At 61.1% G+C, this 56,588-nt stretch carries 52 protein-coding genes, 4 tRNA genes and 3 rRNA genes (2 of these 59 cut by a window edge); 28 read left to right on the forward strand and 31 right to left on the reverse strand.

Features of this window, described 5'->3' with window-relative positions; all coding sequences use genetic code 11:
* The 8 genes in view from GRF63_RS14180 to GRF63_RS14215 are tightly spaced (at most 56 nt apart) and all read right to left on the reverse strand, a layout consistent with a single transcriptional unit that may run on beyond the window.
* Positions 1-196: the start of a 3-oxoacid CoA-transferase subunit B gene (locus GRF63_RS14180; protein WP_160486687.1), read on the reverse strand. It extends 461 nt beyond the left edge of the window; only the first 196 of its 657 coding nucleotides appear in the window; its start codon is at positions 194-196; the stop codon falls past the left edge of the window.
* Positions 196-903 (reverse strand): CoA transferase subunit A, encoded by a 708-nt coding sequence (locus GRF63_RS14185; protein WP_160486688.1) that lies wholly within the window; start codon positions 901-903, stop codon positions 196-198. Before GRF63_RS14185 ends, GRF63_RS14180 begins: the two co-directional genes overlap by 1 nt.
* Before the next feature lie 56 nt (positions 904-959).
* A complete protein-coding gene (locus tag GRF63_RS14190) occupies positions 960-1,850 on the reverse strand; it encodes a dioxygenase family protein (RefSeq protein WP_160486689.1) in 891 nt (296 codons plus the stop codon).
* Positions 1,851-1,878: 28 nt separating this feature from the next.
* A complete protein-coding gene (gene catC, locus GRF63_RS14195) occupies positions 1,879-2,169 on the reverse strand; it encodes a muconolactone Delta-isomerase (protein WP_160486690.1) in 291 nt (96 codons plus the stop codon).
* Between the two features lie 16 nt (positions 2,170-2,185).
* Positions 2,186-3,337 carry a muconate/chloromuconate family cycloisomerase gene (locus GRF63_RS14200; RefSeq protein WP_337189679.1) on the reverse strand — a complete coding sequence of 384 codons (1,152 nt, stop codon included), beginning with the start codon at positions 3,335-3,337 and terminating at the stop codon, positions 2,186-2,188.
* Between the two features lie 9 nt (positions 3,338-3,346).
* Positions 3,347-3,850 carry an aromatic-ring-hydroxylating dioxygenase subunit beta gene (locus tag GRF63_RS14205; protein ID WP_160486691.1) on the reverse strand — a complete coding sequence of 168 codons (504 nt, stop codon included), beginning with the start codon at positions 3,848-3,850 and terminating at the stop codon, positions 3,347-3,349.
* The gene (locus GRF63_RS14210) at positions 3,847-5,115 is read right to left on the reverse strand and encodes an aromatic ring-hydroxylating oxygenase subunit alpha (RefSeq protein WP_160486692.1); all 1,269 of its coding nucleotides are present in this window, start codon (positions 5,113-5,115) and stop codon (positions 3,847-3,849) included. The genes GRF63_RS14205 and GRF63_RS14210 overlap by 4 nt, the downstream gene beginning before the upstream one ends.
* A 30-nt stretch (positions 5,116-5,145) precedes the next feature.
* Positions 5,146-6,321, reverse strand: coding sequence for an amidase (locus GRF63_RS14215; RefSeq protein WP_160486693.1), 1,176 nt, complete (start codon positions 6,319-6,321; stop codon positions 5,146-5,148).
* 53 nt (positions 6,322-6,374) lie between these two features.
* Between GRF63_RS14215 and GRF63_RS14220 the strand changes: the two genes are divergently transcribed.
* From GRF63_RS14220 to GRF63_RS14230, 3 genes are read left to right on the forward strand one after another with little or no spacing between them, the layout of a single operon-like run.
* Entirely contained in the window at positions 6,375-6,839 is a 465-nt protein-coding gene (locus GRF63_RS14220; protein WP_160486694.1) for a MarR family winged helix-turn-helix transcriptional regulator, read from the forward strand.
* Positions 6,840-6,858: 19 nt separating this feature from the next.
* Complete coding sequence (locus GRF63_RS14225) at positions 6,859-7,674, forward strand: 2-keto-4-pentenoate hydratase (RefSeq protein ID WP_160486695.1); 816 nt, start codon at positions 6,859-6,861, stop codon at positions 7,672-7,674.
* Entirely contained in the window at positions 7,671-8,237 is a 567-nt protein-coding gene (locus tag GRF63_RS14230) for a nuclear transport factor 2 family protein (protein ID WP_160486696.1), read from the forward strand. Before GRF63_RS14225 ends, GRF63_RS14230 begins: the two co-directional genes overlap by 4 nt.
* Positions 8,238-8,325: 88 nt before the next feature.
* Here GRF63_RS14230 and GRF63_RS14235 read toward each other — a convergent pair.
* Positions 8,326-8,417, reverse strand: a tRNA-Ser gene (locus GRF63_RS14235).
* A 223-nt stretch (positions 8,418-8,640) separates the two neighbouring features.
* Here GRF63_RS14235 and GRF63_RS14240 point away from each other — a divergent pair.
* Together GRF63_RS14240 and GRF63_RS14245 are read left to right on the forward strand one after the other, a co-directional pair.
* A complete protein-coding gene (locus GRF63_RS14240) occupies positions 8,641-9,459 on the forward strand; it encodes a DUF1134 domain-containing protein (protein ID WP_160486697.1) in 819 nt (272 codons plus the stop codon).
* Positions 9,460-9,522: 63 nt separating this feature from the next.
* Positions 9,523-10,698 carry an amino acid aminotransferase gene (locus GRF63_RS14245; protein ID WP_160486698.1) on the forward strand — a complete coding sequence of 392 codons (1,176 nt, stop codon included), beginning with the start codon at positions 9,523-9,525 and terminating at the stop codon, positions 10,696-10,698.
* A 228-nt stretch (positions 10,699-10,926) separates the two neighbouring features.
* Here the strand turns inward: GRF63_RS14245 and GRF63_RS14250 are convergent, their stop codons facing one another.
* Entirely contained in the window at positions 10,927-11,280 is a 354-nt protein-coding gene (locus GRF63_RS14250) for a hypothetical protein (RefSeq protein WP_160486699.1), read from the reverse strand.
* Between the two features lie 56 nt (positions 11,281-11,336).
* Here GRF63_RS14250 and GRF63_RS14255 point away from each other — a divergent pair, with 56 nt between their 5' ends.
* Positions 11,337-11,588 (forward strand): hypothetical protein, encoded by a 252-nt coding sequence (locus GRF63_RS14255; RefSeq protein WP_160486700.1) that lies wholly within the window; start codon positions 11,337-11,339, stop codon positions 11,586-11,588.
* Positions 11,589-11,612: 24 nt separating this feature from the next.
* On the opposite strand, the gene GRF63_RS14260 is transcribed toward GRF63_RS14255, so the two are convergent.
* From GRF63_RS14260 to GRF63_RS14290, 7 genes are all read right to left on the reverse strand, one after another.
* On the reverse strand, positions 11,613-12,272 hold the full coding sequence (locus GRF63_RS14260; RefSeq protein ID WP_160486701.1) for an NAD(P)H-dependent oxidoreductase: 660 nt from the start codon (positions 12,270-12,272) through the stop codon (positions 11,613-11,615).
* 93 nt (positions 12,273-12,365) lie between these two features.
* On the reverse strand, positions 12,366-12,986 hold the full coding sequence (locus GRF63_RS14265) for a riboflavin synthase (RefSeq protein ID WP_160486702.1): 621 nt from the start codon (positions 12,984-12,986) through the stop codon (positions 12,366-12,368).
* Between the two features lie 18 nt (positions 12,987-13,004).
* The gene (gene ribD / locus GRF63_RS14270) at positions 13,005-13,979 is read right to left on the reverse strand and encodes a bifunctional diaminohydroxyphosphoribosylaminopyrimidine deaminase/5-amino-6-(5-phosphoribosylamino)uracil reductase RibD (RefSeq protein ID WP_337189680.1); all 975 of its coding nucleotides are present in this window, start codon (positions 13,977-13,979) and stop codon (positions 13,005-13,007) included.
* Positions 13,963-14,427, reverse strand: a complete 465-nt coding sequence (locus tag GRF63_RS14275) for a hypothetical protein (protein ID WP_160486703.1) — start codon at positions 14,425-14,427, stop codon at positions 13,963-13,965. The genes ribD and GRF63_RS14275 overlap by 17 nt, the downstream gene beginning before the upstream one ends.
* Before the next feature lie 57 nt (positions 14,428-14,484).
* On the reverse strand, positions 14,485-15,219 hold the full coding sequence (locus GRF63_RS14280; RefSeq protein WP_160486704.1) for a M48 family metallopeptidase: 735 nt from the start codon (positions 15,217-15,219) through the stop codon (positions 14,485-14,487).
* Positions 15,216-15,683, reverse strand: a complete 468-nt coding sequence (locus tag GRF63_RS14285) for a YcgN family cysteine cluster protein (protein WP_160486705.1) — start codon at positions 15,681-15,683, stop codon at positions 15,216-15,218. The genes GRF63_RS14280 and GRF63_RS14285 overlap by 4 nt, the downstream gene beginning before the upstream one ends.
* Positions 15,676-16,290 (reverse strand): SCO family protein, encoded by a 615-nt coding sequence (locus GRF63_RS14290; RefSeq protein WP_160486706.1) that lies wholly within the window; start codon positions 16,288-16,290, stop codon positions 15,676-15,678. The genes GRF63_RS14285 and GRF63_RS14290 overlap by 8 nt, the downstream gene beginning before the upstream one ends.
* A 96-nt stretch (positions 16,291-16,386) precedes the next feature.
* Between GRF63_RS14290 and GRF63_RS14295 the strand changes: the two genes are divergently transcribed.
* The 5 genes from GRF63_RS14295 to ssb all read left to right on the forward strand — a co-directional run bounded on the left by GRF63_RS14295 (position 16,387) and on the right by ssb (position 20,431).
* A complete protein-coding gene (locus tag GRF63_RS14295; protein WP_160486707.1) occupies positions 16,387-17,007 on the forward strand; it encodes an ankyrin repeat domain-containing protein in 621 nt (206 codons plus the stop codon).
* Positions 17,007-17,684: a COQ9 family protein gene (locus GRF63_RS14300; RefSeq protein WP_160486708.1), complete on the forward strand. Its 678-nt coding sequence runs from the start codon at positions 17,007-17,009 to the stop codon at positions 17,682-17,684. The genes GRF63_RS14295 and GRF63_RS14300 overlap by 1 nt, the downstream gene beginning before the upstream one ends.
* 71 nt (positions 17,685-17,755) lie before the next feature.
* Entirely contained in the window at positions 17,756-18,007 is a 252-nt protein-coding gene (locus tag GRF63_RS14305; RefSeq protein ID WP_160486709.1) for a FeoA domain-containing protein, read from the forward strand.
* Positions 18,004-19,851, forward strand: a complete 1,848-nt coding sequence (feoB, locus tag GRF63_RS14310; RefSeq protein WP_160486710.1) for a ferrous iron transporter B — start codon at positions 18,004-18,006, stop codon at positions 19,849-19,851. Before GRF63_RS14305 ends, feoB begins: the two co-directional genes overlap by 4 nt.
* Positions 19,852-19,882: 31 nt before the next feature.
* A complete protein-coding gene (gene ssb, locus GRF63_RS14315) occupies positions 19,883-20,431 on the forward strand; it encodes a single-stranded DNA-binding protein (RefSeq protein WP_160486711.1) in 549 nt (182 codons plus the stop codon).
* 37 nt (positions 20,432-20,468) lie between these two features.
* Here the strand turns inward: ssb and GRF63_RS14320 are convergent, their stop codons facing one another.
* Positions 20,469-21,155, reverse strand: coding sequence for a hypothetical protein (locus GRF63_RS14320; protein WP_160486712.1), 687 nt, complete (start codon positions 21,153-21,155; stop codon positions 20,469-20,471).
* Between the two features lie 110 nt (positions 21,156-21,265).
* On the opposite strand from GRF63_RS14320, the gene GRF63_RS14325 reads away from it, so the two are divergent.
* Positions 21,266-22,408, forward strand: coding sequence for a glycine cleavage T C-terminal barrel domain-containing protein (locus GRF63_RS14325; RefSeq protein ID WP_160486713.1), 1,143 nt, complete (start codon positions 21,266-21,268; stop codon positions 22,406-22,408).
* Here GRF63_RS14325 and GRF63_RS14330 read toward each other — a convergent pair.
* Positions 22,405-22,932: a YceD family protein gene (locus GRF63_RS14330; RefSeq protein ID WP_160486714.1), complete on the reverse strand. Its 528-nt coding sequence runs from the start codon at positions 22,930-22,932 to the stop codon at positions 22,405-22,407. The two genes, GRF63_RS14325 and GRF63_RS14330, sit on opposite strands and share 4 nt — an antisense overlap.
* Complete coding sequence (locus tag GRF63_RS14335; RefSeq protein WP_160486715.1) at positions 22,929-23,447, reverse strand: ubiquinol-cytochrome C chaperone family protein; 519 nt, start codon at positions 23,445-23,447, stop codon at positions 22,929-22,931. The genes GRF63_RS14330 and GRF63_RS14335 overlap by 4 nt, the downstream gene beginning before the upstream one ends.
* 170 nt (positions 23,448-23,617) lie before the next feature.
* Between GRF63_RS14335 and GRF63_RS14340 the strand changes: the two genes are divergently transcribed.
* From GRF63_RS14340 to hslU, 4 genes are all read left to right on the forward strand, one after another.
* Positions 23,618-24,106 carry an outer membrane protein assembly factor BamE gene (locus GRF63_RS14340; RefSeq protein ID WP_237392507.1) on the forward strand — a complete coding sequence of 163 codons (489 nt, stop codon included), beginning with the start codon at positions 23,618-23,620 and terminating at the stop codon, positions 24,104-24,106.
* A 72-nt stretch (positions 24,107-24,178) separates the two neighbouring features.
* Positions 24,179-24,739, forward strand: coding sequence for an ATP-dependent protease subunit HslV (gene hslV / locus GRF63_RS14345; protein WP_160486716.1), 561 nt, complete (start codon positions 24,179-24,181; stop codon positions 24,737-24,739).
* 76 nt (positions 24,740-24,815) lie between these two features.
* Entirely contained in the window at positions 24,816-25,862 is a 1,047-nt protein-coding gene (locus tag GRF63_RS14350) for an acyltransferase family protein (protein WP_272914673.1), read from the forward strand.
* A gap of 62 nt (positions 25,863-25,924) precedes the next feature.
* Entirely contained in the window at positions 25,925-27,223 is a 1,299-nt protein-coding gene (hslU, locus tag GRF63_RS14355) for an ATP-dependent protease ATPase subunit HslU (RefSeq protein WP_160486915.1), read from the forward strand.
* A gap of 16 nt (positions 27,224-27,239) precedes the next feature.
* Here the strand turns inward: hslU and GRF63_RS14360 are convergent, their stop codons facing one another.
* Complete coding sequence (locus GRF63_RS14360) at positions 27,240-27,683, reverse strand: MarR family winged helix-turn-helix transcriptional regulator (RefSeq protein ID WP_160486718.1); 444 nt, start codon at positions 27,681-27,683, stop codon at positions 27,240-27,242.
* A gap of 65 nt (positions 27,684-27,748) precedes the next feature.
* Here GRF63_RS14360 and GRF63_RS14365 point away from each other — a divergent pair, with 65 nt between their 5' ends.
* On the forward strand, positions 27,749-28,141 hold the full coding sequence (locus GRF63_RS14365; RefSeq protein WP_337189681.1) for a nuclear transport factor 2 family protein: 393 nt from the start codon (positions 27,749-27,751) through the stop codon (positions 28,139-28,141).
* A 91-nt stretch (positions 28,142-28,232) separates the two neighbouring features.
* Positions 28,233-28,487: a hypothetical protein gene (locus GRF63_RS14370; RefSeq protein ID WP_160486719.1), complete on the forward strand. Its 255-nt coding sequence runs from the start codon at positions 28,233-28,235 to the stop codon at positions 28,485-28,487.
* Between the two features lie 84 nt (positions 28,488-28,571).
* On the opposite strand, the gene GRF63_RS14375 is transcribed toward GRF63_RS14370, so the two are convergent.
* The 6 genes from GRF63_RS14375 to GRF63_RS14400 all read right to left on the reverse strand — a co-directional run bounded on the left by GRF63_RS14375 (position 28,572) and on the right by GRF63_RS14400 (position 36,308).
* Positions 28,572-30,077, reverse strand: coding sequence for a SulP family inorganic anion transporter (locus tag GRF63_RS14375; RefSeq protein ID WP_160486720.1), 1,506 nt, complete (start codon positions 30,075-30,077; stop codon positions 28,572-28,574).
* A 103-nt stretch (positions 30,078-30,180) separates the two neighbouring features.
* On the reverse strand, positions 30,181-30,699 hold the full coding sequence (locus GRF63_RS14380; RefSeq protein WP_160486721.1) for a cytochrome c: 519 nt from the start codon (positions 30,697-30,699) through the stop codon (positions 30,181-30,183).
* 11 nt (positions 30,700-30,710) lie between these two features.
* Positions 30,711-32,483, reverse strand: a complete 1,773-nt coding sequence (locus GRF63_RS14385) for an ABCB family ABC transporter ATP-binding protein/permease (protein ID WP_160486917.1) — start codon at positions 32,481-32,483, stop codon at positions 30,711-30,713.
* A 162-nt stretch (positions 32,484-32,645) separates the two neighbouring features.
* Positions 32,646-33,668: a retroviral-like aspartic protease family protein gene (locus GRF63_RS14390; RefSeq protein WP_160486722.1), complete on the reverse strand. Its 1,023-nt coding sequence runs from the start codon at positions 33,666-33,668 to the stop codon at positions 32,646-32,648.
* An 85-nt stretch (positions 33,669-33,753) separates the two neighbouring features.
* Positions 33,754-35,265: an oligosaccharide flippase family protein gene (locus tag GRF63_RS14395; RefSeq protein ID WP_160486723.1), complete on the reverse strand. Its 1,512-nt coding sequence runs from the start codon at positions 35,263-35,265 to the stop codon at positions 33,754-33,756.
* A complete protein-coding gene (locus GRF63_RS14400; protein ID WP_160486724.1) occupies positions 35,262-36,308 on the reverse strand; it encodes a glycosyltransferase family A protein in 1,047 nt (348 codons plus the stop codon). Before GRF63_RS14400 ends, GRF63_RS14395 begins: the two co-directional genes overlap by 4 nt.
* Positions 36,309-36,996: 688 nt before the next feature.
* Between GRF63_RS14400 and GRF63_RS14405 the strand changes: the two genes are divergently transcribed.
* From GRF63_RS14405 to GRF63_RS14430, 6 genes are all read left to right on the forward strand, one after another.
* Positions 36,997-38,483, forward strand: a 16S ribosomal RNA gene (locus GRF63_RS14405).
* A gap of 182 nt (positions 38,484-38,665) precedes the next feature.
* Positions 38,666-38,742 (forward strand) — tRNA-Ile (locus GRF63_RS14410).
* Positions 38,743-38,762: 20 nt separating this feature from the next.
* Positions 38,763-38,838: transfer RNA gene (locus tag GRF63_RS14415), tRNA-Ala, on the forward strand.
* Positions 38,839-39,107: 269 nt separating this feature from the next.
* Positions 39,108-41,897: ribosomal RNA gene (locus tag GRF63_RS14420) — 23S ribosomal RNA — on the forward strand.
* Between the two features lie 140 nt (positions 41,898-42,037).
* A 5S ribosomal RNA gene (gene rrf, locus GRF63_RS14425) occupies positions 42,038-42,152 on the forward strand.
* The 16S, 23S and 5S rRNA genes sit together here with 3 tRNA genes alongside, the layout of an rRNA operon.
* A gap of 107 nt (positions 42,153-42,259) precedes the next feature.
* Positions 42,260-42,336: transfer RNA gene (locus GRF63_RS14430), tRNA-Met, on the forward strand.
* A 261-nt stretch (positions 42,337-42,597) separates the two neighbouring features.
* Here GRF63_RS14430 and GRF63_RS14435 read toward each other — a convergent pair.
* Entirely contained in the window at positions 42,598-44,727 is a 2,130-nt protein-coding gene (locus GRF63_RS14435) for a hypothetical protein (RefSeq protein WP_160486725.1), read from the reverse strand.
* Between the two features lie 635 nt (positions 44,728-45,362).
* Between GRF63_RS14435 and GRF63_RS14440 the strand changes: the two genes are divergently transcribed.
* Positions 45,363-47,600 (forward strand): TonB-dependent receptor, encoded by a 2,238-nt coding sequence (locus GRF63_RS14440; RefSeq protein WP_160486726.1) that lies wholly within the window; start codon positions 45,363-45,365, stop codon positions 47,598-47,600.
* Between the two features lie 103 nt (positions 47,601-47,703).
* Positions 47,704-49,401 (forward strand): sulfatase family protein, encoded by a 1,698-nt coding sequence (locus GRF63_RS14445; RefSeq protein WP_160486727.1) that lies wholly within the window; start codon positions 47,704-47,706, stop codon positions 49,399-49,401.
* A 30-nt stretch (positions 49,402-49,431) separates the two neighbouring features.
* Here GRF63_RS14445 and GRF63_RS14450 read toward each other — a convergent pair whose 3' ends face one another.
* Genes GRF63_RS14450 through GRF63_RS14460 form a run of 3 tightly spaced genes read right to left on the reverse strand, consistent with a single transcriptional unit; the run spans position 49,432 to position 53,866 of the window.
* Entirely contained in the window at positions 49,432-51,420 is a 1,989-nt protein-coding gene (locus GRF63_RS14450; protein ID WP_237392508.1) for a glycoside hydrolase family 3 protein, read from the reverse strand.
* Positions 51,421-51,455: 35 nt separating this feature from the next.
* Positions 51,456-52,463 carry a formylglycine-generating enzyme family protein gene (locus tag GRF63_RS14455; RefSeq protein WP_160486728.1) on the reverse strand — a complete coding sequence of 336 codons (1,008 nt, stop codon included), beginning with the start codon at positions 52,461-52,463 and terminating at the stop codon, positions 51,456-51,458.
* A gap of 5 nt (positions 52,464-52,468) precedes the next feature.
* Positions 52,469-53,866: a sulfatase family protein gene (locus GRF63_RS14460; RefSeq protein WP_160486729.1), complete on the reverse strand. Its 1,398-nt coding sequence runs from the start codon at positions 53,864-53,866 to the stop codon at positions 52,469-52,471.
* Between the two features lie 131 nt (positions 53,867-53,997).
* Between GRF63_RS14460 and GRF63_RS14465 the strand changes: the two genes are divergently transcribed.
* Together GRF63_RS14465 and GRF63_RS14470 are read left to right on the forward strand one after the other, a co-directional pair.
* Positions 53,998-55,047, forward strand: a complete 1,050-nt coding sequence (locus tag GRF63_RS14465) for a LacI family DNA-binding transcriptional regulator (protein WP_160486730.1) — start codon at positions 53,998-54,000, stop codon at positions 55,045-55,047.
* A 37-nt stretch (positions 55,048-55,084) separates the two neighbouring features.
* Positions 55,085-56,588: the 5' portion of a sulfatase family protein gene (locus tag GRF63_RS14470; protein WP_160486731.1), read on the forward strand. 203 nt of this gene lie beyond the right edge of the window; the window shows 1,504 of its 1,707 coding nt (coding positions 1-1,504); it begins with the start codon at positions 55,085-55,087; its stop codon lies off the right edge, out of view.

Consider the following 56,588-nt stretch of genomic DNA (forward strand, 5'->3'; position numbering starts at 1 on the left):
GATCGGGATCGACATCATCATCATGCGGGAAGGGGCCGATGCCCAGCATCCCGTTTTCCGATTGCAATGTCACCTCAATGTCATCTGGCACGAAATTCGCCACCAGCGTGGGGATGCCGATGCCAAGGTTGACGTAAAAGCCATCCTGCAATTCGCGGGCAGCGCGCGCGGCCATGTCATCACGTGTCCAGGCCATTACACGTTCTCCCGCGGGCGGGTGGTGCGCTTCTCGATCCGCTTTTCGTTGATGGTGGAGATCACGACCCTGTCGACGTAAATTCCCGGCGTGTGCACGCAATCGGGATCGAAGGTGCCGTTGGGCACGATCTCCTCCACCTCCGCCACCGTCACCTTGGCAGCGGTGGCCATGTTGGGGTTGAAGTTGCGGGCCGTCTTGCGGAACATCAGGTTGCCCGCGTGATCGGCGCGCCATGCCTTGATGATGGCAAGGTCTGCGCGCAGCCAGGTTTCGCGCACATAATCCTCGCCCTCGAAGGTCTCTACGGGCTTGCCCTCTGCCACCACGGTGCCGACGCCGGTCTTGGTGTAGAAGGCAGGGATACCCGCGCCGCCTGCGCGGATGCGTTCCGCCAGCGTGCCTTGCGGGTTGAGTTCAAGCTCCAGTTCGCCAGACAGATATTGCTGCTCGAACAGCTTGTTCTCCCCCACGTAGGAACTGATCATCTTGGTGATCTGGCGGCTTTCCAGCAGCATCCAGAGCCCGAAGCCATCGGCGCCTGCATTGTTGGAGATCACCGTCAGATTGCCGACGCCCGCTTTGCGCACCTCGGGGATCAGGCTCTCCGGATTGCCGGAGAGCCCGAAACCGCCGGACATGATCGTCATGCCGTCAAACAACAGGCCTTCGAGCGCCGCTGCGGGGCTCGCAAAGGTCTTATCCATGGCTCATCAACTTCCCTCGTTTCAGGCCTTGTTTCAGGCCTTGCATCAGGCCCGTTTCAGGCATGCGCCCGCTGACGGGCGGAGAAATCCGTTTCGGATGGCGCTGCGGCGCGCTGCAACTGGAAATCGAACGCGATCATCGCGCTGTCGCCCTGCCGGTTGGGCATGGGCAACAGGCCTTCACGCGTGCCAAAAGCAAAATCATCCTTGGCAAAGGGATCGTCGCCGAAATTGATCTGTGTGGTCAGCGTGCGATAGCCGGGAGCCTCCACGAAGAAATGCACATGGGCCGGGCGATTGCCGTGGCGGCCCAGCATTTTCATCAGCTGATCGGTCGGCCCGTCGGGCGGGCAGGCGTAGCCGGCGGGCATCTTGGAATGGAACTGATAGCGGCCATCGTCGCCCAGCTTGAGGCGGCGGCGATTGTTGAACGGCGTCTGTTCTCCCGTGGGATCGAAGTGGGAGTAGAACCCCTTCGAATTGGCGTGCCAGACATGCAGCAGCGCGCCTTTCACCGGCTCTCCATCGGGGCCGGTGACCTGGCCGGTCATATACAGCGTATCGGTGTCGTCGGGATCGCTGGTGAGATTGGCATCGCCTTCAACGATTGGCGCGCCCTCTACATACAGCGGCCCTTCGATGGTGCGCGGGGTGCCGCCGCTTTTACCGGCCTCTGCATCGCGCGCGTCCATCACCAGGTCCATGAAGTGTTCAAGACCCACGGCAGGAACGATCAGGCCGTATTCGTCTGCGCCGCCCTGCAGGAAGCCGATAGCCTGCCAGAATTCGCTCTCGTTGATGTCGTGGCGAACGATGATTTTCATGATTCCTTCGACAAGGTCTCGCGTGATCGTTTGCAGGCGGTCGTTTCCGCCATCTTCGCTGATGCCGCTGGCCTTGTCCAAAAGGGTCTGGACTGCCTCTGTCTGTACAAAATCTTCGGTCATTTCAGATCTCTCTCTCCGGGATGCGTGTTTATCTGTCGTCGTCATGCAGGGATGATGGATGGCGGCACAGCGCCGTGACCCGCACATCCATGAATGGATAAAGCGGCAGCGACATCATGATGTCGTGCAGCTGCGAATTGTCGCGAACATCGAAGATGGAGACGTTGGAATACTGGCCGACGACGCGCCAGATATGGCGCCAGGTTCCGGCCTTCTGCAGCTCCTGAAAACGGGCTTTCTCTGCCGCCTTCAGCTCCTCGAACTTGTCCTTGTCGAAATCGATGGGGACGTTGACGTCCATTTCCACCTTGAAAAGCATGGTGAATTCTCCTGGCTTATCCGTGCGTGATCGTGCGTGTGGGCGCGCCGCGGGCAAGGCGCGCGATGGCCACCTCGTCCGGCGTGATGCCAAGGCCCGGCGCCTGCGGAACTTCGAGGGCGAAATCCCGATAGGTGAGGGGCGTTGTCAGAATTTCCTGCGTCAACAGCAGCGGGGCGAACAATTCGGTGCCCCATTGCAGATTGGGGAAGGTGCAAAACAACTGCGCTGCGGCGATGGAGCCAATGGCGGATTCCAGCATGGTGCCGCCATACAGCGCGGTGCCAGCCGCATCCGCCATCGCGCCAACGCGCCCGGCTGCGATCAGCCCGGCGGATTGTTCGATCTTTACCGCGAAAACATCGGCTGCATCGGCATCGATAAAGGCTTGTGCGCTGACGGGCCCGGTCAGGCTTTCATCGGCCATGATGGCGATCTTACCCTGCGCCTTCAGTTCGGCCATGCCCGCCACATCATGATTTACCAGCGGCTGCTCCACCAGATCGCAGCCTACATCGGCAAGCATGGCGATGCCGCGCATGGCGGTGTGCCTGTCCCACGCCATGTTCACATCCACGCGGATCGATATCGCATCACCCAGGGCGCGCTTAATCCGGGCGACATGGGCAACATCTTCCGCCAGTTCGCGGCGGCCGATCTTCAGTTTGAAGACATTGTGCCTGCGGCGCGCGATCATGTCCTCAGCCTCGGCAATATCCGCCGCGGTATCGCCGCTGGCCAGCACCCACAGCACGGGCACCGCATCGCGCACACGGGTGCCCAGAAGATCGCTTACGGGCACGCCCTGCCGCTTTCCCTGCGCATCGAACAGCGCGGTTTCCACCGCACATCGGGCAAAATTATTGCCCGCGATATGCGCGGCCATGCGGGCAGAAGCGGCGAAGGGGTCCGCGCTTTGCCCGATCAACAGCGGAGCCAGGTAGCTATCGATATTGACCTTGATCGATTCCGGCGATTCCGGCCCATAGGCCAGCCCGCCGATAGTCGTGCCTTCACCCCAGCCAACCACGCCATCGCTGCACGTGATCTTTACCAGGCAAAGCACCTGGCAATGCATCACGGCCATGGCCAGCTTGTGCGGACGGATAGTCGGCACATCGACCAGCATGGTCTCTATCCGGGCAATAGTGGCGGGCTGTTCAACCACCGTCGGCGCCTAAAGCAGGTAGCCAATTCCCCAGAGGGAATCGTCGGAATTCAGGAGGCGGATTTCCTTGTGATCGAGGCGCAGGCGATCACCGTCACGCACCAGCCGATAGGTTACATCCGCGCCCAGCAGCCGGGTACGGTTGAACTTGTATTCAACCACCTGCTGCGCGGCGCGCACTGTCAGCGAGCCATCGTCACCGGCCTCCTCCACAAAGCGGGATACCAGCCGCACGGTGCGGGCAGATGGCGCGGAGGACATGGAAAATCCGCTTTTCAGGCGTTTCGTGCGCGCGGCGCGCATTTCCGCATCGTCATAGGCCACGTTGAGCTGATCGATCCGCGCGTCTCCGTCCCGATCGATGGGGATGATGTAAAGGCCTTCGGGCGTCCACAGGTCCAGCCACTGGGCATAATCTTGCGTGTCCAGCAGTTCAGCTTCACGCCAGATGAAGCGGATTGCCTCATCCAGGGAGATCGCGTTCGTGGCGGTCTTTTCCATAACATCGCTCATGCCGTCATCACTTTCTTCCACATGTCATAGGCAGCGCGCATGCCGGTTTCCGCGCTCACATCGGTCACGTGTTCGCCGGCCGCGTGGCCTTCCAGCGGCTGCTCTCCGCGATTGACCAAGATCCACAAATCATCGCCCGCAGCAGAGCCGCGCTGCACGCGTTCCCACCCCTCCGCATCATCGGGGGAGCCGAAACCCATCGGGCCCTGGAAATGTTCATGCAGACGCAGGCGCACACGATTGGCGGCATCGGGGCCGCCATCCATGCCGATGGCGATGTGGCGGATCTCGGTCTGATCCACCTTCACGGGCCGCAGCACGCGGAAGAATGCCATGGAACAGGCGACATTGGGGAACAGGTTCAGATTGAACCCGCCACCACCCACGGCGCGCACCATCCTGCGCACCTTGTCTTCATCATGGCCTTCTTCTCGCAATTCCTGCGCCAGTGCTTCGAAACGTTCGGGGATCGGCGCGTCCAGGTTTTCATCCAGATCGACCAGATCGGGGATCATCACCATTACTGAATGGCCATTGCCCAGATCTTCCAGCCAGCCGCCCTGGCCCAGCACATCGAATATGTTGGTCGTCTCTGAATCGAGGGAATCGAGGAAGGTCTTGTGGACGATGGGGAAGTGATAGGCGTCAGTGGTGTTTTCCAGTTGGATCTTCCAGTTGCCATCGAAGGTGAACTGGTGTTCGCCCAGCACCTTCACCGGGTATCCGGCGCCCTGTTTCATGAACAGGTCGATCCACTTTTTCGCCGGGCCGAGAAAATCGTCCAACGGCTCTATATCGTCGCGGAAAGTGGCGAAGATCATGCCGTTGTAGATTTCTGTGCGCAGCGAAATCAGCGGAAACTCTTCCTTGTCGAAATCCTCGCCGTAGACCTTGGAATGGGGCACGGCGCGCAGCTTGCCATCCAGCGCATAGCTCCAGCCGTGATAGGGGCACACGAACACGCTGGTCTTGCCGCTCTTCTGTTCGCAGATCGATGCCGCGCGATGGCGGCAGCGATTGAGCAGGACGTGGACCTTCATCTCCTTGTCGCGGGTCACGATCACCGGCTTGTCGCCCACCCAGCTTTTGACGAAGCTGTTCTTGATCGGAATTTCGCTGGTGTGGCCCACCCACACCCAGGTGTTCTTGAAGATCCGCTCCATCTCCTCGTCAAAAATGGCGGGATCGCGGTAGAGCGAGGTATGCACACGGTCTGACTGGACGAGTTCGCCAAAGTCGATCGCTTCAGCCTGCTGATCGTTCATTTTCGTCTCCTTGTTGCACTCAGGGGCGCGCTAGGCATTGCCGGGCCGATGGGCCGCGGCGGGAAGGGAAATCTGTTTCTCTAATTCTCTGGCAAGCGCGCAAAGCGCCGCATCCTCGCCCTTTCGGCCCACCAGTTGCACGCCGGCTGGCAGCCGGTTTTGCGTCATCACCGGCAGGGTGATTGCCGGGTGGCCGGAAAGGTTGAATGGCCGAACCAGCCGCGTCAGCTTCACGGCAGCCGCAGCATCCGACGCTTCGCTTACCAATATCGGCTCGCTGGGAAGGGTGGGCAGCACCAGCGCATCGCAATCGGCAAGCGCTGCATCCACCTTGGCGGTGAAGCAGGAGCGAATGCTCTCCGCCTCTTCCATTTGTGCAGCGGTGATCTTGCCCGCCGCTGCCAGCCGTGCATCGATATCAGCGCCCAGCTTGCCAGATCCGACCAGGTGGCCAAGCTCTGCCGCCATTTCGCCCGCGATAATCGTCATCCCGGCGGCATGGGCATCAGCAAAATGCGGCAGCTCGATCTGCGTGATCTGCGCATCAACACGGGCAAGAGCGGCATCGAGAGCCTGCGTCACCGCAAGGTCGGCCTCCACCGTCACGCGCTTCAACCGCAGAGAATCTGGTGCAGCGGGAAGGGTGAAGCCGGGATAGATCGCTTCCATCGCCGCGATAAGCTGATCCATCGTTGCGGCGAAAGGGCCGATGCAATCGAGGGAGCTTGAAGCCGGAATGGCACCTGTGCGCGAAACCGAGCCGAAGGTGGGCTTCAGGCCGATGATGCCGCAACAAGCAGCAGGCATGCGGATAGAGCCGCCGGTGTCGGTGCCGATCGCGAAATCGGCCAGCCCCGCGGCAACCGCTGCGGCAGAACCGCTGGAGGAACCACCAACGATCCGATCCGGGAATTCAGGGTTGGGCGGGGTGCCGGTAAATTCGTTCTGGCCGGTCACACCATAGGCCAGCTCATGCATGTTGGCCTTGCCGATAATATGGCAGCCTGCATCGATCAGTGCCTGCACCACATCAGCATGGTTCTGCGCCGGTGCTGCATCGGCAAGCGCGCGGCTGCCGCAGCTCGTCACATGGCCGGCGATATCCAGGCAATCCTTCACCGCAACGCGAGGGCCGCCCCGCTCACCCAGATCGAGCGAGGTGATGAGAACTGCCGAATCGTCCAAAGGGCCGGGAAAACTTGACATATCCGCTTTATGTGACCAATCACGGGAATAGTCAACTAATATGGAGCAGCGCGATGAATTCTGCGATCGACAGGATGCTCAGCGGGAAAAGCGATCAGCTGTCTTACAAGGATTGGCCCTTCTACTGGCTCACGCGCGCGCACGGACGCTATATCGATGCCCTGAATTCCGCGCTGGAGGACAGCCGTCTGGACCCGACCGAGTGGCGGGTGATCATGGTTTTGCAGGAAGACCAGTGGATTTCAGTGTCCGAACTGGCGAGCCAGGGAAACACCAAGCTTTCCACCATGACGAAGGCGGTCAAGCGGATGGAGAGGGAAGGGCTTGTCACCTTGCGCGAAGGGCTGCGTGATCGCCGCGTGACAGAGGTTTGTCTCACCCGCGTCGGGCATAACAAGATGGCCGATGCCACGCAGGCCGCCGCCCATGTGTATCGCCGGGCGTTCATGGATATGTCTGTTGAACGCGTGGTGCTCTTGCGAGAAATGCTGACCGATCTTGCGGAGAATCTGCGGTGACAGGAGGCGGAGATTTTCGATGAACAATCAAGCAATCACAAAAGCTGCTGAGACTATTGCTACTGCCCGCCGATCCTGCGTGGGCCTGCCCTCCTATCCCGGAGAAACACCCGCCAACCTTGCAGATGCCTATGCCGTTCAAAGTGCTGCCATGTCCCTTTGGGCTGAGCCGGTTGCGGGTTGGAAGGTCGGCCGGATCTCCGGCGATCAGGAGCGGGTGCATGGCGAGAATCGCTTCATCGGCCCGATCTATTCTCCCAGCGTCTGGTCCATTGGCCTTGACGATCCTGCGGCTTTTCCGGTGATCCGTGACGGCTCCGCTGCGCTGGAGGCGGAACTGATCGCGTGCATAGAAGTGCCCGATGGCGATTTGCAGCGCGAATGGACGGGCGCTTGCATCCCGTCGATCATACGCAGCTGGCACATCGGCATCGAAGTTGCCGGAAGCCCGCTGGCGAACATCGGCGACCTTGGGCCGCTGGTATCCATCGCGGCATTCGGCAACAATATTGGGCTGCTACTCGGCCCGGAGCTTCGGGCAGATACCGATATCGATTCGGTAAACTGCACGGTGTCCATCGCTGGCAAAGAGCACGGCCCGCAAAGCGCCGGCGCACTGCCGGGCGGCCCGCATGAGGCGGTTGCCTTTGCTCTCAAGAAGCTGCGCGCACTGGGCCATCGCGTGCCTGCCGGAACGCTGATCTCCACTGGCGCCATCACCGGTGTTCATCCGGTGGCACCCGATCAGGATTGCCGCGCCCTGTTTTCTCCCGGCGGCAATCTGCAATGTCGCACCCAGGCTCTCGCAACAAAGGAAGGCCAAAACCCATCATGACCCAGACTGTTCAGCATCAGCTTGACGAGCTGAAAGCCCGTGTTCTCGATCTGGAAGCCGAGGCCGAGATCAGGCGCATCCAGGCGCGCTATATGTTCCTGTGCGACACGCCGCTCCCCGAATTCGGCGTTGCCGATGATGCGCAGCGGATAGAGCTGATCCTTGAGCTGTATACTGAAGACGCCGTGTGGGAAGGCGTTGGCGAATATTACGATGGCCAGTTCGGCAGGGCAGAAGGCAAGGCCGCTATCCGCGCACATTTCGAAGGCTTCTGGGGCGAAAAGAAGGACCCCGAACTGCTGCTGAATTGCCATTACCTGACATCCGAGCAGATCCATGTGCATGGCGACACCGCCGATGGCCAATGGGTGCATATGCAGCCGTGGATCTTCTCCGACGGGAAGGCCCTGCTACGCTCCTCGCGCCTGAACAATGCCTTTCGCAGAGAGGCCGATGGCAGCTGGAAAATCACGCGCACCCGCACGGAGAATGTCTTCATCGCACCCTTGGCGGAAGGTTGGGCCAGCGATTTTCCCAGCCAGTCCGTCCTGATGCGCCCCTGAGAAATACCGCACATGCATGGCCGCGCTGCCTTCGCTGTTACAACAGCGGCGGCTGTGCGGCGCATCGGCATTTGTAGGAAAGAGCCGGTGGCGGAGACGGAGGGATTCGAACCCTCGATACCCCGATAGAGGTATGGTTCCTTAGCAGGGAACTGGTTTCAGCCACTCACCCACGTCTCCGGACCCAAGCAGCAAGTCGCGCCCTATAACGAGGGCGGGCGGGGCCTTCAAGTGCGCATTCGCCTTTGTTGGGAAAGCTTTGATCTGGCGGGCGAAGGATTCGGTTCATCGCAATTCGGATTCGATTCGCCGCCTATTCATTGCCGCTTCAGGCGCGCAGGACTCAAACGGGACGCTGACGAGGTTCGCCTGCCGCAGGGGTGAACCGATCCCGGAGGAAACCATGCGACCGATCCGTAAAGCCTTTGCCGCAGCAGCCTTTTGCGCGCTGGCTGCGTTTTCGCTGCCGGCCACCGCCCAGCAGATAGAGACGGTCGATCCCGATGCCATGATCGACGCCGATCTCAACAATCCGCCCGCCACCACCGGGGCGGACCCGTGGCAGAACACGGACGGCACATCGCAGGCGCAGGGTTCTGCCTATGAAGGCGCCTATGATGTGGCGCCGCCCAGTTCGCGCTATGATGCGAATCCTTCGCTGGATTTGCCGCCCGAAGAGATTCCGGCGCAGGGAACAGGCGTGGAAACCGCGCAGGCACAGCCCGCCGCGCACGATGGCAAGACCTATGCAGAGGATGATCTGATCGGCGCTGCCGAAGGCCTGTTCGGCCGCGGGGCGGAAGGCCTGGCGCGGGTTATACAGGATGTCCTGTCGGACCAGGGTGAGCCAAACGGCTATATCGTGGGCCGCGAAGGCGGCGGCGCTTTCGTACTGGGCGTGCGTTATGGATCGGGCACGCTGCACCATGCGGTAGAAGGCAATATGCCGGTTTACTGGACCGGCCCCTCCATCGGTTTCGATGCAGGTGCGAATGCCGGCAACACCTTTGTGCTGGTTTACAATCTGTACGACACCGATGAGCTTTACGAACGGTTTCCCGCGGGCGAGGGGCAGGCCTATTTCGTGGGCGGCTTTACCGCCAGCTATGTGCGCAAAGGGGATATCGTGCTGATTCCCATCCGCGTGGGTGCGGGCCTTCGCCTTGGCGTGAACGCCGGATATATGCGCTTTTCGCGCAAGCAGCGCTGGCTGCCGTTCTGATAGTTGGCGAATAGCGTGAACAGCAGGCTTGCCTAGGGCGAAACTCGGCGGCATTGAGCCGCCATGCTGGATAGACTCGAACAACAATCGCCCGACGCTCTTCTCGCCCTCATCAAGCTGTATGAGGCGGACCCGCGTGATACCAAAATCGACCTTGGCGTAGGCGTTTATCGCACCGCCGACGGCGCAACGCCGGTTTTCCGCGCCATCAAGGCCGCGGAAAAGCAGCTGGTGGATACGCAGCCGACGAAGGCCTACCTCGGACCCGAAGGCGACATGGGTTTCGTGCGCGCGCTGGTGCCGCATATTTTCGGCAAGACGGGCAACCGCGATGGCCGCATCGAAGGCATGCAGACGCCGGGCGGCACGGGCGCCGTGCGCCTCGCCATTGCGCTGGCCGGCAAGGCCGGAGTGGAGCAGGTGTGGATGGGCACGCCCAGCTGGCCCAACCACGCACAAATCCTGGCCGATTGCGGCATGAAGGCCGCCACGTTCAACCACGCCAATGCCGATGGCTCTGCCGATATGGACGGCTTGCGCGATGTGATCGCCAAGGCGGGCAAAAATGACGCGGTGCTGCTGCATGGTGCCTGTCACAACCCCACCGGCGTCGATTACACCAATGAAGAGTGGGACGAGATTGCCGGGCTGTTGGCCGACAAGGGCCTGCTGCCGATCATCGATCTTGCCTATCAGGGCCTTGGCGATGGCATGGAAGAAGATGCCTATGGCGTGCGCGCCGTGCTGGCCGCCGTGCCCGAAGCGCTGGTGGCGTACAGCTGCGACAAGAACTTTGGCCTTTACCGCGATCGCGTCGGTGCGCTGTATGCCATGGGCGCTTCGGCGGATGATACCGCGCGGATCATGTCCAACGGTGCATCGCTGGCCCGCGCCAACTGGTCCATGCCGCCCGATCACGGCGGCGCGTCTGTGCGCATGATTCTGGAGGACGAAGATCTTACCGCGCAATGGCTTTCCGAAGTGGAAGAGATGCGCCAGCGCATCGGCCAGGTGCGCGCAAAGCTTGCCGCATCGGGCACCGCCGGCGCTGTCGACCTGACGCCGCTGGGCGAGCAGAAGGGCATGTTCGCCATGCTGCCCGTTTCCAAGGAACAGGTGCAGCAGTTGCGAGAGGATCACGGCGTTTACATGGCAGGCTCCGGACGCATCAACGTGGCTGGCCTGACCATGGGCAATATCGACGCCTTCACCGATGCACTGGCTGCCGTCACCGGCTGAGTGAGCTGGCGGCTGGAACGCCGATCCTGGAACGCGCATCGGGGGTGTTTTGAAAAACCCCGCACTCATCGCGGCGGGCCTTCGGGCTCGCCGCATGATGCTGCGTTGTCGAGGCGGCGGATAAGCCTCAATAGCGCGGAGTTGTCGGGTTTTCGGCGAATCCCTTTAACGCGGCCACGGTGGATTACGGGTGCGACCAGGCCGCAGTCGATCCGGCGGAACAGTTCCTCATCTGTGACTTTTCGCCAATCGGTTTTCGGGCGCGCAATGCGGCCGGGCGGCGTGAGCACGCAATCCCACGCAAGGGCGAAAACCTGCCGCGCCCCTGCGCAGTCGCAGGCGGTGCGCGCTTTCGCGGCTCATGCCCACGGCCCGTGCGGCAGTGGTGACGCATCCGGTGAGGTAAAGATGGCCAAGGAAGGCGCATTGCCGCTCCACGCTCCAGCCATCACGCCGCGCGCGCAGCGGCACGGGGTGGAAGAACGGCGGACGGCGGCGGCGCCTGGTGGTGGAGGCAACGGACATGGGTACAACATGCGGACGCGCCGATGGTGTAGGATAGGGGAAGTGCGGGGGTCGCATCTCGCGTTGAAAGCTGTATCAGCTTTGCAAAAGCGAAGCGGGAGAAGAGAAAGAACGTGGCTGTCCAGAGAAGAGAGGAATACGGCGTATTGGTGGGCTGGACATCCAGCCGCAACGACAACCGCGTGACCCTGCGCCTGCAATCGGTCGACAAGTCGCCGCCACACCGGCCTGAGGATGTGTTGTCGGTCGTCCTGGTGATGGATGAAAATCAGGCCGTGCAACTGGGTAACGACCTTTTCAAGATCACCGGCCAGACGAAGCCCGAACGCAAGAAGCGCGGATTGCTGGCGAGGCTGTTCGGCTGACGATTTCCGCGCCTTGCGAGCGGCTCACTCGCTTTCGCGAAAATGCCATTCCTTGGCGTCGCGGGGCTCTCGATCAGGGTCCACGAATTCGCTCACGACATCACGAACCTCACCAAGATAATCGGCGCGGCGCTGGGCGTTTGCATCACCCTCCACATTGAACAGGATGTGGGAAGTCACATCCCTGATGCCGCAGTATGAAAACACGCCCACATCGATATTCGTGCGCATGGCCTCGTCATAGCCATAGCGCGTGTATGTTCCTTGCGTGCTTCCGCCGATAGCCAGAAGAAGGGTGGGGCGGTTCTGCAGGAGTCCCTTGAGGCCGGCCTGCCCCCGATCGGACACGCCGCCGCCATAGACATATGCCCAGTCGCCGGTGAAGACGCGCTCAATCCAGCCCTTCATGATTGCGGGCATTCCCCACCAATAGACGGGGTAGACGAAAACCAGCCTGTCGGCCCGGTCGACCATGTCGTGATACCGCGCCACATCGTGTGGTTTTGGGCCGCCCCAGAAATGCGCATGATCCCCCTTCGTGAAACGTGGATCGAACCCGTCCTCATACAGGTCCAGCACCTCAACATCATCGCCTTGATCCTGTAGCGTTCGGGTTGCAGCTTCGAGAACGGCGAACGGATATGTGCCGGGGACCGGGTGGCCGAAGATCAGGAGGGTTTTCATGGAAATACGCTGTATTTCATTCACCTGCGAGCGGCAAGGCAGTGCGCTGGTCTGACCGGCGCAGGCTTTGTCTGGCCGGGGTGGTGAATGGTATCACCCAGCCCGCAGCGCCTGCATGCGGTGCAGATAGCGCGCGATGGTGTCTACCTCTAGGTTCACCTCGCTGCCTTGGCCCAGTTCGCCCAGGGTGGTGACATCGGCGGTGTGGGGAATGATGTTGAGGCCGAAGTGCACGCTGCCATCATCCCGGTCCTGCACGGAATTCACCGTCAGCGAGACGCCGTTCACGGTGATGGAGCCCTTTGCTGCGATGAAGGGGGCGAGGCTTGCCGGGGCGGCGATGGTGACGCGTTCGGAATCGCCCTCTGGTTGCCAGTCCTCCACGCGGCCCACGGCATCGACATGGCCGGTGACGATATGGCCGCCCAGCTCGTCTCCCAATCGCAGGGAAGGCTCAAGGTTCAGCTGCGCGCCCTCACGCCACATGTCTTTCGCAGTGCAACTCGTCGTTTCGGCGGAGACATCGACGATGAAATGCGCATCACCCTTCGTGCCGCCGCGATCCACCACGGTCAGGCACACGCCGGAACACGCGATGGATGCGCCGATATCGATGGTGGCGGGGTCTAGCGGGCAGGATATGCGCACGCGCAGATCGCCGCGCTTTTCGATGCTGTCGATCGTGCCGATCGCGGTAACAATGCCGGTGAACATTCTGGCCCCTTCTGCTGGTCAGCCGCGCTGATAGACTTCCAGCGTGTCGCTGCCAAGCTGTCGGCGGGATTTCAGCACCAGCCCATCGGCAAAGGCAGCGTCCAGCGTATCATGGCCGATTTCTTTGATGGCAGGCGTGCCGCCGCCCAGCAGCACGGGCGCGCGGTAGATGATCAACCGATCCACCAGCTTTGCGGCCAGAAAGGCGGAGGCGGTCTGCGCGCCGCCCTCCACCATCAGATATCGCACGCCTTTGAGATTGGCGATCTCTGCGGGAGAGCGAATGGCCTGCCAGCCGTGGGGCGCATCGCCGGATGTCAGCGCGATGCGCCGGGGGGAACGGGCTTCCAGCCCCGGCAGGCGCACGTTTAGGCTTGGATTATCGGCGCGCAGGGTTCCCCCGCCCACTAGGATGGCATCGGCGCGGGCGCGTTCGCGGTGGGTGTGTGCGCGGGCGATTTCTCCGGTGATCCACTGGCTTTCCCCGCTGGAGGTGGCGATGCATCCGTCGAGCGACATCGCGAGTTTCAGCGTCACATGCGGGCGGCCATGCTCCAGCGCGCAGGCATGGGCCGACAGGCCGAGGGTTGCCGCATCCAGGTCCAGCACAGTTACTGCGATCCCGGCGCTTTCCAGCCGGGCGATGCCCTTGCCGGCCGTACGGGCATCGGGGTCGCGCATGCCGATCACCACGCGGGCAAGACTGGCTTTCGAAACAAGGTCGGCGCAGGCGGGGCCGCGCGTGGACTGGTGGGCGCAAGGCTCCAGCGTGACGTAGAGGGTGGCACCTGTTGCTGCATCTCCAGCGGCATCCAGCGCCGCAGCCTCTGCATGCGGGCGGCCGCCGGGCATCGTCCAGCCGCGCCCGATGACGCGGCCATTGCGCACAATTAGCGCGCCGGCACCAGGGTTGGGGCTGGCAAGGGGGCGGGCACGCTCCGCCAGGGCGGTTGCAGCGGCCAGCCAGCGCGCATCATCAGCCTGCTGTGGCACGCGCGCAATATTCTTCGACGGACAGGGCGATTTCTTCAGGCGTGGGGCCGGTATCGCCCCCCTCGGCAGCGCGCTCTGCCTCGGCTTCGGCCTCTATGGCGTCCACATCGATAAAGGTTGCGCGGCCCAGCGCCTTGTATACTTCCCGCTTGCGCTCTGCATTTTCCTCAAGCCGGGCCTGCAGCGCATCCTTCAATTCCTGGTTCGCGCAATTGGTGGCGATAATCTCGCCCTCGGTACGGTCCCCATCGAAGGTGTTGATCAGCATGACCTCTGGCCGGGCGGGCGGGCCTTTCTGGCCTGACGGAATCATCAGCATGAACACGCAGAAGGTGGCGGCCATGGCCACGCCAAGGATCTGCCAGCGATGCGGCGTCGGTTTCTTCCACTCATCGCGAAAGTCCGAAACCGCGCGGCGCGGCGAAATACGGCGGAAGAATCCCTTCATGCAGACAAGAATAGTGACGGCACGCGGGTTTCGCCAGTGGTGAACTGCATGACCATGCTAGCCAAAGGCAGCGTAAAGCGTGCGCCCGTCACGTTTCAGCCAGCCGTCTGCCGCCGTCAGCGGGCCTTCGAACAAATCCTCCAACAAGGCATGGAAGGCGGGCGAGTGATCGAAATGCACGAGATGCGCCACTTCATGCGCCACCACGGAACGGCGCACGTGATCGGGTGCCATCACCAGCCGCCAGTTGATGCGGATGCAGCGCCCGGTGCGCCTGTCGCCAGAGCATGACCCCCAGCGCCGCTGCGCGCGGGACAGGCGCAGGCTAGGGCAGGGCAGGTCTGCACGGTCGCAATAATAGGCCAGGTCCTGGCTGCACAGGCGCAGGGCCTCAGCCTCCAGCCAGCGGCGCACGCGGCCTTCCAGCCCTTCTGCCGGGCCGCCGATCCGCAGCACCGCAGCCTGCAACACAGGCTTGCGGCCCAGGCTGGCATCCCATTCGATCCGCAGCGAATTGCCGCGATAGCTTATCTGCTGACCATCCACGATGGCGACGCGCTGCGGCACCTTGGCCAGTTGCGTGGCGAGCCACTGCGTGCGGGCCTTGGCAAAGGACAGCGCATCTGCCGTGCGGCCCCATGTCGGCAGGGTTACGCGCACTTCGCTGCCATCCGGCGCCAGCCGCATCGTCAGTCGTTTTGCACGGGCGTGGCGGCGGATATTGATGGGAAGGGAGGTGTCGCCCACGCAAATGGCCGGGTTCTGGTGATCGTCGCGCAGCCAGTTGATCATGCGCGCGCCTCCTCCTCTTCCGTATCATCGTCCCAATCGATAACGTGATGTTCCAGCGGCCCTGCCACGGTTTCGCTGATGCAGCGCCCGGCGACGCTGGCCCCTGCCTCCATCATGGCGTCGCGGCTGCCGGTGAGGAGGTGATGCCAATCGGGCAATGGTTTGCCTTCCGCCCGGCGCACATAGGCGCAGGTTGATGGCAACCATGGCACATCCTTCACCAGCTTCGGCGTCAGGCGCAGGCAATCGGGCACAAACGCCTTGCGATGGCGATAATCGCGGCACTGCGCGGTGCCGGTGTCCAGCAGCTTGCACGCGACGTTGGTTTCCACGATTTCGCCGGTGTCTTCGTCTTCCAGCTTGTGCAGGCAGCAGCGGCCACAGCCATCGCACAGCGCTTCCCATTCGGGGCGGGAAAGCTCGTCCAGATCAAGCTCCCAGAAACGCTCCCGCATCTCAGCCATTTGCAGGCCGCACCCATTTTTCCAGCTCTGCCGCCACGGCCTCTGCCGATTGCTCCACCGGGATCAGGGCCATCGGCTCCCCCTCCCGATTGACGAGATAGCCTGCGCGCGAATGGTCCATCAGGTAACCGTCCTGCGCGTCCTCATCCAGCTTCTGATAATGGGCGAAGAACGCGGCAGCCGCGGCCTCTATCTGTTCAGGAGATCCGGTGAGGCCGATCAATTTATCGGAAAAAGCCTCGACATATTCGCCCACCTTTTCCGGCGTATCGCGCGCGGGATCGATGGTGATGAAAATAGGCTGCACATCGGTGGCGAGTTCGGGATTATCCGCCGCAAAGCGATCATAGCCGCGCATCATGCGCGTCATGTCGAACGGGCAGACATCGGGGCAGTAGGCATAGCCGAAATAAATGAGCTGGTACTCACCGGCGAAATCCCGGTTGGTAACCTGCGCGCCGGTGGAATCCACCAGGTCAAACTCCCCCGTCAGCGAACTGCCATAGAGCGGCGCGTCCGTGATTGCGGGCTGATCGGCGGCGCCATCGCAGGCAGCCAGACAAAGGGCGAGGAGGATCGCGGATGCGACTGATTTACGTGCTGACATGACGCGGCGTTCATGCTCTGCTAACGCGCGACAGGCAAGCAGAGTCCCGCAATCCACTGGGGCTTTTGCGAAAAAATTTAGACAGGAGAAAAGGCCGTGGCTCGCGCCCCCTTTCGACGCTTCACATTGTTTGCGGCAGCACTTGCCGCGTTGAACCTGGCAGTTCCGGCCAGCGCCCAGCTTTATTCCGAAGGGTACAAGTTCCTTCAGGCGGTGAAAGACCGCAAGGGCGAAGAGGCGACCGAGATGCTGAACGATCCGGGTTCCACCGTGGTGAATTCGCGCGATATCTCAACCGGCGAAACGGGCCTGCATCTTACCGTGGATCGCCGTGACCTGACGTGGACGAAATTCCTGCTGCAGCAGGGTGCCAATCCCAACATCGCAGATAATCGCGGGCGCACCCCGCTGATCGCGGCTGCCCAGATCGGCTTCGTGGAAGGCGTGGAAGCGCTGGTGGATGCGGGCGCGCGGCTGGATATCGGCAATGAAACCGGTGAAACGCCGCTGATCGCTGCCGTCCATGCCCGCAATATCGAACTGATCCAGGTGCTGGTGTCCGCAGGGGCAGACCCGGACAGGGCCGACAATGCAGGCCGCACGGCGCGCGATTACGCCACCATGCCCGGTGTATCGGGCCGCGTGATCACCGCGATCGAGGCGAGCGAAAAGGCGAGCGATAACAGCGCAGAGCGTGTTTACGGGCCGGTTTTCTGATGGCGACTGCCGGCACCACTCCCGATCTGGCAGACGCCACGCTGGACGAATTGCGCATCGCGCTGGCCCCTGAAATTGCCGTGGCCGCCATGTTCGATGGCTGGACCGATGCGGCGCTGGTCTCCGCTGCCGAAATGGCGGGCGTTGAGCCATCGGTGGCGCGGTTGGCTTTCAAGGACGGCGCGATGGGCATGATCGATGCCTGGGTCGCCTCCGTCGATGAAAAGATGGAAGCCGCATTTGCCGACGGGCGGCTGGACAACATGCCGATCCGCGAGAAAATCCGCTCCCTCGTGTGGTTCCGGCTGGAGGCCATCATGGGTCTGGAAGAATCGCTGCGCCGCGCCACTGCCGTGCAGGCCATGCCGCAAAACGTGCCGAAGGCGCTGAAGCAGGGCTGGTCCAGCGCGGACAAGATGTGGCGGCTGGCTGGCGATACGGCCACGGATTACAATCACTATACCAAGAGGGCCATTCTCGGCTCCATCTACGGCGCCACGCTGGCGGTTTTCGTGGATGACGAAAGCGAGGGCAAGGCCGATACTGCCGCCTTCCTGGATCGCCGGATCGAAGGCGTGATGAAGTTCGAAAAGGCCAAGGCGCAACTGCTGGGCAAGGATCGCGAACATTTCGATTTCGCCCGCTTCCTTGGGCGGCTGCGCTATCCGCAGAAATAGGCGCCGGGCTACCCGCTTTCTCTATTGATAATCAGTTGCAATTAGCGCGCTGATCTGGCACCGGCCTTGGCGTGGAACAGCAACTCACTCTCGATACGCTTGCGCCCAGGGAACGCGCCGAAATCACCTCTGTCGACTGGAGCGCGCTTGCACCTGATGAGGGCAAGCGATTGCGCGCCATGGGCATTGACGAGGGCGCGCGTGTAGCCATTGCCCATCGCGGCATCTTCGTGGGACGCGATCCCATCGCCCTGATGGTGGGCCGCATGACGGTGGCGATTCGCCGCGTCCATGCCCGCGCGATGACGGTGAAACTGGTATGACCCGGCTTCGCACCGCCGCGCTGGTGGGCAACCCCAATGCGGGCAAGAGCGCGCTGTTCAACGCGCTGACCGGCGCGCGCCAGAAGATCGCCAATTATCCCGGCGTGACGGTGGAGCGCAAGGCGGGCCGGATGTTCCTGTCCTCTGGCGAGCCTGTCGAATTGATTGACCTGCCCGGCTCCTACTCCCTCGATGCCGCCAGCCCGGACGAGGAAGTGACGCGCAAGGTGGTGCAGGGCGAATTTCCCGGCGAGGCCACGCCCGATGTGCTGATCGTGGTGCTGGATGCGGCCAATCTAGAGCAGCACCTTGTCTTCGCGCAGGAACTGATCGCGCTGGGCAAGCCCACCGTCATCGCGCTCAACATGGTGGACCTGGCAGAGCGGGACGGGCTGGCCCTCGACCCTGAAGCCTTGTCAGATGCTCTGGGCGTCCCGGTTGTCTCCACCGTGGCCGTGCGCAAGCGCGGGCTGGATGCGCTGGTGGAAGCGATGGGCTCTGCCGACGGGCAGGACATGTCCACCCGGCACGAGGTTGCGGGACAAACCCTGCCCGAACGGCGGCTGGCCGCGCGCAATATCGCCAAGGGCGCCATTCTTTCGCAAAGCGGCACGCATCGCCTGCACGCCAGCCTCGACAAGGTGCTGCTGCACCCCTGGCTTGGCCCGCCGATCCTCTTCGCGCTGCTGTTCGTCATCTTCCAGGCGGTGTTCGCCTGGGCCACCCCGTTTGCCGATGCGCTGGAGGGCGTGATCACCGCTCTTATCACCTTTGTGGAAGGCGCGCTGCCCGAGGGGGTGCTGAGGGATTTCATTACGCAGGGCGTGCTGACCGGCGTCGGCTCCGTCGTCGTGTTCCTGCCGCAGATCGTGATCCTGTTCGCCTTTATCCTGGCGATGGAGCAATCGGGCTACATGGCCCGCGCCGCCTTCATCATGGACAGGCTGATGGCCTATGTCGGCCTTTCGGGGCGCAGCTTCATCCCGCTGCTGTCCAGCTTTGCCTGCGCCATTCCGGGCATCATGGCGACACGCGCGATTGCCGATCCGAAGGACAGGCTCACCACCATTCTGGTTGCCCCGCTGATGACGTGTTCGGCGCGGCTGCCGGTCTACGCCGTGATCATTGCGGCCTTTATCCCGTCCACCACTGTGGGGCCGGGCATCGGCCTGCAGGGCCTTGTCCTTTTCGCCCTGTATGTCGCGGGTATCATCGGCGCGATGGTGGTGGCGCTGGTGCTGCGCCGCACGGTGGCAAAGGGCGGGGCGAGCGGTTTCATCATGGAATTGCCGCGATATCAGATGCCGCCGCTGCGCGATCTGGCTATCGGCCTGTGGCAGCGCGCCTGGGTGTTCCTGCGCCGCGCGGGCACCATCATCTTTGCCGCCACGATCGCGCTGTGGATCCTGCTCAGCTTCCCCAAGGCAGAACCGGGCGAAAGCCAGCTGGACGCCAGCATTGCGGGCAAGGTGGCAGACGGGCTGCATGTCGTCATGGCGCCCATAGGCTTCAACCGCGAAATCAGCCTTGCGCTGATCCCCGCCATGGCCGCGCGCGAGGTGGCCGTATCGGCGCTCGCCACCACCTATGCGGTTGAAGGCGCGAATGAGGAGGAGGAAGCCGAAGGGCTGATCCCGCGCCTGCAGGCAGGCTGGACTTTGCCCATGGCGCTGGCCTTCCTGGCGTGGTTCGTCTTCGCGCCGCAGTGCATTTCCACCATCGCCGTTGCCAAGCGAGAAACGAATGGGTGGAAATGGCCTGCCTTCATGGTGGCCTATCTGTTCGGACTCGCTTACGTCTTTGCGGGAATCACATATTGGAGCGCGCTGGCCCTAGGATTGTAGGCGCGTTCGGTTTTTAGCGAAGGACAGTTAAATGGCGGGTAGTCTCAACAAGGTCATGCTGATCGGCAATCTGGGGCAGGACCCGGAAGTCCGCAGTTTCCAGAACGGTGGCAAGGTGTGCAACCTGCGCATCGCCACCAGCGAAACCTGGAAGGACAAGGAAGGCCAGCGGCAGGAACGCACAGAGTGGCACACCGTCGCGATTTTCTCCGAAGGTCTGGTCCGCGTTTGCGAGAACTACCTCAAAAAAGGCTCCAAGGTTTACATCGAAGGCAGCCTGCAGACCCGCAAGTGGCAGGACCAGAACGGCCAGGATCGCTATTCCACCGAAGTCGTGCTGCGGGGTTTCGGCGGCACTCTGGTGATGCTGGACGGTCGCGGTGAAGGCGGCGGCGGTGGTGGTGGCGGCGGCTTCGGCGGCGGTCAGCGTGGCGGCGGCGGTGGTGGCGGCAGCTACGGCGGCGGCGCGGCTGGCGGCGGTTACGGCGGCGGTAATCAGGGCGGCGGCGGCCAGTCCTCCGGCGGCCCATCCGGCGGCAATGCCAATTACGATGATCTGGACGACGATATCCCGTTCTGATCGGGATTAGGGCGAGGGCCGCGGTTCCCAGATTTGTCTAGAACACCGCGGCCACAAAGCCCGCCCAGGCGTCCGTCCCGCCCAGCGCCATGCGCAGGGCAAAGCACGCCAAGAACAACACTATGCCGAACACGCTGGCCCAGTGCGGGCGGCCCCTTGTGCGCCAGTCGTAGATCGGGAATGCCAGCAGGATCGCCACTTCCAGCACCAGCGCCAGTGGCGGCGCGCCGAGGACGAATATCGCCACGCGTGCCACGGCCGGGTCCATCATCATCACGCCTGCCAGCGTCATCAATCGCTTGTGCGCCGCAGCGTCCCGGCGGGTTGCGACCCCCACCGCGTAAACGATGGCGAAGGTGAGGATGTCGAAGAAGGGGAAGATGGCAGAGCCAATGTTGTCGAAGCCCGCGATGGACCATTCGAGATTGGTCACAGCCCGCGCCGTCGTCAGGTAACCCAGCACCACGATTCCCAGCACCAATGTGATGCTGACACTGCCCAGCGCCCTGTGCAGGGTGAAATTCGCGCGCCGGATCAGCAGGGCCTGCACCAGCGTCAACGTGAACCATGCCAGCGTCACCACGCCGTGCAGGATCAGGGCAGGCGTGGGCACATATCCGCTGCCCCGCGCCGCCATGGCGGAGCCGAACCCAAGAATGATGAAGCCGAGCACGACCAGCGTCATGATCGGGAAAAATGCCTCCGCACGCGTATATCTGGCCATGGCCAATCTCCCCCCGGAACGGTGCGACCCCGGATGCAAATTAAGAGGCAAGTTCTCTCTTTGGCAAGACCGCGATGAAACCATCGCGACGCCCCGCGCATTGAGCGAAGATGACCAAGGCCAAAGATTACGTGATCGGCACGCAGGTGCGCAAATCGCCCTTTTTCGATGCGACGATGCGTTGGGGCGTCGAATCCTTCTCCGTGTACAATCACATGTACCTGCCCCGCAGCTTTGGCAGCGAGGTGGAGAATTTCCATAATCTGGTCGATCACGCCATCCTGTGTGACGTGGGGGCGGAGCGGCAGGTGGAGATCACCGGCCCCGATGCCGCGCGCTTCATGCAGATGCTGACCCCGCGCGATCTTTCCGGGATGGAGCCGGGGCAATGCAAATACGTGCTGCTCACTGATACTGATGGCGGCATCCTAAACGATCCCATCCTGCTGAAACTGGCGGAAGACCGTTTCTGGATTTCGCTTTCGGATAGTGACATCCTGCTGTGGGCCAAGGGCGTTGCCGTCCATTCCGGCATGGATGTCTCCATAGCAGAGCCCGATGCCTCTCCGCTGCAATTGCAGGGGCCGAAGTCCAAACCCGTGATGCACGCCCTGTTCGGAGATGCGCTGGACGATCTGAAATACTTCCATCACCGCAGAATGGAGCTGGATGGCATCCCCCTGATCGTGTCGCGTACCGGCTGGTCGAAGGAATATGGATATGAGCTTTTCCTGCTGGATCACACGCGCGGCGATGATCTGTGGGAGGCTATCATGGCCGTTGGGCAGCCGCTTGGGCTGACGCCCGGCCACACCTCCACCATCCGGCGGATAGAGGGCGCGCTGCTATCCTACCGCGCAGATGCGAACATCGGCACCAATCCCTATGAGCTGAACCTGGGGCGGCTGGTGGATCTTGATCAGGATGCAGATTTCATCGGCAAGGCGGCATTGCGACGCATCGCGAAGGAAGGCCCGCAGCGAAAGCAGGTTGGGCTACAGATGGAAGGCGCGCCGCTGGAAGGTGCCAACACCGATTACTGGGATGTGATCGCCAACGGGCAGAGAGTTGGCATGGTGACTTCCGCCATTTACTCACCGCGGCTGGAGCAGAATATCGCACTTGCTCTTTTGGCAGTGGACCACGCGGACACGGGCAACACCGTGGAAGTGGCGATGGGTGAAACCCGCGTGACGGCCAAGGTCGTCGATCTGCCGTTCTACGCTGGCAATGAAACGGGTTCCGGCGACTAGCTGCCCTTCAATCCTCGCAAGGCATCCGCCAGCGGGCCGTCTGTCTCGCCTTCTTCCACCAGGCCATGGCGGCGGCGGGCCTCTTCGGCCTCTGGCCCCTCGGCGTAGGGATCGATCGCCAGCGCCAGGCTCTGGGCCACGGCTTCACCAAGGTCGAAACTGGTGCCTTCATAGCCGATCTCGTCAAGCTCATCCTCCGCCAACTCAATTTCCTCGTCCTCCTCGCTGGCTTCCAGCGTGGCGGCAGGCACGAAGCGCAGGGTGATTTCATCCTCGATTCCCATCGGCAGGTCATCGCCTGATACGGCGCAGCTCTGCACGAATTCGGCTGTCATGGTTCCCTTGGCGGAAACCTCCTCTTCCTCGGCCTCCAGCATCAGCGTGGCGGATAGCCTTGCAATCGAGACCAGGCCGAATCGCTGCGCCAGCGCGCTGCGCTCCTGCGCGTCGGCCTCCACCGTTACGGGCTGTGCGGTGATGCCGCGCAGATCGAACGGGCGGGAAAATTCGTAATCGTCGCTCATGCGCGCAATTCTCCGCCCAGCAGGGCAGCATCGTCCTGCGCGGCAAGGGCATTGTTCAGCGCGCGGGTGCGCACGGCAAGGGCGAAGGGCTTCTTCTCCTCGTCAATCAGGGTGACGTTGCGTTGCAGGATCACCGCCAATGCCGCATCGCTTTCCGTCATGCTTTCGCGCAAGGCGCCCATGCGCCCGCCCAGCGCGCTCATCAGCTTGCCCATCTTCTTGCCCACCATCAGGTCTCCCACCCCGCTGTCGCGCAATTGCCGATCCATGTCCTCCACGAACAGTTCGGTCAGCAGGCCGGTTTTCGGGGCCAGTTCCTCGCTGTTTTCCATGCGCAACAGGGTGAGTGAAAGGATCAGCGCAATCATGTCGAACCGGCCTTCCACCGTGTCTGCCACGCCGCATGTGGCATACCATTCCGGCTCTCTGCTGGTGGCCACGATACCGTGCCACAGGCCGCGTAATTCCTCGCGCGGATCGGCGCCGATGCCAAGGAAACGGGTGATGAAGGACATGGGGCAGGCGCACCTTTCATTAAGCGGTTGTTCAAAGCCCTCGCAGCAATGCGGCTCTTGCGTTGCACAGGCGCGCGGGCTGCCCTAAGGCTTGCCCCACATATAGGATGATGGCTGCGCCGCGCAAAGCGCACCTTGGTCCATGCACGGATTGCGAGAAGGATTACACCATGGGTTTCAATGTGCCCAAGAAACTGTTCGCCGGGAAACTGGCTATGGGCACCGCCCTTGCAGGCGTGACGCTGGCGATATCGGGGTGTTCCTCGATTACCAATCACCGCGGCTATATCGATGACGAGACGCTGATCGCCGCCGTGCAGCCGGGGCTGGACAACCAGCAATCCGTGCGCGGCACGCTGGGCCAGCCCACGCTGGTCAGCCAGTTTGGCCAGCCTGTCTGGTATTATATCTCCAGCCGGACGGAGCAATCGCCCTTCCGCCAGCCCAAGATCGAGGATCATAACGTGCTAGCCGTGTATTTTGACGAGGCGGGCAATGTCGTCTCCACCAATCGCACGGGGATGGAGCAGGTGGCACGCATCAGCCCCGATGGCGATGAAACACCGACGCTGGGCCGTGAACGCGGCTTCCTGGAAGACCTGTTCGGCAATATCGGCACGGTCGGCACAGGCGCACCGGGCGGGCAGGGCAGGCCCTGATCTCAGTCCGCGCAGGCTGAACTTGCGCGGCATTGCTTGAAGCCGCGCATACCCCCGCCCATATGCGCAGGTATGAGCGATAACAGCGCGAGCCACGGCCTGACACAGTGGCACGGAACCACCATTATCGGTGTGAAACGCGGTGATGACACCGTGATTGCCGGCGATGGCCAGGTGTCGATGGGCAACACGGTGATGAAGCCCAATGCCCGCAAGGTTCGCCGCATTGGCGATGGTGGCAAGGTCGTAGCTGGCTTTGCCGGTGCCACCGCCGATGCCTTCACCCTGTTCGAGCGGCTGGAGCGCAAGCTGGAACAGCACGGCGGGCAATTGCTGCGTGCCGCGGTTGAGCTGGCTAAGGACTGGCGCACCGACAAATATCTGCGCAATCTGGAAGCACTGATGATCGTGGCGGACAAGGAAGTGCTGCTGGTGCTGACCGGCAATGGCGACGTGCTGGAGCCTGAAGGCGGCATCACCGCCATCGGTTCGGGCGGGAATTACGCCTTGGCCGCCGCCCGCGCGATCGCGGATTACGAGGAGAACGCCGAAACCATCGCCACCAAGGCGATGCAGGTGGCCGCCGATATTTGCGTTTTCACCAATGGCAATGTGACGGTAGAGACCGTCTAAGGGGACTACGCATCGCCCCTTATTCCGGGGGGCGACGATCCAGCAGCACGAAGAAAAACTGGTTGCCATCCAGGCGTTGCGGTTTGTGGCCGCGATGGGGGTGGCGTTCACCCACCAGGCTTTCGCCTTCGCGGTCTATATTGGCGGCGGGCTGGGCATCGCTGCGCCCGTCTGGCCCATCGGCCAGATCGCTGTCTCGCTGTTCTTCGTTATCTCCGGTTACATCATGGTAATCTCTTCCCGCCGGCTGTTTGGCAGCCTGCGGGGTGCGCGAATTTTCCTGATCCGGCGTCTGGTGCGCATCCTGCCACCTTACTGGATAGCAACGCTGCTGCTGGTGGCGATCCTGCTGGTGCTGCGCGGGCAGGGTACGGATGGCGGCGACCTCGTCCGCTCCCTGTTGCTGTGGCCCTATCCCAATGCCTTTGGGGCTGCGCGCTTCCTGCCGGTCCTCTGGGTTGGTTGGACGCTTTTTTACGAGATGGTTTTCTACCTCGTATTCGCGCTGTTCGTGATGTTCTCACGCGGGCGCGCAGTTTTCCTGGTGGCCGCCGCGCTGTTTGCAATCGTGCTGGCGGGGAAGGCGTTTCAACCTGCCAGTTTCATCCTCTCCTTTGCGTCCCAGCCCGTGTTGCTGATTTTTGCTGCTGGCATGGCGCTGGCACTGATCAGGGAACATGGCATCGTGCTGCCGACCTGGTTGCGAGTGTTGGCCCTGCTACTTTGCATTGCCTACCTCATTCTCGTGCCCGTGCCGCAGAACCCGGAATCGCTGGGTTTCCACTATCTTGCGTGGGCCGGTGCCCCTGCCGTTCTGCTGGCAGTCGCGGTGTTGGGAGGTCAACTAACGCTACCCGCGCCAGCCGTCGTGAACCGGATGGGCGATGCCAGCTATGCGCTCTATCTCCTGCATGTTCCCGCCGCCCATTTCTGGACCTGGGTGTGGGGCACGCTGGGTCTGCCCGGCGGGGCATGGGCATTTCTCGTCACGCTGCTGACAGGAACCGTGATTGCAAGCTGGCTGTTTTTCCTCGCAGTGGAGCGACCCTTAACACGCTGGCTCAACCGTCGCCTTGGCGCGGCCGCGCATGACGACGCTGTTCTGCAACGCACCGGCGTGTGACACTGACAGGCTTGAACGGCGGCGGGGTTGAAGCCGCCGAAAAATACGCCAAATGGGCGGCGATGGATAATCTTACTCCCAAGGCGATTGTCGCCGCTCTCGACGAACATATCATCGGCCAGAAAGAGGCAAAGCGCGCCGTGGCTGTGGCCCTGCGCAATCGCTGGCGGCGCCAGCGCCTGTCGCCCGATCTGCGTGATGAGGTGACCCCCAAGAACATCCTGATGATCGGCCCCACCGGCTGCGGCAAGACGGAAATCAGCCGCCGCCTGGCAAAATTGGCAGAGGCGCCTTTCGTGAAGGTGGAAGCCACCAAGTTTACAGAGGTCGGCTATGTCGGCCGCGATGTGGAGCAGATTGCCCGCGATCTGGTGGAAGAGGCCATCCGACTGGAGAAGGATCGCCGCCGAGAGGCCGTGCGTGAAGCGGCCAGCGAAGCGGCGATGAACCGTCTGCTGGATGCGCTGGTGGGCAACGGCGCGAGCGAGGCGACGCGCGAAAGTTTTCGCCAGCGGATCGTCGAAAATTCGATGAACGACACCGAGGTGGAAATCGAGGTGGAAGATGCGCCCAACATGAACATGGACATCCCCGGCATGGGCGGGGGCGCCACCATGATCAATCTCAGCGACATGATGGGCAAGGCCTTTGGCGGCGCGCCCAAGAAGAAGCGCAAGCTGAAAGTGCCCGAAGCGTGGGACAAGCTGGTGGACGAGGAAGCGGAAAAGCGCATGGACCAGGACGACGTGGCCCGCGTCGCGCTGCAGAATGCCGAGACCAACGGCATCGTCTTCCTGGACGAGGTGGACAAGATCGCCGTGTCCGACGTGCGCGGCGGCTCCGTTTCGCGCGAAGGCGTGCAGCGCGATCTGCTACCGCTGATCGAAGGCACCACCGTCGCCACGAAATACGGCCCGATGAAGACGGACCACGTCCTCTTCATCGCCAGCGGCGCGTTCCACGTGGCCAAGCCATCCGACATGCTGCCTGAATTGCAGGGCCGCCTGCCGATCCGGGTGGAGCTACGCAGCCTGACCGAGGAGGATTTCGTGCGCATCCTGAGCGAAACCCGCGCTAATCTGGTCAGCCAGTACAAGGCGCTGTTGGGCACGGAGAAGCTGGATGTTGAAATGACGGACGATGCCGTGGCAGAGGTTGCCCGGCTGGCCGCGCAGGTGAACGAAGGCGTCGAGAATATCGGTGCGCGTCGCCTGCAGACGGTGATGGAAAAGCTGTTCGAGGAATTGAGCTTCGAAGCAGAGGAAATGTCCGGCCAGAGCGTGACGGTGGATGCCAATTACGTGCGCGAAAAGCTGAGCGACCTGGCCGCGGACACCGACCTTTCCAAATACGTTCTGTAACCCGGCCTAGCTTGACCTAGCGATCCAGGTCGCCGCCATGCGCATCCAGCACGGCGGCGACGAGGGATTTCAGATCTTCCATTCTTTCCGCACCAATGCTGTGCTGAACGCGCGCCTCGAACGCGCGGCTGCGCGATGCCAGTGTCTTGTCCGCCTGTTCCCCCTTGGCGGTAAGCCGCACCAGCCGGGCGCGCCCGTCCTGCGGATCGCTTTCGACCTGCACATATCCCGCTTCCGCCAGTGAATTGACGAGATAGGCCATGGATTGCTTTGTCATCCCGGCCAATTGCGCAAGATCGACAACGCGCGATCCGCGCGCGCTGATATGGCGGAACACCGGCGAATGCGCCGGGCGAATATCGGACATGCCATCTGCCGCCAGTCCGCCGTAGGTTTCGCGCTGCCACAGCTCGTAGGCGTCGCCAAACATCCGTCCCAGCCGATCATTATTTTTTGCCATGACACCCTATTGCCAATAGTCAAACAGTCTGTCTATAATAGACAGACAAGCTGACGGATATTGATGTGTCGATTGAACAGAACCTGGCCGTAGTGGCCGAGCATATCGAGAACGAAGCCCGCGATCCCGCGGCGGTGCTGGCGCTGTATACGGACGATGTTGTGCAGGAATTTCCGACGCGCGGCCTGCGCTTTGACACCAAGCCCGCGATAGAGGCGAATTACCGCCGCATGTTCGCGGCCATCGAAAATGTCGAGATGGAGACGCTGGACCGTTTCGCCACGCAGGACCGCGTGGTGGACGACATGATAGTGCGCTTCAACATGGTGAGGGAAGGGATGGACAATTGTCCGATTCCCGTCGGCAACAAAGTGATCCTGCGGCTGGTGCATGTTTTTCACATGCGTGACGGCAAAATCGCACAGGAGATCGTTCACGAGAATTGGCAGATTGGATGATGGAGATGGGCGCGCCCTATTGCAGACGCGCGCATAAATAATTCGTCACCGAAACCGGGTCGCATTCACTTCGCACCAACAGGGGAATGACATGAAAACGACTTTGAAAATCCTTGCAGCTGCAGCCCTTCTGGCAAGCACGCCAGCGATGGCAGGCGAATATGCCGGCAACGGCAAATATGTGCCGGGCGGGGACACGGGCGCTTCGGCGTGTAGCTATTCCGGCCTGAATGACGATGATGACGGGCAAGGCTTCACGCAGAGCTTCGCAGCGTTCCTGCGGTTTCTTGGCATCGATGCCGGGCGTTACTTCAACGCGGGAATGTTCTGCCGCGGCAATATGTAAGCGCAATATCGCAACAGGGCCGGGGGGCCGCGAAGGGGTGGGGGCACCCCTTCGCACTCCGCCCTTTTTCAGCGCTGGATAACCCTACGGGTGCGGCGCCAGCCCGATTTCCACGCCGGTCTTGTCGGTCAGCGCGAATTTGTCGACCAGGTCTGCACTGGCTTCGTTCAGGCCGACCACCTGCACACTGCGGCCATTGCGGCGCATCCGGTCCACCACCTTGTCCAGCGCGCCGACGCCGGAAATATCCCAGAAATGCGCCTTGGTAACGTCCACCACCACATTGTCGGCAGGGTCGTCCATCCGGCTTTCCGGGCCGATAGCATAAAAGAAGCGATCCACGCTGGCGAAGAAGATCTGGCCGGTGATGTGATAGGTGGCCGTATCGCCCTCGCGCACACGCTGCACCTTGAACATCTGCTGCACCTTGCCGGTAAAGAAGATGCCCGACAGCAGTACGCCTGCCAGTACGCCCAGCGCCAGATTATGCGTCCACACCACGATCACCACGGTCGCCAGCATCACCACGGATGATGGCCATGGGTGGTGGCGGACGTTGGGGATGGAGTTCCAGCTGAAGGTGCCGATGCTCACCATAATCATCACGGCAACCAGCGCCGCCATGGGAATGGCGCCCACGATGGGGCCGAGCAGCGCTAGCAGGATCAGCAGGGTGAGACCGGCGGTAAAGCTGGACAGTCGCCCACGCCCGCCGCTGGTGACGTTGATCACCGACTGGCCGATCATCGCGCAGCCGCCCATGCCGCCGAAAAACGCCGCCACGATATTGGCCGCGCCCTGTCCGCCGCATTCACGCTGCTTGTTGGATTCGGTGTGGGTCATGTCGTCCACGATCTGCGCGGTCAGCAGGCTTTCCAGCAGGCCTACGGCGGCCATCGTCAAGGCATAGGGAGCGATGATCTGGAAGGTTTCCACCGTCAGCGGCACATCGGGAATGATGAAATAGGGCAGGCCTTCGGGCAGTTCGCCCATATCGGCCACGGTGTTCACATCCCAGTTCAGCCCGATGGAGAGCGCGCCCAGCACGATGATCGCTACCAGTGGCGAAGGCACGGCGGTGGTCAGCCGGGGCAGCAGGTAGATGATCGCCAGGCCCCCTGCCACCATGGCATAGGTGAGCCAGCTGACGCCGTCATTCGCCAGGTTCAGCTGCGGCAGCTGCGCCATGAAAATCAGGATCGCCAGCGCGTTGACGAAGCCTGTGATCACGCTGCGCGATACGAACTGCATCAGCAGGTCCAGCCGCAGGAACGCGGCGATGGCCTGGAAAATGCCCATCAGGATGGTGGCGGCAAGCAGATATTCCACGCCGTGATCGCGCACCAGCGGCACCACCACCACGGCAACGGCTGCCGTCGCGGCAGAGATCATGCCGGGCCTGCCGCCGGTAAAGGCGATCACCATGGCAATGGTGATGGAGGCATACAGGCCCACGCGCGGATCCACGCCCGCGATGATGGAAAAGCCGATGGCTTCGGGGATAAGGGCCAGCGCAACCACGATACCGGCAAGGATGTCGGCACGCGGTTGGGCGAGCCAGTCGCGCTTCAGCGCGGCTGTGTCGATCATGGCAAAAAGTCCGCTTGTTTTTGGCACGCAGCTAAGGTGGCGCGCCCGAGATACAGGCGGGAACTTTTATATGTTGCATCGCACAATGCAAGGGCGAAGTGCGCTAGCGATATTCCTCCGGATACCAGAACACGTCATGGCATGCCTTGCAAACGGGCTGCAGATCGTTGGCCATGCGGGTTATCCATTCAGGGTCGCGCGCGTCCACGGCGGCGGAAAGCTGCTGTGCATGGTTGGCCAGCGCCACGGCAAAGGCGTTGTAACTCTGCGGGTTCGCCTTCAGCCGCGCCTCGATGGCGGCGAGGTCCGTCCCTTCCGGCGCGTCGCCCAGATTGCCTGCGGGATCGTGGGACGCATAGCTGCCAGCCGCAGCCATATCCTGCGATGCGGACAGCAACTGCGCGCTTGCCGCGTCCAGCGCATCCCAGCGCGCCTGCGTCATCAGGGCGGGATCGAAATTGCCGTAATCGTCCATCGCCTCAACCTGCAGGTTCCAGATCGCCTCTGTCGGCGGGTTTATGGCGTGGACCATGCCTTCGCGCACGTAATAGGTATCCGGAATGATGGCGGGTGCGGCCACGCAGCCTGCCAGTGCGATTGCGGCAATGGGTATCCAGCGCATGTCCTGCCTCCCTATTCCGCCGCGTCCCTTTCCTCTTCGGGATCGGCATCTTCGTTCTGCTGCCGGTTCCACATTTCGGCGTAAAGGCCATCGCGGCGCAGCAGTTCGACGTGGCTACCCTGCTCCACGATGCGCCCGCTTTCCATGACATTTATCAAATCCGCATCGGCAATCGTCGACAGCCTGTGGGCAATGGCGATGGTGGTGCGGTCTGCGCTCACGCGCTTCAGCGTGGACATGATGTCCTGCTCCGTCCGGCTGTCTAGCGCGCTGGTCGCTTCGTCCAGCAGCAGGATCGGCGGGTCTTTCAGCAGGGTGCGGGCAATGGCCACGCGCTGTTTCTCCCCGCCCGAAAGCTTCAGCCCGCGTTCGCCAACCTCGGTATCGAAACCCTTGGGCAGTTCCTGGATGAACGGCAGGATGGAGGCATCTTCTGCCGCCTGGCGCACCTGATCATCCGATGGATCATCCCTGCCATAGGCGATGTTGTAGCGCACCGTATCGTTGAACAGCACGGTATCCTGCGGAACGATGCCGATCTGCTGGCGCAGGCTGTGCTGCGTAACCAGGGCGATATCCTGCCCATCCACGCAGATGCGGCCTTCCCATGGATCGTAGAAGCGGAACAGCAGGCGGCCGATGGTGCTCTTGCCCGCGCCCGATGGGCCGACAAGCGCCACGGTACTGCCAGCCGGCGCTTCGAAACTGAGGCCGTGCAGGATTTGCCGGTCCTTGTCATAGCCGAAGCTGACGTTCTCGAACGTCACGCCGGGGCGCCTGGTGATCAGCGCAGGCGCGCCGGGCTTGTCGTCCACTTCGACAGGCTTATCCAGCAGGCGGAACATGTCTGCCATGTCGATCATGCCCTGGCGGATGGTGCGATAGACCCAGCCCAGCATGTCCAGCGGGCGGAAAAGCTGCATCAGATAGGTGTTCACCAGCACCAGATCGCCCGGGGTCAGCCAGCCTTGTGACCATCCCCAAACGGTCCACGCCATCGCGCCGCCCATCATTAGGTTGAGGATGACGGCCTGCACGATATTGAGCACGCCCAAGGAATTCTCGGTCTTGATCGCGGCCTCGGCATAGGCGCCGGCGCTGCGGGAATAGCGATCCCGCTCGCGTTCTTCGGCGCCGAAATACTTCACCGTTTCAAAGTTCAGCAGGCTGTCCACCGCGCGGGCCATGGCCTGCCCGTCAAGGTCGTTCATCTCCTTGCGCAGCTTCACCCGCCATTCCGTAATCGCCTGCGTGATCCAGATGAAGCTGACCACGGTGACGGCAACGGCTGCCACCATCTCCCAGCCGAACAGCGTCCAGAAAATCGCGCTCACCACCACCAGTTCGATCGCGGTGGGGGCGATGTTGAACAGCAGGAAATACAGCATCAGATTGATGGATTTCGTGCCGCGTTCCACCACGCGCGTTACCTCGCCCGTGCGGCGAGAGAGGTGGAAACGCAGGGAAAGCTGGTGCAGGCGCGCGAACACATCCTCCGCCAGGCCGAAGACGGATTCCTGCCCTACGCGGTTGAAGATGATGTTGCGCAGCTGATCGAACAGGACGCTGCCAAACCGCCCTGCGGCATAGGCGATCACCATGGCCATCGCCACCATCACGGCGGGATCGCCATCGGCGGCCATGGTGTCCACGGCGCGGGCATAGGCCAGCGGCATGGCCAGCACCACGCCCTTCGCCAGCACCACCAATATGCTGGCACCGATGATGCGGCGCTTCAGATCGGGGCGGCCCTCTGGCCATAGATATGGCAGGAAGCGACGCATGGTCGCCCAATCGGTATTGACGCCAGTTGCCTTGCTGGCAGTTTGATCACCGAAATCTCTCACAATGCGCGCAAGGTGGGGCCTTGGACCTGTCGTAACAAGGCCTGCTGCAACTAGGCGTGCCGTAATTGAGCGTGTTGGCGCGCGCGTCCGCCCGAAGGCTTATTCGCGCAGCCGCGTGGCGCGTGATCCGAAGTTCCAGTTCTGATCGGTGGAGATATCGCCCGGCAAATCGAACAGCACCCGGCGGGAGCGGAAATCGATGGCCACCCGCTTGAACAGGCGCAGCTCGCTCATGCCAAGGATCAGGGCGGGGCGATCCACCAGATCCAGCGCATGGAATGTTGGCGCATCGGCAAAGGTGATGACGATGTTGTTCAGCCGGGCCGATCCCACCTCCATCTTGCGCGCAATGCGGGTGACGCCGCTGATCTGCACGCCGTTGACATCCGTCATCACGGCATCGTTCAATTGCTGGCGGCGGCGCAGCCTTTCAGCCAGCGCGAAATTGCCGATGGAGCCTTGCGCCCCTGTATCGACGATCACATCCACGCTGACCCCGTCGATCTTGGCGCGATGGATGATCAACTGGCCCAGCCTCTCGCGCGCGCGCACGATGATATCGTAACTGCCCGATCCGCCGGTGCCGAGGGAATCGGAGATGTGCATCTCGCCATCGGCAAAATCCAGCAACACGCGCTGATCCTGCAAGGTATCCAGTCCAAGAATGCCGTCGGCCCCGCCGATATGGGCCTGCTCCACCAGCGGAGCCGTGCGGATTGTCAGGCTGCGCTCACCCAGAATGAATTCCGGCACCATGGTCGTTTCCACCGCGCGGCTGCTGGCCATGCCCACCAGCGTGGCGGGTTGGCGATCCGTAAGGTCCAGTTGTTGCGCCAAGGCATGTGAAAGCACGGTGGCCTGCGCCCCTGTATCCACCATGAAATCGAACGGGCCTTGCCCCTTTATGGTGACGGGCACCGTCATCCGGCGATAGCGGTCGATTTCCATGCCGATGGTGTCGGTGAAAATCGGGCTGTCGGCGATTTCCGCAGCCGTCGCGGTTTGCAGAGGTGACTTCGCTGGGCCTTGCTGCGACGCGTTTGTGGGCTGCGCGCTCAGTGACGCAGGAAGCGCCGCCGCACACAGCATGGCCAGCGCTATTGGCGAGACGATGGTTCGCATGTTCTCTCTCCCACCCGCCTGCTTTGTCCCGGCGGCGGCGGGCTTCCCCACATATACCACGCGCGGGCCGGCGGCCCAAATCGCGCTATTGCGGTGCGGGGTCCCGCGATGCGCGCGGCGCGGGGACAAGCGCGCTGCAGCCAAAACGATCCAGCGCGTGGGTGGCGAAGTGGTGGATCTCGGAATAGGCCGGGTGGCGGATCTGCCGCAGGGTAATCAGCCACAGGGCGATGCCCACCATCGCAGCGCAGAACACCTGGATGAAGCCTGCATCCCTGGCCGGCGCGATATATACATAGGAAAGCCATACCGGCAGAACCGCCACGCCCGTCACCAGTGCGGATTGCATCCATATGCGAAACAGTCCGCGCCAGGTGAAGCCGACCACCGTTTGCAGGAACGGCGCATGGATCAGCAGCCAGGCAAAGCCATAAGCCACGCGGCTGGCCGCCGCTGCCTCCAGAGAGAACCACGCCCCGATTGCCAGCAGGACAACGGAGACGACGGTATCAAGGCCGAAGCGCCACAGCAGCGGGCGCATCCGGTTGAGCAGAATGGGCAGTTCCACATGCAGGGGCAGGGCGATCATGAGGATCTGCGACATGGCGATCCATTCCAGCGGCCGTGCCGAGCCAAGCCAGCGCTCTCCATACAATATATTGATCACCGGCACCGCGCAGGCGGCAAGGCCGGCCATCGTGGGCCAAGTCAGCGCGGTGAAGCTGGCCGTCACCCGCTCATAATGCGGGCCAAGGGCATCGCCGCGATCGCGGAAACGGGCGAATGCGGGATAGAATACGGTGGTCATCCCGCCAGACACCAGCCAGCGTAATTGCCAGGCCAGCCCATAGGCGCGGGCAAACAGGCCCACCGCCACGGCATCCAGCAATCGGCCGATCAGCAATTCCGGCAGCCGCGATCCCAATTGCGACAGGCCATTGAGGACGGTTGAGAAGCCGCCGAACCGCAAGACGGGCATTGCCCCTTCAAGGCGCGGGGGTATCGGCAATCGGCCGCCCACCCGCCATTGCGCGATTGCAGCGCGCGCCACCTGCTGGGCAAAGGCACCCCAGGCCAGCGCAATCGCGCCATATCCGTGCCACGCCAAAGAGATGGCGACGGCAGCATTCGTCAGCACCACGCCGATCTCGATCATGGTGTTGGATTTGAAATCCATCTTCCGCTGCAACAACGCCATGGGCACCGTGGCCAGCGGTACGAAGAAATAGCTGGCAGCCACCACCAGCAGCAGCGGCAATAATCCGGGAAGGCTGTAAAAGGCCGCGGCGGGCCAGCTCAGCAACACGCACGCCGCGGCAATCGTCCAGCTGATGGCCAACGACACTGTAAAGGCGGTGCGGATGCCGTCCTCATCCAGACTGGCTTCGCCCGCCACATAACGGTTGATGCCAAACTCCTGCAGCACGGCCAGCAGGGATACAAAGGAGAAGGCGATGGTGAACAGGCCCAGCTCATCCGGGTCGATGAACCAGCGCGCCAGTATGACACTAGCGGCAAACTGGATCACGAAGGCGCCCATCTGGCTGGCCATCGCCAGCAGGGCCGCACCCCTCACACTCATATTGCCCGCGCTCATGCGGAAACCGCCTGCCGCGATGTCGGCGCTTCCGGCTCGCTCGCTCCGGCTCCGCGCGCATTGCGACGGCGGCGGAAGGCCAGCATCGGCGCGGCCAGTGATGGCACCGCGCTCCACAAGGCAAAGTAGAATTGCCACACCGCGCCCAGTTCCGGCCCGGCGCTGGCTTTCAGATCGTGCAGGGCACCGCGTTCCCCATCGATGATCCGGTCCGCTGCCAGCGTAAAGCGCAGCTGGCGGCGGTTATCTTCCATCATGACCCGCGCAATCTCCGCTTCAGGCGCATCGGCACCCAGCGCACCCAGCGCCTTCTCGAAGGTCTGGATATTGCCTTTCAGCATCTTCAGTTCGGAGGCGGAGGCAGACTGGCCACGAACGCGGTAATCCGCCAGCACCTCATCTATATATAGCGCGTGGCCGCCCAACAGCATCAGCCGCACCCACAGATCGAAATCTTCGGCATGCGTCATGGCCGGATCGAATCCACCGATCGCGTCAAAATCGGCGCGGCGGAAGGTGGACCCTATATATACGCCGAAACTGCGATCCAGCACGTCGCCCAGAGAGCCGCGAATGCCATCCCCGCTGCCTTGTGGCCCGGTAAAGCATTGGCGCTCCTGCGGGACAGCGCCGAAGATGCGCGCATTCACGGTGACAAGGCGCGCTGCGGGGTCCGCCTCCAGCGCCTGGCACGTGCGCGCCAGATATTCGGGGCGCAGCATGTCGTCTCCATCCAGCAGGGCGATAAGGGGGGCGCTTGTTTCGGCAATCGCGCGATTGCGCGCGGTGGACACGCCGCCATTCTCCGTTTGCAGGAAGGTGATGCGCGTATCTGACAGGAAGGGGGCAACGGCGCTGGCCACATCATCGGGCGCGCCATCATCCACCACCACGCATTCCCATTGCGTCATTGTCTGCGCCAGCAGGGACTCAAGCGCTGCGCCCAACAGGTGCGCCACACCATATGCAGGCACGATCACCGCCACGCGCGCGGGCGCACGCGTAAGAGTGGAGTTGGAAACAGGGGGGCACTGGCTGCTCATCACCTGCGCGCATTAACCGCGGGGACGTAAAGATTGCCTCAATGAGCGTGAGATTCGCGATTCGAGCATTAAGGCAAAGACTGAAAAGGCGATTCACCCGCTGCCGAAAGCTGGAAAGGGGGCTGAATCGCCTGATTCATCCGGCTGAATCGGCAAGATGCCCAGGGCGACCTCCTCGAGCCCCTCCAGCAGGCTTCAAATGCGTCAGAAATTTCACGAAAAAACCTACGCTATTTCAATGGGTAACGCCCGAAAATGTAATTTTTGAAAGAAATTTGAAAAAACCCCGTTGACCGAATCCCGATGCCCGCCTAGATGGGCTCCACCGACGCAGAGCAGACGGCCTCGCCGCTCTACACTGCAACGGTCGCCAACACGAACGGATAGCCGGATCCCCCGGTGCAAATCGGGGAACCCTTAGCTGTCCGCTTTGATATTGTTGAGTGGCTCTTTGACATTGTTAGTTTTTGATGAAGGGACATGTGGGCGACGGCGCCAGGTCCGGGGGTTTTAAGGCTCCGGATACCTGTTAAATTAAGCCGACGCCACATCCTGATCGAACTCCACGTTCGGTCTGTGATGATGCATGTTCATTCGTATCCATTACGTTTGACAGTGCAGGTATCGGCTCCTTGAAGCTTATGCCTTGCCGGTCTGCAGTTTACTGTGCCGGCTTGGTGTATGACACAAACTTGAGAGTTTGATCCTGGCTCAGAACGAACGCTGGCGGCATGCCTAACACATGCAAGTCGAACGAACCCTTCGGGGTGAGTGGCGCACGGGTGCGTAACGCGTGGGAACCTGCCTTTAGGTTTGGAATAACAGTGAGAAATCGCTGCTAATACCAAATAATGTCTTCGGACCAAAGATTTATCGCCTTTAGATGGGCCCGCGTTGGATTAGCTAGTTGGTGGGGTAAAGGCTCACCAAGGCGACGATCCATAGCTGGTCTTAGAGGATGATCAGCCACACTGGGACTGAGACACGGCCCAGACTCCTACGGGAGGCAGCAGTGGGGAATATTGGACAATGGGCGAAAGCCTGATCCAGCAATGCCGCGTGAGTGATGAAGGCCTTAGGGTTGTAAAGCTCTTTTACCAGGGATGATAATGACAGTACCTGGAGAATAAGCTCCGGCTAACTCCGTGCCAGCAGCCGCGGTAATACGGAGGGAGCTAGCGTTGTTCGGAAATACTGGGCGTAAAGCGAACGTAGGCGGTCTATTAAGTCAGGGGTGAAATCCCGGAGCTCAACTCCGGAACTGCCCTTGAAACTGCTAGACTAGAATCCTGGAGAGGTCAGTGGAATTCCGAGTGTAGAGGTGAAATTCGTAGATATTCGGAAGAACACCAGTGGCGAAGGCGACTGACTGGACAGGTATTGACGCTGAGGTTCGAAAGCGTGGGGAGCAAACAGGATTAGATACCCTGGTAGTCCACGCCGTAAACGATGATAACTAGCTGTCCGGGCTCATAGAGCTTGGGTGGCGCAGCTAACGCATTAAGTTATCCGCCTGGGGAGTACGGTCGCAAGATTAAAACTCAAAGGAATTGACGGGGGCCTGCACAAGCGGTGGAGCATGTGGTTTAATTCGAAGCAACGCGCAGAACCTTACCAGCCTTTGACATCCTTCGACGGTTTCTGGAGACAGATTCCTTCCTTCGGGACGAAGTGACAGGTGCTGCATGGCTGTCGTCAGCTCGTGTCGTGAGATGTTGGGTTAAGTCCCGCAACGAGCGCAACCCTCATCCTTAGTTGCCATCATTTAGTTGGGCACTTTAAGGAAACTGCCGGTGATAAGCCGGAGGAAGGTGGGGATGACGTCAAGTCCTCATGGCCCTTACAGGCTGGGCTACACACGTGCTACAATGGCATCTACAGTGAGCAGCGATCCCGCGAGGGTTAGCTAATCTCCAAAAGATGTCTCAGTTCGGATTGTTCTCTGCAACTCGAGAGCATGAAGGCGGAATCGCTAGTAATCGCGGATCAGCATGCCGCGGTGAATACGTTCCCAGGCCTTGTACACACCGCCCGTCACGCCATGGGAGTTGGTTTCACCCGAAGGTGGTGCGCTAACCGGTTTACCGGAGGCAGCCAACCACGGTGGGATCAGCGACTGGGGTGAAGTCGTAACAAGGTAGCCGTAGGGGAACCTGCGGCTGGATCACCTCCTTTCTAAGGATATTGGCGGAAAGCGCCGGCCCTCGCGGTCGGAAGTGCTTCCTCCGTTTCCAAAGAACATTGCCGTCGTCCTCATGTCCTTTCATCACTGGAGAAACACACAGGGTCAAACCTGTGCTGTTTATGCCTGAGCTGGCTCACGCCCCTCGCGGCCATTTGGCCGGCGTTTGGCATGTGGGCCTGTAGCTCAGTTGGTTAGAGCGCACCCCTGATAAGGGTGAGGTCGGTGGTTCGAATCCACCCAGGCCCACCATTATTCTTGCGCATGGCTACGGGGCCTTAGCTCAGCTGGGAGAGCACCTGCTTTGCAAGCAGGGGGTCATCGGTTCGATCCCGATAGGCTCCACCAGCCATCAGCATTCTCCAGGATGAAAAGAAAACGGATCCCGCGTTTGGCGGGTAGGCGGTTTCGACCGCTGTCTTTGACATTGTGAATGGGTTTTTAAATCGATGCCGTGGCGGTATCGTCGTAAAGGTTCTGACCTTCGGGTCAGAGATCTGCGCGATCGATATCATCACAAATCAATCAATTTTGATTATCTGGCTGAGATAATATCCTCCGCGCCATCTTTAAGCGAACAGGCTTTATGCAGGCTTGTCGTTGATGGTGTGGATTCTCAAGCGTGAGGTAAGAGCATTTGGTGGATGCCTTGGCATGTACAGGCGAAGAAGGACGTGGCACGCTGCGATAAGCGTCGGGGAGATGTGAGCAATCTTTGATCCGGCGATTTCCGAATGGGGAAACCCACCTTCACCATTTCTTCTCTGTTACCTTCGGGTAATGGTGGAGAGGTGGATAAGGTATCACCGAGCTGAATATATAGGCTTGGTGAAGCAAACCCGGGGAACTGAAACATCTCAGTACCTGGAGGAAAAGACATCAACCGAGATTCCGTTAGTAGTGGCGAGCGAACGCGGACCAGGCCAGTGCCTTCATTTCAACTAGCAGAACACTTTGGAAAGAGTGGCCGCAGCGGGTGACAGCCCCGTATGCAAAAGTGATGATGAAGGACTTGAGTAGGGCGGGACACGTGAAATCCTGTCTGAACATGGGGGGACCACCCTCCAAGCCTAAATACTCGTACATGACCGATAGCGAACAAGTACCGTGAGGGAAAGGTGAAAAGCACCCCGATTAGGGGAGTGAAACAGTACCTGAAACCGAATGCTTACAATCAGTTGGAGCCCCTTTGGGGGGTGACAGCGTACCTCTTGCATAATGGGTCAGTGACTTAATCTAACATGCGAGCTTAAGCCGTTAGGTGTAGGCGCAGCGAAAGCGAGTCTGAATAGGGCGACAGAGTATGTTGGATTAGACCCGAACCCCGGCGATCTAGGCATGACCAGGCTGAAGGTGCGGTAAAACGCATTGGAGGGCCGAACCGTTTAATGTTGAAAAATTATCGGATGAGTTGTGTTTAGGGGTGAAAGGCCAATCAAGCCGGGAAATAGCTGGTTCTCCGCGAAATCTATTGAGGTAGAGCGTCAGATGTATGCCGATGGGGGTAGAGCACTGGATGGGTGCGGGCGGCGCGAGCCGTACCAAGCCTAACCAAACTCCGAATACCATCGAGTCTTGTCTGGCAGACAGACGGCGGGTGCTAAGGTCCGTCGTCAAAAGGGAAACAGCCCTAACCTACAGCTAAGGTCCCCAAGTCATATCTAAGTGGGAAAGCATGTGGGAATCCCAAAACAACCAGGAGGTTGGCTTAGAAGCAGCCATCCTTTAAAGAAAGCGTAACAGCTCACTGGTCTAAATAAGGGTTCCTGCGGCGAAGATGTAACGGGGCTAAAGATATGCACCGAAGCTTAGGGTTCAGAATTTATTCTGAGCGGTAGCGGAGCGTTCCGTAAGCGAGTGAAGCCGAAGGGTAACCGACGGTGGACGTATCGGAAGTGCGAATGCTGACATGAGTAGCGATAAAGAGGGTGAGATGCCCTCTCGCCGAAAGACCAAGGGTTCCAGCGCAACGCTAATCGGCGCTGGGTTAGCCGGCCCCTAAGACGAGCCCGAAGGGGGTAGTCGATGGGAACCACGTTAATATTCGTGGGCCTGAAGATGTGTGACGGATGGCGGAAGTAGTTCAACCTTATCGGATTGGTTGGGCTGCCAAGTTGTCCCGGGAAATAGCCTCTTCATATAGACCGTACCCGAAACCGACACAGGTGGTCAGGTAGAGTATACCAAGGCGCTTGAGTGAAGTATCCTGAAGGAACTCGGCAAATTGCCTCCGTACCTTCGGAAGAAGGAGGCCCTGATTTGAGGCAACTCTTATCAGGGGGCACAGGCCAGGGGGTAGCGACTGTTTATCAAAAACACAGGACTCTGCTAAGTCGGCTTCAAGACGACGTATAGGGTCTGACGCCTGCCCGGTGCTGGAAGGTTAAGAGGAGGAGTGCAAGCTCCGAATTGAAGCCCCAGTAAACGGCGGCCGTAACTATAACGGTCCTAAGGTAGCGAAATTCCTTGTCGGGTAAGTTCCGACCTGCACGAATGGCGTAACGACTTCCCCACTGTCTCCAGGATATGCTCAGCGAAATTGAAGTTCCCGTGAAGATGCGGGATACCCGCGGTTAGACGGAAAGACCCCGTGCACCTTTACTGCAGTTTCAGAGTGGCATTAGGAAAGAGCTGTGTAGCATAGGTGGGAGGCTTTGAAACTTGGGCGCCAGTCCGAGTGGAGCCATAGGTGAAATACCACCCTGCTGTTTTCTGATGTCTAACCTCGTACCGTTATCCGGTACAGGGACCCTCTGTGACGGGTAGTTTGACTGGGGCGGTCGCCTCCTAAAGAGTAACGGAGGCGCGCGATGGTAGGCTCAGGCTGGTTGGAAACCAGCTGCGAGAGTGCAATGGCATAAGCCTGCCTGACTGCGAGACTGACGAGTCGAGCAGAGACGAAAGTCGGTCATAGTGATCCGGTGGTCCCTCGTGGAAGGGCCATCGCTCAACGGATAAAAGGTACGCCGGGGATAACAGGCTGATACTGCCCAAGAGCTCATATCGACGGCAGTGTTTGGCACCTCGATGTCGGCTCATCACATCCTGGGGCTGGAGCAGGTCCCAAGGGTTTGGCTGTTCGCCAATTAAAGTGGTACGTGAGCTGGGTTCAGAACGTCGCGAGACAGTTTGGTCCCTATCTGCCGTGGGCGTCGATTGTTGAGAGGAGTTGCCCCTAGTACGAGAGGACCGGGGTGAACATACCTCTGGTGTACCTGTCATCGCGCCAGCGGTGCAGCAGGGTAGCTATGTATGGACGGGATAACCGCTGAAAGCATCTAAGCGGGAAGCCTCCCTCAAGATAAACAATCATCGAACCGTGATAGACCATCACGTTGATAGGCCGGGTGTGGAAGTGCAGTAATGCATGTAGCTAACCGGTCCTAATAGTTCTGTTCGCGCTTGGTGAATCTGCACCATCAACGTCAGGCCTGAATTGGCTTAATGTTGTGGGGGATTTGTCCAGCCGGATAATGACGCCTTCAAAAGCAACACAACCCTGATTGATACATCGATTTAAAACCTTGCACGCACGCCGGCTTCATTGCTTGGTGATCATAGCGTCTGTGACCCACCCGATCCCATCTCGAACTCGGCCGTGAAACCAGACAGCGCCGATGGTACTAGTGCTTAAGCACTGGAAGAGTAGGACGTCGCCAGGCATTGTAGCCGGCGGGCATGCGAGGAAATAACCCATTCACAAGTCAAAGGGCTGACCCCACAAAGGGCAGCCCTTTTGGCGTCTTTGATCGACGCCAGAGAATGGTGCCGCGGGATGGAGCAGTCCGGTAGCTCGTCAGGCTCATAACCTGAAGGTCGTTGGTTCAAATCCAACTCCCGCAACCACCGACACATTGAATTGAATCAAAAACAGCCTCGCCGGTTTCGGCGGGGCTTTTTTGCGTTTGGTTCTGCGCGCAAATAGGAAGCAGACTTCGTCCAAGACTGTTTGAACCTAGACCTCGCGACCCAAACTCGGCCATTCGTGCTTCTGCATGGTAGAAAAGTTTGTTGCGACGGGCGCCACATCGCTTGCCTTTGGCCTGCTGCATGTTGGACCTGTCCACTGCACCACGATCTGAGGCAGTTTCTGGAAGCGGAAGACCGCTAGAACGCGGCGTGGATCTGGAAGGACAGCTCCACTGGGCCGCCGAACGACGTCCGCGAGGCCTCGGCGCGCAAGCCCACCGGGAATTTTGCTGCTTGTCCGTCAAGGGTCAGGCCGAGCGATTGGCGGGTGTGATCTTGTGACATTTCGCCCCGAAACTGCGCTGCGCTCTCGTCTGTCTGAAAAGTGAGCGCCTGATGATCCTGGTTTCGGCTTTCGATGGCGGCGAACGGGCGCAAGCGCAAGCCACTGAACCCGAAGGGCATGCCCGCCTCCAGGCGGATCGCTTGGGCAGAGGCGCTTCTCTCGGCGACACGCACGCCAGCTATGCCCGGTACGTCATAGGCGTCCGTTTCATGCCAGATCCCAGTGACGGAAAGCGCCAGATCGAAGCCGGGGGTGCGTTCTGTCGGCACAAAGACCTGCCCGTGGAGCCTGGCCTCTAGCCCAATGAGAGAGCCGCGCACTGTTGCACCCGATCCGGTCCCGGAAAGATGTGCAAGGCTCGCCCAGGTCGGGCCTGCAAAGGCGAGGGCGGATGCATCGAGCCCGCCAAACCGCTCATCGAAGGCAAGGCCCAAAGCGAATGCGGTCTGCGTTGCAGACGGATCGGCTGCCTTCCTCGACGCACTGCCTCGGCCGTAGGTGAGAAATCCCGAAACCGGGCTCTCGCCTAATCTCCGCCCGATGACCAAGCCTGCCTGCGTGTTTCTCTGCCTCAGGCCGGTGTCGCTGCGGAAGCCGGAGTTTGAGGCGAAGGCGCCAGCCCAGGTCTTGTTGCTTCGGAACGAGTTTTGCACGGCGGATGCTACCGCGAGACCGAGGTGCGTCGCAGCGTGCTCACCAAGCGAGAAGGCGGAAAGGTCGATCGTGAGGAGCGCGTTGCCGACAAGGGTTCCGGGGCCTGTCAGGATCAGCTGCTCCGGTGCGTCGTCAAAGAAGAATGCCCCGCGGTCCTGCAAGCCCCAGATCAGGGTGTCGGTGCCATCCCCGAATGTCACGCTGCCGGCGAAGTTGACGTTGTCCTCCACGTCCAGTGTGTCATCTCCGGCCCCGAGATCGAGCGTGCCCGTGAATATGCTTCCCGCGCGCAGCCTGACCGTATCATCGCCATCTTCGAGCAGGATGGGTGTTGCAACCTGACCGCCTGACTCGACTTCAAGCAGATCATTGCCATTGCCCAGATGTGCAGTGCCTTCGATCATGCTTCCAGGCCTGATAATCAGCGTGTCGTTGCCCTCTCGGAGGCTGAGGGCAACGCCGCTCATGCCCCGCAGCGTACCGGCATTCACCACGGTCTGGCTCCGCTCGTCGCTCCTCCAAACGGCGATGGCGATGTTGCCTTCGATGAGGCCGGTATTTTTCACGTAGGAATCGTTCAGCGCCGGATCGAAATTGATCCCTACATCATGACCATGGCCGATGATGGTGCCCGAATTGATGATCACGCCGCTATCCAGATCGATCCCGTCCTGCTGTTCGGTTGCCTGGATGAGGCCGGTATTCACGATCCGGGCGCGCTCGGCGACGTTGATGCCATCGTCCTTCGAAACGATCACGCCGTGATTGACGATGGTGACATCATCCGCATTCGCGTTGATGCCTTCGTCTTCCGCCCTGATTGTCGCTCCGGCCCGGTTGGTGATGCTGCTGCCCGCCCCTGCTTGCACGCCGTCATCCCCGAGGCCCAGAATGGTCCCGTAATTGTCCACAGTGGAAAAATCGCCAAGTTTGACGCCGTCCGACCCTCCCGTGATCGTGGCGCCGGCGGCGTTGAGAAGGGTCGAGGCGTCGTCCGCCTGAACGCCCTCATCGCCGCCGGTTATCGTACCCCGGTTTTCCACCGCGGCCCGGTTCCCGAGGTTCAGCGCATCGCGAGCGCCCCGGATGATGGATCCGGCCGCATTGTCGATCCGGACATCGCAACCGCCTTTGACGGCGTGATCGAGCAGGCTCTCGATACTGCCGGTGTTGGCGAGCAAGACAGTGCTGCCGAATACGAAGGCGGGGCCGGAACTGGCGGTCGGGCCAGAATTGTTGATCGTGGCGCCGGAGAGGCTTTCATCGGAAATACCCGACCCCGGGCTGGCGCAGGTCCAGACGATGTCGGGCTCGCTTTCGGAAAGCACACAATCGGCGCGCGCAGGGGAAGGTAAAAAAGCAACCGCGAGAACCGCTACGGGAAGAGCTGTCCGGCCTGGTGTCCATGGGCCGCGCCGTGGACGTGGTTCCTTATCTGCATAGGGGAATGGAGCACACCGGTCCGAAAACGAAACCAACTTTGATCTCCCGCACAGGATCGACCGGAAATGAGACTGTTCTGAAACGCTTTGTTGAAAGTTCCCGGCAGGTTACTGCCAGTCTGACCCTACCGGGGCAGTGCTTGAACCTTGCAAGAGAGCAGGCTGTTTATCAAGCCATCATAGTCAGGTATTTTTTTGGTCGATACTGACAATGTGGCAGTACTCCACAATCCAATTACCGCGAAATCGATGCACAACCTTGATCTTACACGTCAGGATTTGCCATTCGATATGCCGCTTCTGCTTTAGACGGTGCGATATTACACTGCGCTAACAGTGGTCCCGGAGTGCGGTGGCCCGTGGTTGCCCTACAGCGCTCCAAAACCTCCGATAGAGACAACGTTGTATTGACCTGAGGCAACGTTGTCTCTATCGGAGGCTCAAATCGCGCGCTGAATCGCGAAACGCACAGGGAGAGAGTTATGAAAATCACCACGGGTCTAATGCTGTCCGCGTCATTTATGGCGTTTGGGGTAGCAACTCCTGCCATCGCGCAGGACAATCAGCCGGTTGACAACGCGGCTGAAGCAGATGCGATCAGTTCCAATGCCATCGTGGTGACGGCAACCCTGCGTGAGCAGACGTTGCAGGAAGTGCCCGTCGCGGTTTCTGTCGTTTCCGGCGATCTGCTGGACAGCACCGGCGTTTCAGGGATCAGCCAGATCACCGAAGCTGTGCCCAGCATCACCTTCACGAAGGGCAATAACGAATCCAACAGCTCGCTGAGCATTCGCGGGATTGGGACCAACGTTTTCTCCCCCGCGGTGGAGCCGTCCGTTTCGGTGGTCTTCGATGGCGTGGTCATGGCGCGCTCTGGTCAGAGCTTTCAGGATTTCATCGATGTCGAGCGTGTTGAAGTGCTGCGCGGTCCGCAGTCGACACTGTTCGGCAAGAATGCGTCTGCGGGCGTGGTGTCGGTGACGACGCAGGATCCGACCGACTATTTCTCCGGCAAATTCGATGCGATGTATGCCGAGGGCAATGAGTATCAGATCCGCGGCACCGTTTCGGGCCCGCTATCCGATACCGTGGGCATGCGCATCAGTGCGTTTCACCGCTCTTTCGATGGGCTTTCCACCAACCTTTTCGACGGTTCGGATGTCAACGGATACGAGGCCTGGGGCCTGCGCGGAAAGCTGCAGTTCGAGCCGACGCCAGACCTCACCGTCAAGCTGATCGGTGACTACCGCGATTACGAAGCTACTCCCACCTTCGTGCTGCGCGATTTCGATAATCCCGCCGCGCGCGATCTTGTCGCTCCGCTCGATCCGTCGATCAGCAACATGGACGTGAAAGTCAATCTCAATCCGCTCAGCCTTTCCACCCAGGGCGGTGGGCAGCTGAACGTGGAATATGTCTTCGCCAATGAAATGACGCTGACCTCGATCTCGGCGATCCGTAACTGGAAGTTCGAGAACGAGCTGGATGTCGACGGTACGCCGCTCTCCGTGGGCCAGCCGCCGGTGCTGCCGTTTGCATGGGATTCCAATGCGGGGCGCACCAACCTCGATCAGTACAGCCAGGAAATCCGTCTGGCATCGCCCGACCTTGGCGGCTTCGATTTCCTTGTCGGTGCCTTCGCCTACAAGCTCAAGCTTGATCGCTATTTCCAGCGTCGCTGGGTCTTCTCCGGCCCGCGCCCGCGTAGCGGCACGTTCAACAGCACGACGGACACCACCAATCTGGCGGCCTTCGTCAGCGGCAACGCCTATTTCGGTGACTTCAACCTGTTTGGCGGCGTGCGCGTCATCCGTGAAGAGCTGGAGTGGGAGGTTGTTCGTGACCCTGCCAACGTTCTGGTGCCTGGTGACGAGCCGCTGCCGGGCGCAGCAGGCCGGCCGGCAGACTTCACCGGATCGACCAGCGACACAGCCGTTACGGGCACGATCGGTCTGCGCTATGATTTCGGCCCGGCGAACGCCTATGTCCGCTATTCGCGCGGCTACAAGGGGCAGGGCTTCAACGTCGCTTTCGCCTCGCAGGAGGGCAGCGAGCCCATCGATGCTGAATCTGTCGATGCCTTCGAAGCGGGCCTGAAGCTGGAAACCTATGATGGCGTATTCGCGGTCAATGCCGCTGCCTTCTACACCAAGTACGACAATTATCAGGCGCAGGCGCAACGCCCCAACGACATCACGTTCGAACTTGCAAACGCCGGTGCAATCTCCACCAAGGGAATTGAGCTGGAAACCAGCATTAATCCCACGGAACTGACCTCGATCCGGTTCGGTGCCACGCTGATGGACGCAAAGATCGACAGCTTCCCCGGCGGCCCCTGCTATCCCGGCCAGACGGCAGCGCAGGGTTGCGTCGGCGGTTCACAGAACCTTGCCGGTGCGCCTTTGCCAAATGCCCCGGACCTGCGCCTGACCGCATTCGTCAGGCAGTATGTGCCGCTGGGCGATTCCTCGCCCGTGGACCTCTATGTGCAGAGCAATGCGGTGTATCAGTCGGAAGTGCAGTGGAGCCTCAACCAGGATCCGCGCACCCTGCAGGATGGCTATGCCGTTGTGAACGGAGCCATCGGCGTTGAGGATCGCGACGGGCGCTATTCCCTCAGCGTGTTCGTGCGCAATATCTTCGATCAGCAGCAGCCTGCATCCCTCAGCTATTCGACGACGGCCGGTGGCCGCTCGCTGGCTCAGGTGTGGCGAAACCAGGAACGGTATTTCGGCGTGCAGGGAAGCTTCAGCTTCTGATCGGGCCGTTCAGGGCGGTCGCTCCTCCTTTCTGGATCGCCCCTGTTCAATGGCGGCAGCGACATTTCCAGTCGCTGCCGCCATATTGCTTTGAAGCGGGAGAATGGCAGTGGTTTTTAGGCGCATCGCAATCTGGGCTGCTCTTGTGGCAGGCATCGCGCCGTTGTCCTCTCTCGCGAAGGGGGAGAGCGAGGAGCGGCCCAATTTCCTGCTGATCGTGTTCGAAGACATGAGCCCGCATATCGGTGCCTATGGCGATCCGGTGGCGCAAACCCCGGTGCTGAATGCCTTTGCCGAAGAGGCGGTGCTTTATGAGCGAGCATTTACGACGGCGGGAGTGTGCGCACCCAGCCGCGCGGCGCTCGCCATGGGCGTTCCGCAGCAGTCGATCGGCGCGCAGCAGATGCGGGTCGCCACGGGCGTGGAACTCGAAGATGGGTCCCGCCTGCCGTATGCCGCGGTGCCGCCGTCCTATGTGAAGGCCTATCCCGAACTGCTGCGCCGCGCTGGCTATTACACCACCAATAACGGCAAGACCGATTACCAGCTGGCCGTGGACAGTTATCGCGGCGGTCCGTTTACAATCTGGGACGATAGCGATGCCGCGCATCCGTGGCGCGGGAGGGCGCAGGGGCAGCCGTTCTTCGCCATGGTCAACATCATGGAGACCCACGAAAGCTGGACTTTCCCGCTTGATCTCAAGCCCGATGCCCACCCGATGGCAGAGCGGCTGGGTGCCCGGTTGCGCGAAGCGCTGACGGGCCGTGCGCAGGTGCATGATCCCGCGCAGGTGATCGTTCCGCCTTTCCTTCCCGATACCCCGCTTGTCCGGCAAGAGCTCGCGCAGATGCTCGACAATATTCACTATTACGAACAGACGGTGGCGCGCCTGCTGGCAGAGCTTGCAGAAGACGGTCTGGCCGACAACACGATTGTGATCGTCACGACCGATCATGGTGATGGCATTCCGCGCGCGAAGCGATCCTTGTACGACGCCGGCCTGCATGTGCCGCTGATGGTGCGCTGGCCGGATGGGCAGGGCGCAGGAACGCGCGACGGACAGCTCGTCAGCTTCGTGGACATGGCGCCCACCATCCTAGAACTTGCAGGTGAGGACGTGCCGGAATGGCTGGCGGGGCGGGTGTTCCTAGGCCCCGAAACCGGGCCGGAGCGCGGTTATATCTACGCTGCCATGGACCGGCATGACGCGCAGCAGGATTTCGCCCGCGCGGTGCGGGACGACAGGTGGAAATACATCCGCAATTACGAGCCTGAAAGGCCGTTCTTCCGCCATCTGAGGTTCCGCGACATGCAGCGATCCATGCAGGAATTGTGGCGCCTGCACGAGGCAGGCGAATTGCCGCCGCGCATCCAGCAGTATTTCACCGCGCCCCGGCCAGAGGAGGAGTTGTACGACACCTGGGCCGATCCGTATGAGATGACCAACCTCGCAGAGGACGAGCGCTACATCCGCATGCTGGACAGGATGCGCGGCGCATTGCATCGCCATCGCGAAAGGTTTGAAGACCTCTCCGTCGGCGGTGAACTGGCCATGGTTGAGCGCATGTGGCCGGGGCTTGAGCAGCCGGAAACTTCCGCCCCTGTCATGAGCGAAACGCGGGCAGGCCTTGTAAGGCTGACCTCGCAAACGCCCGGAGCCTCAATCGGCTATCGGATCGATGGCGGCCCCTGGAAAGTCTACGTCGAACCGCTCGATCTGGGGGTTGGCAAAACACTGGAAGCAAAGGCCGTGCGCTATGGCTTTGCCGAAAGCCCGGTGACCCAAGCTGTTGGCGACTGAGAGACAGGCTGCGCCCGTGGCGGGCGTAGATTACAGTCCGGCGCCGAACGGATAGAGCGGATCGGTGCTGTCATCGGGTGCCGCAGGATCCTGCGCCTCCACCGCTTCCATCGAACGCGGAAGTTCGAACGGCAGCCGTCCGCGCGCCTTCGCCCGGCCCAGCGCCACGTCCAGCACGGCGGCGTCGCTCGCTCCGAAGTTGGCCAATATAACGTCAGTCAGCGGCAGCACCTGCGTCAGCACGGCTGGCCGGTCGAGAAAGATTGCCAGCATCGTCGGCACATCAGCCGCACTGGCCTGCGCCAGCGCTTCATAGGCAGGATCGCCGGGCTGGAAATTCAGCCTTCCTTCCTTGTAACGGCTGCCAAAGAAATGGTTGGGGTGAAGCATCTCCGACGGCGTATCGGCACGCACGATGGCGAAATCAGCGTCGGCAATTTCCTCGACTACTTGCAACCCTGCTGCCTGGGCGGCTTCGGGTGACATGCCGTGCAGCCAGACTTTTGCGCCGGACGCGAAGGGCAGGGCGCTGCCTTCATTGCGCAGCAGGACCTGCGCTTCACGCTGCAGCCTGTCGGCCTTGGCGATATCGTCCGCGCCGCCGATCGCAGCCGTTGCCGCAGCAGGGCTGACATAGGGATTATCAAACAGGCCGAGCTGGAACTTGGGCACCATCACGCGGATCACCGACTGGTCTACGCGCGCCTCGTCGAGTTCGCCTGCATCAAGGGCTTCGAGCAGGGGAGCGACATCGTCCGTGCCGCCGAACTGGTCGATCCCGGCCTGCAAGCCTTTGACGTAGCGTTGTTGGACGGTGAGGTCCTCCACCCCCCATGACGTGGCGATATCCTGCGCACGCTGCGGCGCTTCGTCGGTCGGGTTCAGGCACCTTTCGTTGCAATCGCGGGTGATGCCCCAATCGGACAGGATGATGCCTTCGTAACCCAGTCGCTGGCGCAGCAGGCCATCCAGCAATTGCGCACTATAACCGGGGCTGACCGCCTCGATCGCTTCGCCATCCAGCGTTGCGTCGCGAAGGATTGGATAGGCGGGCATGATCCCGGCGCTTTTCGCAGCCAGCGCGCCATTGAAGGCAGCGATATGCTGCGCGAAATAATCGCCTGGATCGGCAAAGCGACCGTAGTAATTGTGCGCTTCGAACCCTTCCGGCTGCGCGCCATAGCCCACCCAGTGCTTCACCACGGTCATGACCCCGTCGGCCTGCAGTCCATCACCGCTACCCTGGAAGGATTCCACATAGGCACCGCCCAGTTCGCTGCTGAGTTCGGCCTGGCTGCCGAATGTGCCGCTGCCGCGCGGCCAGCGCGGCTCTGTCAGCAGATCAAGCTGCGGGGAAAGCGCCATGTGGATGCCCAGCGCACGATATTCGCGGCGGGCAATTTCGCCGAACTCGCGCACGAGTTGCGGATCGCGAAGCGCCGCAAAGCCGAGCAGTTCGGGCCACTGGCTCGTGCCGCTGCCAGCCTCCGCCGCGCCAAGGACATAGCTGAAATGGTTGCGCGGATCGGTGCTGATCGTCAGCGGAATGCCCAGCCTGCCAGCGGCGGCGACTTCCTGCGCGAGGTTGTTCTGCTCTGCCAGGTCGGCCGGGTCGAGCGTGAGGCGAGTGATATAGCTGGTGACGTGCTTGTTACCCACCAGCGCGCCAAGCGACTCAAGGTCGTAGGTAGCTGCGCGGCCAAGTTCACCGCCAAGCCCCGGCATCGTCGAATGCATCAGCGTGCCGACTTTTTCGGCCTGCATCATGCGCGCCGCAAGGTCAGTTGCGCGCTCTTCTGCCGACAGGCGCCAGTCCTCGTAAGGAGCAAGCTGGCCATCGCCATCGGCATCGCGGAACTGCAAACCGTCGACTGTAATAGCGCTCTTCACCCGCAGGCCGAGATCGCGCTGGGTGGATTGCACGGGTTGCATCGGCTCCGCGCCGGAGTGAACGCAGCCGCCCAGTGAGACGGCGCTCAGCACCAGCATCGAGGTTGCCATTAGCTTTGCGGTTTTCATGTCAGGTTCCTGTATCTTCAAAAGCTGGGTCAGCGTCAGGCTGGCGGCGTATCGTAAGCGAGGCGGAAGCCCACATTGCTCGCCCCCATTCCCGGATCGCGGCCTTGCCGGGCTGCGGGGCGATAGCGCTGGCAGTAATTGGGGGCGCACAGGTAACTGCCGCCCTTCATCACGCGGCTGGGGTAACCGGGATTGAGCGGGTCATAGGCCTGGTTCTCGCTTGGCCCGCGCGGATTATCGGTATCTGCCGGATCGTGTCCGGGGCGGAACAGGTCCGCCGTCACTTCCCAGACATTGCCGACCATGTCGTAAAGGCCATTGGAATTGGGCGCATAGCAGCCGACAGGAGCGATGCCCTTGAAACCGTCAGTCTCCTGATTGACGGCAGGAAACACGCCTTGCCAGCTGTTGGCTTCTTCGGGCTGATCGGTCGTGGCAGGCTGCCCGGCGGAGGCGGCATATTCCCATTCTGCCTCCGTTGGCATGCGCCCGCCTTTCCAGCGCGCATAGGCCTGCATGTCGTCCCATCCCAGATGAACCACCGGTTCATCGCCCTTGGCTTCAGGACCATTTGGGCCATAGGGCCGCTTCCAGTTCGCGCCGGGCACGTATTTCCACCAGTCGGAATAGCTGTTGGATGGCCGTTCGGGCGGGGTGAAGACTGCCGAGCCTGGCAGCAGCAGTTCTGGCGGTATCTGCGCTTCAGGCACACCGAAGGCCGCCGGATCGACGGGCTTTTCAGCCAGGGTGACATAGTCGGTGGCGTCCACGAATTGGGCGAACTGCCTGTTCGTCACCTCGTGCGGATCGATCCAGAAAGCATCGACGGTGGTCTGCCGGACCGGGCCTTCCTCGGGATAAACCTCGGCCTGTCCCATCGCGAAGGTGCCGCCCTCAAGCTGCACCGGCGTATCCTCGATTGCAGAGCAGGCGCGGGCGACCTGCTCCTGCGACGCGGCGGGGGCTTCCGACTCTGCGCTGCAACCGGCGGCTGCCAGGCAGATGGCCACAGCAGCCAGGCCGATGGTCTTGTCAAAAGCCATGAAATTCACCTGTCACCGTCAAGGATCGGCCCCAGCGGTGCCGTGGGATCATCCGGATAAATCCCGCCGCGATCCACCGCCATGGGTGCAATCTCTGCGCTCATCTCTTCCGCCAGCGCCAGCAGCCGCTCGTATTCGCCCGGATACCTGTTGGCGATGTCATAACGCTCCTGCGGGTCGGCCAGCATGTCGAACAGCTTGGGTGCGGTGTAGCGACGGAAATCTATATGCGAGGCGCGATAATATTCGCTCAACAGCAATTTAAAGCGTGGGCTGCGCACGGCGGCGAGCCCGTTGTTGTTGATGAAGTAGAGGATTTCGTGCGGGCTGGGCGCGCCTCTCGTCCACATCGCGGTAACGTCGCGGCCATCGATAGTGCGGTCCTGCGGCACCTGCGCCCCGGCCAGCTGCGCGAAGGTGGGCAGCATGTCGATGCTCATGCTCATCGCGTCATTATGGGTTCCGGCCGCCACGCCCGCAGGCCAGCGCAGCAGGAACGGCACGCGGTAGCCGCCTTCATTGGTATCGCCTTTGTGCCCCTTGAACGGGCCGCTACTGCCCTGAAACCACGGGCCATTGTCGCTGGTGAAGATCACCAGAGTGTTTTCCCGCAGGCCGTTTTCATCCAGTGCGGCGAGAATGCGCCCAACGGCGTCATCCAGTGTCTCGATCGTGTCGCCATAATCGCCCGCCGGTCCGCTGCGGCCCGTGTTCTCTGGCGGGAAGAAGAGCGGGCGATGGGGAAAATTGGTGGCGTAGTAGAGGAAGAACGGCTCAGCCGCATGGTCCGCGATGAAGCGCTCGGCCTCCGTTGCATAGGTGTCCTCAAGAGTGGTCTGGTCGATTTCGCGCTCCACCATCCGGGTGCCCCGGTAAAGGTTGAACGGCTCCTGATCGTTGGAATAGGGAACGCCGAGGAAGCTTTCGAAACCCTGCTGGGTCGGCCAGTATTCCAGGCGATGGCCAAGATGCCATTTGCCGATCATGCCCGTGGCATAGCCCGCATTGCGCAGCATCTCGGCAATGGTGATTTCCTCACTCGGAAGGCCCCAGTCGGAATGCGGCCTGGTGACGAACTGCATGCCGGAGCGCGGGGCATAGCGGCCCGTCAACAGGGCCGCGCGGCTGGGGGAACACACGTTCGATCCGGCATAGAATTGCGACATGACGAGGCCGTCCGTGCCGATAGAATCGATATGCGGCGTTTCGATATATTCGGCGCCTGAAGAGGACAGGTCGCCCCATCCCATATCATCTACGAAGATTACGACGAAATTCGGGCGCGGCGCGTTGTCGCTGGTTTGCGCAGACGCCGGAGGGCTCCAGAGCAGTGACGCGATCACAGCGGCGAAGGCGAACCTGCCGAACGCCGATAGCCCCGAAATTTTAGCCGAACCGGTCATTCCATCATCCCACGCGCCATGTCACTCGCCCTTCATGGCGGCAACTTTTGACACTTCGCTATAGACAACGTTGTCTTCCGTCAATACAAACTCCGGCAAGAACTATTGGTCTGAGCGGGAGAGGCTAGCTGATGGCAAGAGTCACGATCAAGGATATTGCGAAGCACGCAGGCGTTTCGTTCAAGACCGTATCACGCGTCATCAACAAGAACCCCAGTGTGGGGGAGGACTTGCGCGAAAAGGTAGAGGTGTCGATGACGGCGCTGGGATACCGTCCCAACCGTGCCGCCAGTCTTCTTCGCGGGGGCAAGTCCTACACCATCGGCCTGATCCTGGGCCCGCTGACGGGATATATCGAGCCGGGTTCGGATCGGTCTATTCCAACCTACATCACGGACATTATTACCGGCCTGCTGCAATCATGCGGGCGGGCGGGCTATCACCTGCTGATAGAGCCCATCACCAATGATCAGATCGAGGCCGGAGCAGAGGCGATCGATGCTCTGCTGGAGGATATGACGCTGGACGGCCTCGTGCTTGTCCCCCCGTTGTGTGACCGTCTCTGGCTGGTGGACCACCTGATAAACAAGGGCATGCCCTGCGTGCGCATCAATCCGGGCAAGGGGCACGAGCGGACGATCTCTATCGGCTTCGATAACGAGGCGGCGGGGGCCGAAGTCGCCAGTTACGTCCTGCGGCACAACCATCGCAAGGTGGGGTATATTTCGGGGCCGCCCAACCACGGATCGCACCACCTTCGCTGGCAGGGCTTCTCGCGCACGCTTTGCGAGGAGAGTGACGTCGAACTGCGTGACCTTGGCGGAAACTTCACCTTTGACAGCGGTTGGGCCGCTGCAGAGCAGTTCCTGAACGAAAGCTCCGACTGGCGGCCAACCGCCATTTTCGCCGCCAATGACGAGATGGGCGCCGGTGTCATCGCCTATGCCAAGAGCATCGGCCTGGATGTTCCGGGAGATATCAGCGTGATCGGCTTCGGCGATCTTGCCGTCGCATCGCAGTGCTTCCCGCGCCTCACCACCGTTCGGCAACCGACCATCGAGATCAGCCGGGATGCGGCGACGGAACTGATCAATGCGGTGGCCATGCGCGATATGGCTGAAGGGAAAGTCGTGAACCATCCCTACCGCTTCGTTGAACGCGCTTCCTTCGCCGCGATCTGAACGCAGCGGTAAACAGACAAATATACCAGAGGTCGTCATGAAATTCGCACCGAGAGCCAAGGCTCTTCTCACAGGGCTGGCACTGCTGACAGGCGCGTGCGCCCACCCGCTTTCTGCAGAGCAGACGGGCCCGGCAGACGGCTCCGTTGCCGAGAACCAGCCGCGCAACATCATCTTCATCCTCGTTGACGATCTGCGGTTCGATGGCATGGGATTTTTACAGCCCGAATTGCAAACCCCGGCGCTGGACAGGCTGGCACGCGGCGGCACCTATATGCCCAATACGCTGGTCACATCATCACTGTGCAGCCCCAGCCGCGCCACGATCCTTACAGGCATGACAGCGCGCAATCACGGTATCGTGGACAACAATGATTCCAGCGAGGATGGCCTGACCTTTTTCCCGGCCTACTTGCAGCAGGCGGGCTACGACACGGCCTTCATCGGCAAGTGGCACATGGGCGCAGCCTCTGATGAACCGCGTGCCGGGTTTGACAAATGGGTCAGCTTCAAGGGGCAGGGCAGCTACTACCCCAATCCCGATGCCCCGCAGGGACGCGAAACGACCTACAATGTCGACGGCAAAGTTGTTCCGCAGCGCGGCTATATCACCGATGAGCTGACCGATTATGCGATGAACTGGCTGGAAAGCGAGCGCGATCCCGATCAGCCTTTCATGCTCTATCTCAGCCACAAGGCAGTCCATTCCGATCCTCTGCCCGCACCGCGCCATGCGGGCCAGTATGACGACGTGGTGTTCGATCTGCCCGCCAGTTCGGCAAACACGCCGGAGAATTACGAGGGCAAGCCCCTGTGGGTCTATAACCAGCGCAACACGTGGCACGGCCTCGATTTCTTCTACAATTCAGACATGTCGATGCAGGAATATCTGCGCTATTATTATTCAACGCTGTCCTCGGTTGATGACAGCGTAGCCCGCATCCTCGCCTATCTGGAAGCCAACGATCTGGAGGATGATACGCTGATCGTCTTCACATCGGATAATGGCTATCTGATTGGCGATCATGGGCTGATCGACAAGCGCAATGCCTACCAGCCGTCTGTGCAGGTGCCGATGCTGGTCTATGCGCCGGGGGCGGTGCCGGCAGGGGTGGTAAACCCCGGTCGCATCCGCAATCTCGACTTTGCGCCCACGTTCCTGTCGCTGGCAGGCGTGGCATTGCCGGCGCAGTTCGAAGGGCACAACGCCTGGCCGCTGATGACCGGCACGATGACAACCGCCGATTGGCAGCCCGATGATTTCATCTACGAATATTACTGGGAATGGACCTTCCCAATGACGCCGGGGACGTTCGCCATCGTGCGCGACAATCTGAAGTACATCCAGTACTACGGCGTCTACGATATCGAGGAATTGTACGACCTTTCGCAAGACCCGGAAGAGATGAACAACCTCATCGACGATCCGGACTATCTGGATGCCAAGATCGAACTGCGCCAGGCGCTGTTTGAGCAACTGGCTGACCAGGACGGTCGCCATGTCATTCCCTACACCAAGCGGCACTCTCGCGGCAGCGTGC

Source organism: Aurantiacibacter rhizosphaerae (assembly GCF_009807005.1).
Taxonomy (GTDB): domain Bacteria; phylum Pseudomonadota; class Alphaproteobacteria; order Sphingomonadales; family Sphingomonadaceae; genus Alteraurantiacibacter; species Alteraurantiacibacter rhizosphaerae.

Coding starts and splice junctions, on each gene's coding strand:
- GRF63_RS14250 (WP_160486699.1), bottom strand. CDS start 11,280: ATGCGACCCCCGCACTTCCCCTATCCTACACCATCGGCGCGTCCGCAT.
- GRF63_RS14340 (WP_237392507.1), top strand. CDS start 23,618: ATGGGTTTCAATGTGCCCAAGAAACTGTTCGCCGGGAAACTGGCTATG.
- GRF63_RS14230 (WP_160486696.1), top strand. CDS start 7,671: ATGACCCAGACTGTTCAGCATCAGCTTGACGAGCTGAAAGCCCGTGTT.
- GRF63_RS14260 (WP_160486701.1), bottom strand. CDS start 12,272: ATGAAAACCCTCCTGATCTTCGGCCACCCGGTCCCCGGCACATATCCG.
- GRF63_RS14380 (WP_160486721.1), bottom strand. CDS start 30,699: ATGCGCTGGATACCCATTGCCGCAATCGCACTGGCAGGCTGCGTGGCC.
- hslV (WP_160486716.1), top strand. CDS start 24,179: ATGAGCGATAACAGCGCGAGCCACGGCCTGACACAGTGGCACGGAACC.
- GRF63_RS14440 (WP_160486726.1), top strand. CDS start 45,363: ATGGCGTTTGGGGTAGCAACTCCTGCCATCGCGCAGGACAATCAGCCG.
- GRF63_RS14335 (WP_160486715.1), bottom strand. CDS start 23,447: ATGTCCTTCATCACCCGTTTCCTTGGCATCGGCGCCGATCCGCGCGAG.
- GRF63_RS14225 (WP_160486695.1), top strand. CDS start 6,859: ATGAACAATCAAGCAATCACAAAAGCTGCTGAGACTATTGCTACTGCC.
- GRF63_RS14190 (WP_160486689.1), bottom strand. CDS start 1,850: ATGACCGAAGATTTTGTACAGACAGAGGCAGTCCAGACCCTTTTGGAC.
- GRF63_RS14280 (WP_160486704.1), bottom strand. CDS start 15,219: ATGATCAACTGGCTGCGCGACGATCACCAGAACCCGGCCATTTGCGTG.
- GRF63_RS14215 (WP_160486693.1), bottom strand. CDS start 6,321: ATGTCAAGTTTTCCCGGCCCTTTGGACGATTCGGCAGTTCTCATCACC.
- GRF63_RS14210 (WP_160486692.1), bottom strand. CDS start 5,115: ATGAACGATCAGCAGGCTGAAGCGATCGACTTTGGCGAACTCGTCCAG.
- GRF63_RS14445 (WP_160486727.1), top strand. CDS start 47,704: ATGGCAGTGGTTTTTAGGCGCATCGCAATCTGGGCTGCTCTTGTGGCA.
- GRF63_RS14275 (WP_160486703.1), bottom strand. CDS start 14,427: ATGAAGGGATTCTTCCGCCGTATTTCGCCGCGCCGCGCGGTTTCGGAC.
- GRF63_RS14455 (WP_160486728.1), bottom strand. CDS start 52,463: ATGGCTTTTGACAAGACCATCGGCCTGGCTGCTGTGGCCATCTGCCTG.
- GRF63_RS14395 (WP_160486723.1), bottom strand. CDS start 35,265: ATGAGCGCGGGCAATATGAGTGTGAGGGGTGCGGCCCTGCTGGCGATG.
- GRF63_RS14390 (WP_160486722.1), bottom strand. CDS start 33,668: ATGCGAACCATCGTCTCGCCAATAGCGCTGGCCATGCTGTGTGCGGCG.
- GRF63_RS14465 (WP_160486730.1), top strand. CDS start 53,998: ATGGCAAGAGTCACGATCAAGGATATTGCGAAGCACGCAGGCGTTTCG.
- GRF63_RS14360 (WP_160486718.1), bottom strand. CDS start 27,683: ATGGCAAAAAATAATGATCGGCTGGGACGGATGTTTGGCGACGCCTAC.
- GRF63_RS14325 (WP_160486713.1), top strand. CDS start 21,266: ATGACCAAGGCCAAAGATTACGTGATCGGCACGCAGGTGCGCAAATCG.
- feoB (WP_160486710.1), top strand. CDS start 18,004: ATGACCCGGCTTCGCACCGCCGCGCTGGTGGGCAACCCCAATGCGGGC.
- GRF63_RS14240 (WP_160486697.1), top strand. CDS start 8,641: ATGCGACCGATCCGTAAAGCCTTTGCCGCAGCAGCCTTTTGCGCGCTG.
- GRF63_RS14450 (WP_237392508.1), bottom strand. CDS start 51,420: ATGAAAACCGCAAAGCTAATGGCAACCTCGATGCTGGTGCTGAGCGCC.
- GRF63_RS14185 (WP_160486688.1), bottom strand. CDS start 903: ATGGATAAGACCTTTGCGAGCCCCGCAGCGGCGCTCGAAGGCCTGTTG.
- ssb (WP_160486711.1), top strand. CDS start 19,883: ATGGCGGGTAGTCTCAACAAGGTCATGCTGATCGGCAATCTGGGGCAG.
- GRF63_RS14205 (WP_160486691.1), bottom strand. CDS start 3,850: ATGAGCGATGTTATGGAAAAGACCGCCACGAACGCGATCTCCCTGGAT.
- GRF63_RS14400 (WP_160486724.1), bottom strand. CDS start 36,308: ATGAGCAGCCAGTGCCCCCCTGTTTCCAACTCCACTCTTACGCGTGCG.
- GRF63_RS14320 (WP_160486712.1), bottom strand. CDS start 21,155: ATGGCCAGATATACGCGTGCGGAGGCATTTTTCCCGATCATGACGCTG.
- GRF63_RS14220 (WP_160486694.1), top strand. CDS start 6,375: ATGAATTCTGCGATCGACAGGATGCTCAGCGGGAAAAGCGATCAGCTG.
- GRF63_RS14460 (WP_160486729.1), bottom strand. CDS start 53,866: ATGACCGGTTCGGCTAAAATTTCGGGGCTATCGGCGTTCGGCAGGTTC.
- hslU (WP_160486915.1), top strand. CDS start 25,925: ATGGATAATCTTACTCCCAAGGCGATTGTCGCCGCTCTCGACGAACAT.
- GRF63_RS14300 (WP_160486708.1), top strand. CDS start 17,007: ATGGCGACTGCCGGCACCACTCCCGATCTGGCAGACGCCACGCTGGAC.
- catC (WP_160486690.1), bottom strand. CDS start 2,169: ATGCTTTTCAAGGTGGAAATGGACGTCAACGTCCCCATCGATTTCGAC.
- GRF63_RS14385 (WP_160486917.1), bottom strand. CDS start 32,483: ATGCGTCGCTTCCTGCCATATCTATGGCCAGAGGGCCGCCCCGATCTG.
- GRF63_RS14245 (WP_160486698.1), top strand. CDS start 9,523: ATGCTGGATAGACTCGAACAACAATCGCCCGACGCTCTTCTCGCCCTC.
- GRF63_RS14375 (WP_160486720.1), bottom strand. CDS start 30,077: ATGATCGACACAGCCGCGCTGAAGCGCGACTGGCTCGCCCAACCGCGT.
- GRF63_RS14370 (WP_160486719.1), top strand. CDS start 28,233: ATGAAAACGACTTTGAAAATCCTTGCAGCTGCAGCCCTTCTGGCAAGC.
- GRF63_RS14265 (WP_160486702.1), bottom strand. CDS start 12,986: ATGTTCACCGGCATTGTTACCGCGATCGGCACGATCGACAGCATCGAA.
- GRF63_RS14290 (WP_160486706.1), bottom strand. CDS start 16,290: ATGTCAGCACGTAAATCAGTCGCATCCGCGATCCTCCTCGCCCTTTGT.
- GRF63_RS14330 (WP_160486714.1), bottom strand. CDS start 22,932: ATGAGCGACGATTACGAATTTTCCCGCCCGTTCGATCTGCGCGGCATC.
- GRF63_RS14285 (WP_160486705.1), bottom strand. CDS start 15,683: ATGGCTGAGATGCGGGAGCGTTTCTGGGAGCTTGATCTGGACGAGCTT.